A 56,622-nucleotide genomic window follows, 5' to 3' on the forward strand; every position below is an offset into this window, starting at 1 on the left:
CGCCGTTCCTCCTTTGCGGCAGTAGGATGGACTATTCTAGGCATAGAACACTGGATGCCGCACGCTCTGCCGCCCAAGCCGACTACGAGGCCCGCATCCGCGCCGCTCTCTCTGCGGAGGTGGAGGGATGAAGATGCCGATCGACAAGGACTGGTTCGAAAAGCGCGCCAAAGCCGAAGGCGATGCGGACCCGACTACCGGCCGCCGCAAAACGATGACGCTCAATCTCACGGACGACGAGCTCGCGCAGCTTGAAGAGTTGGCGACCGGCAAGAAGCCCCGCAAGAAGGCTTCATACGTCGGCGTTCCCGCAATCTTCGAATTGACGATGGCCTGTAACGTCCTGATCCGGGCTTACGGCGCATCGATCTATCATGTCGGCAGTTCGCTTGAGCGCGCAGACTGGCGAGACGTTGACCTGGTCATGATCCTCGACGACGAGGCTTTTACCAAGGAATTCCCGAACGCGCCGCTTCATAGCGCCGCTTGGGAGCACGATCCGAAGTGGCTGGTTCTCACCGTGTCTCTATCGAAGTGGCTTTCCGAAAAGTCTGGTGTTCCGGTGGACTTCAAGTTCCAACCTCGCACGTTCGCCAACGAGCGCCACAGCGGACCCCGCAATCCAATCGGCCGGTACATCAATCATCGCCCGCCTGAGGAGGACGAAGAATGATCAGAGCGATCGTATGCGGGGGCCGCGACTATTCCGACAGGCAGGCTGTCTTTGCTGCTCTAGACGAGCTGCGGCCAGATGTCGTCATCCAAGGAGCGGCAAAGGGAGCGGACGCGCTGGCTTTCGAATGGTGCCGAGCGCGCCATGTCGAGTGCTGGAACATTCCGGCTGACTGGAAGACGCACGGCAAAGCCGCTGGCCCGATCCGCAATCGTCGCATGCTGGAAAGGTATCGGGCAAATCTGGTCATAGCCTTTCCAGGCGGGACCGGCACGGCTGATATGATCAGGCAGGCCGAAGCGGCGTCAATCAAGGTACTGCGCTACCCACCACCCATTAAGACGATGTTGGAGGGTTCCAATGGCTGAAGACTTCTCGGCCGATGCGGCGGAGTTCCGTTGCCTCGTACCGTTCCCGGATCAATCGGCAAGCTTCGTACATGGTTTCGAAGCCGGCATGATCTGGCAGCGGATGGTCAATGGTGACCCGCAGATTGGCGGCCTCGATGAAATCGCCACTCACGTCGAGAACGCCGCCGCGTTCCAGAAAATGGCTGACGCGCAGGGTTACGAGCTTGAATTATCGGACTTCGGCGACGGCTGGATCATCGCGACATTCATCAAAAGGCCGCGCCGCTTCGGTGTGATCGAAGGAGGTGCGGCATGAACGCGCAATCACCAGCACCCCTTATGAGGGAGGCAGAATGACCAGAGCCGCCCTCGTCAAGGCCGCGGACCTCAAACGCATCGCGAATGCTGCGAAGGCCACCGGCATGAGGTTCGAAATCGAGGTGAACGGAACAATCGTCCGCGCAATCCCCGATATCCAAGATATCCACAGGCCGTCAGCAGTTGACCCGCAACCTGAAGACTTCACGTCATTGGCCGAATGGCAGGCGTGGAGAGATCGAGAACGTGCTCGTGAAGCTCAAAGGCATTCATAAGGTAAAGCGGACACTCGCTGACGGAACTACGCGCTGGCACTACTATGCCTGGCGCGGAGGGCCTAAAATGGTGTCTGCCCCCGGCTCCGAAGCGTTCTCAGCCGAGTTGGCAAGGCACAAGCAGGAGGCCGCGCCAATTGAGGTGAAAACCCTCGACAGCCTAATTGCTGCTTTCGAAATGAGCCCAGCATTTGCTTCTCTCGCCGAAACCACGCAGGACGCCCATAAGTTCTCGTTTAAGGAAATTCGCAAGGAATGGCCTAGCCTGCCGCTGAAGCTAACCCAACAGCGCGGAATGAAAGCGTTAATCCGCAAATGGCATCACACTTTCGCGGCGAACCCACGCAAAGCCGATCAGATGCTTTTCTCCCTCTCACGTGTCTTCACCTACGGGATCGACGAGGAGATGATCGACAAGAACCCATGCACGGGCGTCGATCGGCTTTACACTGGGTCTCGAAAGGAAAATGTCTGGACGCCGGCGCTGATCGCGCTCTTCCGAGCCAAGGCGCATGCTCATCTGCGCTTGGCTTTCGAGATGGCGATCCATACCGGTCAGCGGCAGGCCGATATGCTGTCGGCAACGTGGAAGCAATACGACGGCACGCACCTGATGTTCGAACAAGGGAAGTCGAAGCCAGGGAAACCGAAGAAGCGTGTCAGGGTGAAGGTCCACAGCACGCTCAAAGCGATGCTCGACGGGTTGCCAAAGGACACATTGCGGATCCTGAACAACTCGCGAAAGCGCCCATGGACAAAGAGCGGCTTTAAGACGTCTTGGGGGAAAGAGTGCGATCGGCTTGAGATCGAAGGTGTGACGTTCCACGACCTGCGGGGAACATTCATCACCGACAGGCGGCGAGAAGGATCGACGGTCGAACAGATCGCATCGATCACTGGGCATTCGATTGCGGAGGTGGGAAGAGTGCTCGAAAAGCACTATCTGGCGACAGACCAGCAGACCAGCGATGCGGTCATTTTGCGCATGGAAAAGAACATCACGTGAATGGAAAATGTAAACAGCGTCTGGAAAGGTGTAAACGGGCGCTTTGAGGAAGGTGAAATCGCCTCTTAACCCATTGAAATGTTTGGCGACCCCTGCAGGATTCGAACCTGCGACCACCTGCTTAGAAGGCAGGTGCTCTATCCAGCTGAGCTAAGGGGCCATCCGGCCGCTATCCAGCGATAGCGGCGAAACGCGGCATACACGGACACTCAGTGCGTCCAGGGCTGTGTGCGGGTATAACGGAAATTATCCGGATAGGCGACAGTCTGGCGGATCGGATCCTTGGGCTGCAGCACCCGGTATTCGATGCCGTTGCGCTTGGCATAGGCTTCGGCCAGTTCCTGGCTTTCGAAGGTCAGCTTGACCTGCTGGCGCATGTCGCCCGAAGAGGTGTAGCCCATGATCGGATCGATCTTGCGCGGCTGCTCCTGATCGAACTCGAGCACCCAGAGATGCGTCTTGGCCTTGCCGGACTGCATGGCGGTCTTGGCTGGACGGTAGATCTTGGCAGACATCGCTGCATTCGCCTCCGGATACGCGGACAACATCCGCTGGAATTTCAAACTGCCGCGCCGTCACCAGCACGGTTCCCTCCGCGCTATCTAACGCAAAGAGATGAATTTTGCTTATCCGCGAATCCCTGCGGTTTCAAGAAAAAAGCCGAGCCGCACCCAACTGCCGCTGCTTACTTGGCGGCAAGCTTGTCCGTGGGCCGCCGGCAGGGGGAGATAAGGTCGAGCGACGCATCGCGGACGCTGGTTTCCACCTCCATCAGGCCGAGAACGCTGTGGAAGAGGTTATCGTGCGAGGCAGGCAGCTTGGCGCGAGCGGCAATGCAGGCGGTGTCGAGCCGCGTCTCGCTGGCGAAATCATCCGACAGCCAAAGCGCCATCGGCACATGCGTCTGCTCCTTCGGCGCGATGAAATAGGGCGCGCCATGCAGATAGATGCCGTTTTCGCCCAGCGATTCGCCGTGGTCGGAGAGATAGATCATCGAACCGGCCAGCGCGGCCTGATGCGCCTTCAGCTTGTCGATCACCGCGGCCAGCACCTGGTCGGTCATGACAACGGTGTTGTCATAGGCGTTGGTGATTTCTTCCGGCTTGCAGGTGGCGAAATCGGCGGCGCGGCAATCGGGGGTAAAGCGCCGGGCGCTGTCGGAATAGCGCAGATAATAGGCCGGGCCGTGGCTCCCCAGCTGGTGCAGCACAAGCACGCTGTCGCCCTTGACGCTGGAAAGCCAGTCATCGAGTTTGTCGAGCAGGATGGTGTCCAGGCACTCGCCGTCCTTGCAGAACCGCGGATCGCGGCTGTCGGGCAGATACTTGTACTTGATGCGGTCGGCGACGCCGTACATGCCGGTATCGTTGTCCCACCATTCGACGCCGACCTTGGCATGGCCGAGAACGTCGATCAGGTTATCGGTCACCAGCCCCTTGCGGTAGCTATATTCCGTCCGCTTGTAGACGGAGAACATGCAGGGAATGGAGACGGCCGTCTCCGTGCCGCAACTGGTGACATCTGGGAAGAAGGTGACGCCGCGCGCCTTCATCTCCGGATTGGTATCGCGGCCATAGCCGCCGAGCGAAAAGTCCTGCCCGCGGGCCGTCTCTCCGGCAACGATGATCAGCACACGCGGCTTGGCCGGGGAAGCCGCCGGGATCTGGTGCGCGTCCGTACCGATCGGCTGACGCACGAGATTGAGATTGTCGCCATAGGTCGCGGTGAAATAGACCGCGCTGCCCAGCGGAAAATGCGGATTGATGGTCATCATCAGATCGCGATGGATGCGGCCGACGGCGGCATAGGTCGGATAAAAGCCCATGCCGATCACCGCGATGACTGTGATGCAGGGCACGATCACGGCCATATTGTGCAGAAACTTGCTGGGGAACGGCCGGTGGACGACGCGCACGGCCGCGATGAACAGCGACGGCAGGACGCCGGCCAGCAGCATGTAGAAAATGAATTTCGTGGTGATCAGGTGCTGCGCTTCCGACTGCGTCGTGACGGCGGCATTGCGGATCATCTCGCGGTCGATGATGACGCCGAACCTGTCGGTGAACCAGGCGGCCGCGACAGCCGCCAGCAACAGCAGAATCAGCACCGGCTTGATGAGATATTTGACGGAAACGGTGACGGCGATCGCCACGGTCAGCGCGATCATGCCGATAACGAATCCGACGAAAGCCAACCGGTGGCCGTCGAAATAGACGTAGGCCCGGCTCCAGAACGTGTAGTTGGCAACGGCGAGAATATAGAGCGAAACGATGACGGCGAGCGTGATGCTGCCGATCTTGGGGCGCATCCGCGCCGTCTTCAGTGTCATGGCCATGCTGTCAGGTTCGCTCCGCGCCGGGCGGACCATCCGACTCAAGCCTCTGGCCGCCCATCTTAAAATCCGGGCGACCATGGAGAGGCTTCCTGACACTATCCTGAACGCAAAAGCCGCATTTAAGGATGGGACAAACGCGTTTTTGATATTGCGGCCCCCCGGCGAAGCGTGTATTGCCCCCTCACACGGAGTGTAGCGCAGTCTGGTAGCGCATCTGGTTTGGGACCAGAGGGTCGGGAGTTCGAATCTCTCCACTCCGACCATTTTTCCCTAGATTTCTACGGTAAGCAGGCGGTCATCCGCTGGTACGGGAGCCGATCATGCAAGTCGAAATCCCCTGCCCCAAATGCGGCAAGACCCGGATGAATTTCCCGCGCCCGCAGCCGCTCGATAACGACATCATCAGCTGCTACAGCTGCAATTTCGAGCTTGGAACCTATGGTTCGGTCAAGGCGAAGATGGCGCGCTTCATGGAACGCATGCGTCAGGCTGCGGTGACCCAGGCGCAGGCTGCAAAGAAGAAGCAGTAAGCTGCTTCCCCTTATTTTTTCGTGATCGTCGCGCTGGCGGCCTTATCGCCGGCCTTGATGCCGAGCTTCTTGACGATGCCGGCGTTCAACTCGACGACGTATTTCACCTCGCCCATCGAGTCGATGATGTCCTCCGAAAAGGGCACGGCATTTTCCTTGATGTGACGGATGACGCCCTTGCTGTCGATGAACAGCATATCGAGCGGCAGGATGGTGTTCTCCATCCACATCGTCACCCGGCGCGACTGCCCGAAGTCGAACAGCATCCCGGCATTCTCGGGCATTTCCTTGCGATACATCAGGCCGTACTGACGCTGCTCGTTCGTCGAGGCGATCTCGACGGTGAAGTTCAGCATCTTGCCGGAGGCCGTCTGCACGGCCAGCGGTTCCTTGTCGAAGGCCATCTGCTGTTGCTGCTGGGCAAAAGCAGGTGCTGCCACAATGAAAAAAAGCGCCAATAAGGCGCCTTTGATTCTATGCATTCTCATCAATCCTGAACATCAGTGTGCACGGCTTGCCGGGCTCGGCATATCCGGGTGAATCTCGGCGGCCATCAGACCCTTGTCACCGGGCCCGAAGCGCACCAGCACGACCTGGCCGGGACGCAGCTCGGTGAGGCCGAAGCGGCGCAGCGTTTCCATATGGACGAAGATGTCTTCCGTGCCTTCGCCGCGCGTCAGGAATCCGAAGCCCTTGGTGCGGTTGAACCACTTCACCAGAGCCCGCTCCAGGCCGCTCGTCGCAGTGACCTGCACATGGGTGCGCACCGGCGGCAGCTGCGAAGGATGGATTGCCGTGGACTGGTCCATCGAGAGGATCTTGAAGGCCTGATAGCCACGTTCGCGGCGCTGGATCAGCGCGACGATGCGGGTGCCTTCGAGGATTGTCTGATAGCCATCGCGGCGCAGGCAGGTCACATGAAGGAGCACGTCCTGCATGCCGTTGTCGGGGACGATGAAACCGAATCCCTTGGCGACATCGAACCACTTAACGACACCGGTGATTTCAATGAGATCGACGCTATCCCCCGATAGCTCTTCGAGCTCAATGAACTCCTTCGATGAAATCCTATCAGCCATGTCGCCAGCCCCTCATTACGCGTCACACTGTTACGGTTAACTGATTCTTGAAATCAAGATTAACATCTTGGTAACGGATAAGCGCAAGTCCTGTTTTCGGTTATTCCCAGTTGCTGATTTTAGCGTCATGTCTTGCCCGAAGCTGACGTCCGCTCGCCTATCCGGGTTACGACCCAACATTCGAAAGGAAATAGAATGCGTTATCTCCATACCATGGTCCGCGTGAAGGACCTCGATGCCTCGCTGCATTTCTACTGCACATTGTTCGGACTGAAAGAAATCCGTCGCTCGGAGAACGAAAAGGGCCGTTTCACGCTCGTTTTCCTTGCTGCCACCAACGACATTTCCGACGCTGAAGCCTATGGCGCCCCCTGCCTCGAGCTGACCTATAACTGGGACACGGAGGATTATACCGGTGGACGCAACTTTGGTCACCTCGCCTATGAGGTGGATGACATCTACGCCACCTGCCAGCAGCTGATGGATAGTGGAATCACCATCAACCGCCCACCCCGCGACGGCCGCATGGCCTTCGTCCGCTCTCCGGACGGCATTTCGATCGAGATTCTGCAGAAGAATGGCAGCTTGCCGGCAGCCGAACCCTGGCTTTCCATGGGCAATACCGGCGTCTGGTAGGCCGAGGCTTTAGTGAGGCTTGCGGCTTTTGCGATTTCCGGCACGAGACGCCGGTTCGCACTTGCCGCATGCAGCCGCCGCAGGCACCTTCCGTTCAATTCTTGCAGTCGGGCTAGCGCCGGGCTGCTTCAGTTTTGACCGGAGAGCCTACGCTTGCCCCATCTTCGAACCCGTCCGTGCCTGCTTCTTGCCGCAGTCTCGACGCTTGCGCTTGCAGGCTGCGTGTCCGACCAGAAGGCACTCGATTCTGCGGCTGCTGCACCCGCGCCGGCCGCCGCGCAGCAGGCGGCGAGCGCTCCCGCCGGCCAGCCGGGCGCCAAGACGGCAGGCTATCGCGACCCGATGGTGGCAGCGGCCGGAGGCCAGCAGCAGACAGTGGCGATGGATCCCAATGCCGCGAGCATGCCGCCCGGCGCACCTCAGATGCAGCCCGCCAATATCGGTGGCATGGCGATGCAATCGACCCGCATCAATGCCAATGCGATGAGCATCTTCTCGGCGCAGCCCGCACCACCTCAGAACAACCGCACCTCGACGGTCATCCAGCCGGCCGATGCAAACGCCTATGCGCCCGTGCAGGGGGGATTTGCAACGTCGCGCGGCGGCGTCTTCGGGACGCCCCAACAGCAACAGCAGCCTCAACAGGCGCCGCAGGGCGAGATTTTGCTGCCGCAACAGTCGTCGCAGAATACCAGCACCCAGGTTGCGCCCTATCAGGCAGCGTCGCTGGCAACAGGCAGCCTGCAGGGCGCCTCCACCAACGCGCTTTATGCCGCGCCGAAGCAGAACCTGCTCGGCAGCCTCTCCGGGCTCTTGCAGAAGGCCTCGCTGCCCGGCATGACCCGCGTGGCGCCGAATGGCATCCATGTGCAGAACGCCAATGTCGAGGTCAGCTGTTTCAAGCCCAACCTTCTGAACGTCATCAAGACGGTCGAGACCCATTTCGGCCGCCCGGTGATCGTCACGTCGGGTTACCGCGATCCGGAGCACAACCGTCAGGTCGGCGGCGCCGAAGAATCGATGCACAAGAGCTGCGACGCCGCCGACATCCAGATCGACGGCGTCTCGAAATGGGATATCGCCAGCTATATCCGCTCGCTTCCCGGCCGCGGCGGTGTCGGCACCTATTGCCACACGGATTCGGTCCATCTCGACACCGGAAGCAATCGCGACTGGAACTGGGGATGCGGCGCCCGGCGCAACACGCCGCCAAGCGCCCGCGCTATCTGAAGGACGTCACGGTTTTTGCCGTGCCGCAACGTCACCTGCCGTCCCTCTCCGAAAGAGCTTGCGCAGAGTGTTGATTTAACTCGAAAAAATCCCGCTGATCGTGGCGTGTCATTTTTTTGAAGGAAATGCGAATTTCCCGCTTGCGGGATTCAAAGACCCTGACTATAAGGGCGCCACCACGAAGGAAGCGCCCTTCGTCTATCGGTTAGGACACCAGATTTTCATTCTGGGAAGAGGGGTTCGACTCCCCTAGGGCGTGCCACTTCTCTCTTTCATTTTCAATGATCGAGACGCTTGCAGAGCAAGCAGCTTCTTCCTGTTTACATCCGGAAAACTGACTTTTCGAGTATTCTTCGCGACGCTGATTATCATCGTTGGATGGCGATTCGGATCCTTTGGTGCGTGGCCGGCAAAGAAAGCCCCGCCGAAGCGGGGCTCTCTCCTTAACCGTCATTGGCTCTCGCCTTCGGACCTTCCTTGCTGCTCACCGAGGCGGTCTTACCGTCGGGCTGCTGGCCGAAATAGGTTCCGCCGAGATGGCCGCCACCGCTGGTGTTTTCAACCTGGCGCTCGGCGCGTTTCTGGATTTCTTTCGCATCAGTCTTGCTCATATCTGTCTCCATTGTTGAGGTGGTGACATCTGGAAAACCGGTACCGGCGGAATTCGTTTCAATCTTTTTGGGCCAGCGGCTGCAAACCGCGTTCTGCCTATCCTACCGCAGCGCGAGGCATCCCCTGCATTCCAGGGACTTCGGCGTCTGCTGCAAGCTATTTCCACAAGCTCAGAAAAAATCTACGGAATTTCGCATTTTACCGCTTGCGGGTCAGAAAGGTGCTGACTATAAGGGCGCCACCACGAAGGAAGCGCCCTTCGTCTATCGGTTAGGACACCAGATTTTCATTCTGGGAAGAGGGGTTCGACTCCCCTAGGGCGTGCCACTTCTCTCTCGATTTCGGAGAGAATGTTTTCAAGTTTTCGTGGACTTTCACACTCAGCAAAAAGACGCTCTCGACGTAGCGATATCCGACCGTCGTGCGCACCGCGCATCCAACAGGGTGGCGCAAGCTTCAATGCCAATAGTCCGGCCCGGATAGCCTCGCGGGAATCTCTCTTTCCAGCGGAGGCGGCATTCGAAGGACGCGACTTTGACGATCAACCAGCAGATTCCGACCACCCTGCCCGCGGGATTGCCGAGCCTTCAGCAATTGACCGGAAAGGCGCAACAATCCGGATCAGTGATCGTCTACCAGCCTTATCTCGACGCCAGGCAACGGGCGAATGTCGATTCGGCCGCCCTGCCCTTCGACATTTCCTTCAACACGCAATCGACGACTCGCGAATATGAACTCTTCCGGATCCTGCACGAGCACCATCTGCAGGCCGGGTTGCAGGCGGATGTGTTCTGGGGGCTGCTGTCCAGCAAGTTCGAGACAAAATCGGTCTCCAGTCTGCAATCCTTCATCTCCGAGGCGAGAAAAGCGCGCGCCGGCGGCGCCGATGCCTATGTCTACAATCCACTGATCGGCCACGCCGCTGTTTACAGTAACGTCTGGGAACACGCGATGATGGGCGGCCATCCCGGCATGGAGCCGGTTTTCGGCCATCTCAAAGAGATGGGCTATCCGATCGCGCCGCCGCAGGGCCGCACCTCATTCTTCTTCTGCAACTATTTCGTCGGAAATCAGAAATTCTGGTCCGGCTATTTCGCCTTTTGCGAACATATCCTGCAGGCGCTGGAGCAGGAAGCTGCGCGCGGCACGCCGGCCGGACGTGCCTATAGCGGCACGGCGAATTACAGCCGCGACGGTAATGCCGCAATGCGGCCCTTCGTGATCGAACGGCTGCTTGGGCTCTATATCCCGCATGCGGTGGCAAGCGGCATGAAAGTCTCCGCCTTCGTGCCCTCCGCCGAGGATTTCGAATGGAAGTTCGGCGCCCGGACCGGCCAGCTCCTCCACAGCCTCTACGGCCGCAAGGAAGCATTCCTGCAGACGCGTGATCCGGCGAAGCTCGAGCTCTGGCAGGAAGGCCGGATGCCTATCGCCAAGCAGCCGCAGCTGATCTGGACCGGCGACGATCCGCCCGACTGGACGCCGCGTGGCAATTTCCCCAAGGGCAAGTCGCGGCCGGCAAGCGCGTCAAGCGCCGGCGACCAATCGCTGCCCGCACCGAATGCCGCCGCCTTGCAGGCGATGAGCCAGCCCCTGGCACCGCTCTCTGTCGCAGAACCGGTTGCGTCAGGTCTTTCGGGCTTGCAAGCGTTCGAGGGCGGCTGGGATGCGCACAAGGACCGGCACTGCATCTGGATCGTCACGCCCAAGGGTTACAATCACAGCCATGCGTTCGACGAGGTGGCGCTCGGGCTGCAAGGTGCGTTCGAGGAGCTCGGCGGCTCGGCGCCGATCGTGCGCGAGATGAGCGAATTCGCCGGCCGTTCGCCGATCGTCTATGGCGGCAATCTGCTGCCGCCGGAGATCACCGCGCATCTGCCGAAGGACAGCGTCATCGTCAATCTCGAGCAGGTATCGGATGACAGTACCTGGATGAACGAGCGCTATACCGCCGTTCTCAAATCCTTTCCCGTGCTCGACTACAGCCCGCGCAACAGGCGGAATCTGGCCGCCAAGGGCATCGATCACGCCGGTGTTCTCGAAATCGGCTATAGCGAGGTGCTGACGCAGATCGAATGGGCGCCGGTAAAGGATATCGACGTCCTGTTCTACGGCTCGATGAACGATCGTCGTCGCGATATCCTCGTGGCTCTCCACGAGGCCGGGCTGAAGGTCGTCCATCTGTTCAACGTCTACGGTGCCGAGCGCGACGCCGCGATCGCCCGCGCCAAGATCGTCATCAACATCCACCACTATGAAAGCGGCGTCTTTGAGATCGTCCGCATCTCCTATCTGCTGGCGAACCGCGTCTGCGTTCTGACCGAAGGCGATATCGAGGATCCGGATCTCGAGCCGTTCATGGGCGGCCTGGCAGTCGAGCTTTACGAAGATCTCGTCGAGCGCTGCAAGGAGCTTATTGCCGATGATGAGGAGCGCGAGCTCATCGCAGCCAATGGATTTGCAGCCATGCAAAGCCGCTCGCAGGCGGATATGCTGATGAGCGTGATGCAGGCCGGATAGAAAAGACCATGCGCATCGAGACCACGACGATCGAGGGTATCCTGAAGATCACGCCGGCGCGGCATGGCGATCACCGCGGCTATTTTTCCGAGGTGTTCAAGGACGGATGGTTTCGCGAGAATGTCGCCGACATCACCTTCGTCCAGGATAACGAGTCGCTTTCGGCACAAGCCGGTACGCTCCGCGGCCTGCATTTCCAGACGCCGCCCTTCGCCCAGGGAAAACTGGTGCGCTGCCTTCAGGGCGCCATTCTCGACGTCGCCGTCGATATTCGCCAGGGATCTCCGACCTTCGGCCAGTGGCTCGGCGAAGAACTGACGCCCGATAACGGTGCCCAGCTTTGGGTACCGGCAGGCTTCGCACATGGCTTCGTGACGCTCGCTCCGGATAGCGTGATCAGCTACAAGGTGACGGCGCCCTACAGCCCGGAACACGACCGTGGCATCCTGTGGAACGATCCTGATATCGGCATCCGCTGGCCGGTCCAGGAGACGGATGCGGTACTTTCCGACAAGGACCGGAAGCTTCCGAAGCTTGCCGATATTCCAGGCCATTTTCAGTTTTCAGCACAGTAATTCAGGGGATTTCCGGCAATGCGTGTCGTCGTAACGGGGGGAGCAGGCTTTATTGGTTCGGCGCTTGTGCGTCATCTGGTGAGCGAGATCGGCGCCGAGGTGCTGAATATCGACAAGCTGACCTATGCCGGAAATCTGGCCTCGCTGACATCTGTCGAGAATGCCGCTAACTACCGCTTTCTGCAGGCCGATATCTGCGACCGGGCGAAGATACAGGAAGCCTTCGCCTCGTTCAGGCCCGATATCGTCATGCATCTGGCGGCGGAAAGCCATGTCGACCGCTCGATCTCCGGTGCTGGCGATTTTATCCAGACCAATATCGTCGGCACTTTCAGCCTGCTCGATGCTGCGCGACATTACTGGGATAGCCTCGATACGGGACCCAAGGCGGCCTTCCGCTTCCTGCATGTCTCGACGGACGAGGTCTATGGTTCGCTCGGCGATCAGGGCCTGTTCGAGGAAGTGACCGCTTATGATCCCTCCTCGCCCTATTCGGCCTCGAAGGCTGCGAGCGACCACCTGGCGATCGCCTGGCACCGGACCTACGGGCTGCCGGTCGTGGTCTCCAACTGCTCCAATAATTACGGACCCTACCACTTCCCGGAAAAGCTCATTCCGCTGATGATCCTCAACGCGCTGGATGGCAAGGCACTGCCGGTCTACGGCAACGGCGCCAATATTCGCGACTGGCTCTATGTCGAGGATCACGCGCGGGCGCTCTTCACCATCGCCTCGCGCGGACGCCCGGGTGAAAAATACAATGTCGGCGGGCGCAACGAGCGCCGCAATATCGAGGTGGTCGAGCGCATCTGCGCGATTCTCGACACCGTGTTTCCGGACAAGGCCTCGCATTCGCGCCTGATCACCAATGTCACCGACCGGCCCGGCCACGATGCGCGCTACGCGATCGACGCGACCAAGCTGGAGACGGAGCTCGGCTGGAAGGCTGCGGAGAATTTCGACAGCGGCATCGACAAGACCGTGCGCTGGTATCTCGACAATGAATGGTGGTGGCGCCCTCTGCGCGACAACGTCTATTCCGGCGAACGCCTTGGCGTCTTCAAGGGACGATGACGATGCGCATTGCCGTAACGGGTAGAGAGGGTCAGGTCGCTCGGTCGCTTCTGGCGACAGCACCCTCAGGCATTGAGGTGATCGCGATTGGCCGCCCTGAGCTCGATCTTGCCAATCCCGCTAGTGTGCTGCCGGCTCTGGCAGCAGCACAGCCCGACGTGATCGTCTCCGCAGCAGCCTATACGGCTGTCGACAAGGCTGAGAGCGAGCCGGATGTGGCTTTCGCCGTCAATGCCGCCGGTGCCGGCGCCGTATCCGAAGCGGCCGCGGATCTCCGTATCCCCGTCATCCATTTATCGACCGATTATGTGTTCTCCGGCGAGAAGCTGGCGCCCTATGTCGAGACCGATCCAACCGGTCCGATCTCGGTCTATGGCAGCACCAAACTTGAAGGGGAGCTGCGGGTGGCGGCCGGCAATCCCGATCACGTCATCCTGCGGACGGCCTGGGTCTATTCGCCCTTCGGCGCCAATTTCGTGAAGACGATGCTGCGGCTTGCCGAAACGCGCGACGAGCTGCGCGTCGTCGCCGATCAGCAGGGGTGCCCGACATCGGCGCTTGATATTGCTGGGGCGATCTTCGCCATCGCGGCGCGTTTGAAAGCCGATCCGGATCCCGCGCTGCGCGGCACCTTTCATCTGACCGGGACCGGCGAAGCCACCTGGGCCGATTTTGCCACCGAGATCTTTGCGCAATCGCGAGCGCTCGGCGGCAACAGTGCCGCGGTTACGCCCATCACCACTGCAGAATATCCGACGCCCGCGAGGCGCCCCGCCAATTCGCGGCTTTCGGGAGACAAACTCGCTGCCACCTACGGCATCCGCTTGCCCGACTGGAAAAGCTCGACGGAAATTGCGGTCAAAGCCATTTTGAAAAATGCGATTTGAGGAGACTGAGATGAAGGGGATCATTCTAGCGGGCGGCACCGGCACCAGGCTTCATCCGATCACCCAGGCGGTGTCGAAGCAGCTGATGCCTGTCTACGACAAGCCGATGATCTACTATCCGCTGACGACGCTGATGCTGGCCGGGATCAACGACATCCTGATCATCACCACGCCGCACGATGTCGAGGCCTTCAAGCGGCTTCTCGGCGACGGTTCGCAATGGGGCATTTCGCTGAGCTACGCAGTTCAGCCCAGCCCCGATGGTCTGGCACAAGCCTTCATCATCGGCGCCGATTTCATCAACGGCCAGAATTCCGCGCTGGTTCTCGGCGACAATATCTATTTCGGTCACGGCCTGCCGGAGATCATGAAGTCGGGGACGGCGCGCACCAAAGGCGCCACGGTCTTTGCCTATCACGTCACCGATCCCGAGCGTTACGGCGTCGTCGAATTCGACGGCAAGATGAACGCGCTGTCGATCGAGGAAAAGCCGAAGCAGCCGAAATCCAACTGGGCTGTCACCGGCCTCTATTTCTACGACCAGCAGGTCGTCGATATCGCCGCCAATCTGAAGCCGTCACCGCGCGGTGAATTGGAGATCACCGATGTCAACCGCACCTATCTGGAGCGCGGCGAACTCTATGTCGAACTGATGGGCCGTGGCTATGCCTGGCTTGATACCGGCACACCCGATAGCCTGCTCGACGCAGCCGCCTTCGTCAGTACGCTGGAGAAGCGCCAGGGCTTCAAGATCGCCTGCCCTGAGGAAGTGGCGTGGCGCATGGGGTATATCAGCCAGGACGACCTGGCAAAGCTTGCCGAAAAGCTCGGCAAGAGCGCCTATGGCCAGTATCTCACCAAGTTGTCCACCGACTGGTAAGGCTTACTTCGCCGGTGCCGCATCAGAGACGCGCAGCTGAATGCGGCGCGAGCCCTGGTAATGGTCTGCGCCGAGCGAGCCTGCAACATGCAGATTGGCGCCGCGTGAATTGAGCAGCAGGTTCCCGAGAGCGGTATCGGCGGCGCGGAAGGCAATGCCGTCAAGACGGGCGCCGTCCATGGCTTCGAGCGTCACCTTGACGTGCTTTTCGCCGACCGTCCTGACATCGCGCAGGCGATGGGCGGGGATGGCGAAGACCGGCTGCGAATGGCCGGAGCCATAGGGGCCTGCGGTTTCCAGCCGGTCGATGAGATCGAGCGTGGCGCCGTTGGCGCCGATCGCGCCATCGATCTTCAGCATTTCATTGGCGACGAGATTGGCGACGGTCTTTTCGGCGCGTTCGGTGAAGAAACTGCGCAAGGCGCCGAGCTTCTCGCGCTCGACCGTCAGACCGGCGGCCATCGCATGTCCGCCGCCCTTGATCAGCAACCCCTCGTCGACAGCGGCGCGGACCATACGTCCCATATCGAAGCCGTTGATCGAGCGGCCGGATCCCGTACCGCGGCCCGATGGATCGAAAGCAATGGCGAAGGCCGGGCGCTTGAACTTTTCCTTGAGACGTGCGGCGAGAAGGCCGACGATCCCGGGATGCCACTTGTCGCGGGCAGTCACGATGACGGAAGCACCCTGGCCATCGCCATACTCGGCCATTGCCTCGGCCTCCGCCTCCTGCAGCATGGCGGCTTCCATCACCTGGCGGTCGCGGTTCAGTTCGTCGAGCTTCTGGGCGATCGTCTCCGCTTCGCCGGCATCGTCGAGCGTCAGCAGGCGGCTGCCGAGGGCGGCGTCGCCGATGCGGCCACCGGCATTGATACGGGGACCGACGAGAAAGCCGAAATGATAGGGCGTGACCGGGCCGGAGAGACTGGCCTTGCGAAACAGGGCGGCAAGACCCGCATTGCTCTGGTGACGCGCTGCAACGAGGCCCTTGACGACATAGGCACGGTTCAGGCCTTTCAGCGGGACGACATCGCAGACCGTGGCGAGCGCCACGATATCGAGCCACTGCAGGAGGTCGATTGCCAGAATGCGCTTGTCGCCGGCTTCACGCAGCAATCTGAGCGTGGCCACCAGCACCAGGAAGACCACGCCGGCGGCGCAGAGGTGCCCCTGGCCCGAGAGATCGTCCTCACGGTTGGGGTTCACCAGCGCGTGGCAATGCGGCAGCGCGTGTGTCACCTGATGGTGATCGATGACGACGACGTCGATATTGCGCGCCTTGGCGGCATCGAGCGCCTCGTGGCTGGTCGATCCGCAGTCGACGGTGACGATCAATTTCGCGCCATTGTCGATCAACTGGTTGATGGCGGCAGCATTCGGTCCGTAGCCTTCGAAAATGCGGTCAGGAATATAGATCTCGGCCTTGACGCCGAAATGGGCGAGGAAGCGGTACATCAGGGCCGATGAAGCGGCACCGTCGACGTCATAGTCACCGAAGATCGCAACATTCTCACCGCGCCGGATGGCTTCTGCCAAACGCTTTGCCGCCGTCTCGCAATCGGTCAGCTTGTAGGGATCGGGCATCAGGTTGCGGATGGTCGGATCGAGGAACTCGACCGCTTCATCGACCGCAACGCCCCGCCCGGCAAGCACGCGGGCAATCAGATCCGGCAGGCCATGGACTTGCGACATGGCGAGCGCGCGGTTCTGCCCGGCCTGGTCGAGCCGCGAAATCCAGCGATTGTCGAGAATGGATTTCTCCACCCCGAGGAACGCGCGCTGTACCGGATCAGCGGCTATATCCACCATTCTGCCAATGCCCCATAATGTCACCGCCCCGTGACGGGGCGGCAAAAATTGCATGAGCACATTTATGCAGGCTTAAGGCCGGTGGCAACGCCCGGGCTGGCGTTACCCTCAGTCTTCCTTGGGGCGCTCGATGCGGATGACCTGCGGTTCGCCGACGAGATAGCCCTCGCCCTTGATCGCGGCAACCGCCTTGCGAACCGAATCCTCGGTCGTCGCATGGGTGACGAGGATGATCGTCTGGTGATGCGACGGCGACAGGTGCTGTTGCGAGCGCTGCACGATCGATTCCAGCGAGATGTGGTTTTCGGCCATGCGCGTTGCGACGCTGGCGAAAACGCCGGTGCGGTCGAGAACCGTCAGGCGGATGAAGTAGCCGCCTTCGTGGCTCTGCATCTGCGCCTTGCGATAGGGCTCCAGCGACTTGGCCGGATGACCGAGCACCGGAACGCGCTGGGCACCCGGCTGGCTCTTGGCGATATCGGCGATGTCGCCGAGAACCGACGAGGCGGTTGCATTGCCGCCAGCACCCGGGCCGACCATCAGCAGTTCGCCGAGAATATCGGATTCGATCGCCACGGCATTGGTGACGCCATCGACCTGGGCGATGACGGAATCAACCGGCACCATGGTCGGATGAACGCGCTGCTCGATACCGGTTTCGGTGCGCTGGGCAACGCCGAGGAGCTTGATGCGGTAGCCGAGATCGGCGGCAGCGCGGATATCTTCGATCGAGATATTGGTGATGCCTTCGAGGTAAATGTCGTCGGCAGCAATCTGGTTACCGAAGGCCAGCGTCGTCAGGATCGACAGCTTGTGCGCCGTATCGTTGCCCTCGATATCGAAGGCCGGATCGGCTTCGGCATAGCCGAGACGCTGGGCTTCGGCGAGGCAATCGGCGAAGGACAGGCCTTCCTTCTCCATCTTGGTGAGGATGTAATTGCAGGTGCCGTTCATGATCCCGTAGATGCGGGAGATCGAATTGCCGGTCAGGGATTCGCGCAGCGCCTTGATGACGGGGATACCGCCCGCAACAGCCGCTTCGAAGTTGAGCAGCGAGCCCTTCTCTTCCGCGATCTTGGCGAACTCGACGCCGTTGTAAGCAAGCAGCGCCTTGTTGGCTGTCACCACATGGAGACCGCGATCGAGGGCAGCCTTGACGGATGCCTTGGCGGCGCCCTCGGCACCACCGACGAGCTCGACGAAAACCTCGATGTCGGCCTTGGCGGCCAGCTCTTCCGGCGTATCGTACCAGGTGATGCCATCGAGATTGATGCCGCGATCCTTGGTCTTGTCGCGTGCCGTGACGGCCGTAATGTGAATCGGACGCCCGCAGGTGGCAGCAAGCTCGTTGCTCTTCTTCTGGATGATACGGACGAGCGAGGCACCGACGGTACCAAGACCCGCAATGCCGATTTTGAGGGCGTCTGCCATGAAGCGATCCTGAATGTTCATGAGTGGCAGCCGCGGACCGCGGCTGCCGATTGGGAGATGTCTATCAGCGGTGTGCGTTGAGCGAGATGACGTTGTGCATCGTCTCGTCGGCCGTCGACAGGAATTTCTTGATGCTGCGCGCAGCCTGGCGGATGCGGTGCTCGTTCTCGACGAGTGCGAGACGAACGTAATCATCGCCCATTTCGCCGAAGCCGATGCCCGGCGCCACGGCAACGTCGGCCTTTTCGACCAGCAGCTTGGAGAATTCCAGCGAACCGAGGTGACGGAACTTCTCCGGGATCTTCGCCCAGGCGAACATCGTGGCAGCCGGCGGCGGCACTTCGAAGCCGGCCTTGCCGAAGCTCTCGACCATGACGTCGCGGCGGCGCTTGTAGACGTTGCGGACCTCAGCGATGTCGGAGCCATCGCCGTTCAGCGCGTGCGTCGCTGCAACCTGGATCGGCGTGAAGGCGCCGTAGTCGAGGTAGGACTTCACGCGCGTCAGGGCTGCGATCAGGCGCTCGTTGCCGACGGCAAAGCCCATGCGCCAGCCGGGCATGGAGAAGGTCTTCGACATCGAGGTGAATTCGACGGTGACGTCGATGGCACCAGGAACCTGCAGAACGGAGGGCGGCGGTTCGCCGTCGAAGTAGATTTCCGAATAGGCAAGGTCGGACAACACGATGATGTCGTGCTTCTTCGCAAAGGCGATGACGTCCTTGTAGAAATCGAGTGTCGCGACGAAGGCCGTCGGGTTCGACGGATAGTTCAGGATCAGCGCCAGCGGCTTCGGGATCGAGTGACGCACGGCGCGCTCGAGCGGCGCGAAGAAATTCTCATCCGGCTCGACCGGGATCGAACGGATCACGCCGCCTGCCATCAGGAAGCCGAAGGCGTGGATCGGATAGGTCGGGTTCGGGCAGAGGATGACGTCACCAGGCGCGGTGATCGCCTGCGCCATGTTGGCGAAACCTTCCTTGGAACCGAGGGTCGCGACGACCTGCGTATCCGGGTTGAGCTTCACGCCGAAGCGGCGGGCGTAATAGGCGGCCTGCGCGCGGCGAAGACCGGGAATGCCCTTGGAGGACGAATAGCGATGCGTGCGCGGGTCCTGGACCACTTCGCAGAGCTTGTCGACAATGGCTTTCGGGGTCGGCAGGTCAGGGTTTCCCATACCGAGATCGATGATATCGGCGCCGCCCGCTCGCGCGCTTGCTTTCAAACGGTTGACCTGTTCGAAAACATAAGGCGGCAAACGCCGGACTTTGTGAAACTCTTCCATTTCATTCCCCATGGAAATGCGGCCACCGCGGCCGCGCTCGAAGTTCGTCCTGTTCCCGGCTGCTTGCGATACGAACTTCAGAATCGCATGCGCCGTATTCATCAGACTGTCTGCAGGCGGCGATTCTTTGACGGATGCCGCAGCTGCGAAGCATTATCGGGAAAATTTACGTCTCCCGCCAGCTGCGGAAGGCTTTGCGTGCAAATTGCCTGAAAGGCAAGGCCTACTTGGTGATTTCCGAGAGTGTGTCGGCGCCGTGATCGGCCGCAAGCTTGCGGTATTCGGCAACGCGGCGCTGATACTCGGCCTCGGAAATCGTGCCCGCCTTGCGCTGCGCGCCAAGCGCAGTCAGCTTGGCCTGCAGGCCCTTGGCCTCGTCATCGTTCATCTGAACGTTGGCGGCCGTCAGAGGCGCACCGAAGGACGGATAACCGTCCCTGTAGTGCGAAAGGCCGCTCTCGGCCGGAGCCTCACCCTTGGTGGCGGTCATCACGACCGCCGTGGGGGCCGCTCGCCTGGCGGCAAGCGCTGCCTTCTCATCCGGCGTCGACGTGCAGCCGGCAAGCGTCATCGCCGCGGCCGCGGCAATAATTGCCATGCGGGTTGCGATTGCGATGCCAGAGCTGCCGTTGTTCGTCATGCCAGATCTTCCAAATCCTCAAGCCTCTGCGACTGTTAAATTTGTCGCAGCAACAAAGCAATAGCACGAGCGTGGTTGTGTTGAACTTGTTTTATCGATCTTGCACGATGTACAAATCGATTTCAGGATGATTGCTGCCGCCCGGAGGAAACGTGTGACCGACAGCAAGACAGGCGACAAGGGAAAGCCGCAAGGCTTCGAAACGGCAGACCTCGATCCCTATCTGATGAAGGATCCCGAGGCGATGGCGATGAATTTTGCCCGCGCCCTCGAAAATCTCGGCAAGGCCGCATCGGCATGGCTGGCGCCCCGCGAACGGGGCGACGTCAGCGACAAAGCCGCCGAGCCGATGACCGACATGGTCAAGACGCTGTCGAAGATCACCGAATACTGGATGTCCGATCCGCGCCGCACCTTCGAGGCGCAGACGCAGCTGATGAGCAGCTATTTCGGCGTCTGGATGCGCTCGATGCAGCGCATGCAGGGCGAAGCCGCCGAACCAGAGCCCGAGCGCAAGGACAAACGGTTTTCCGATCAGGACTGGGAGAAGAACCCGTTCTTCGACTTCCTGCGGCAGGTCTATTTCATCACCGCCGACTGGGCCGAGAAGATGGTGACGCAGACCGAGGGTCTGGACGAGCACACCAAGCACAAGGCCGGTTTCTATATCAAGCAGATCACCGCGGCGCTCTCGCCCAGCAATTTTGTCGCCACCAACCCGCAGCTCTACCGGGAAACCATCGCCAGCAGCGGCGAAAACCTGGTGCGCGGCATGAAGATGCTGGCCGAGGATATCGTTGCCGGGCACGGCGACCTGAAGCTTCGCCAGACCGACATGACGAAATTCGCCGTCGGCCGGGATATGGCACTGACACCGGGCAAGGTGATCGCCCAGAACGATATCTGCCAGATCATCCAGTACGAGGCGGCGACGGAAACGGTGCTGAAGCGCCCTCTCCTGATCTGCCCGCCCTGGATCAACAAGTTCTATATCCTCGACCTCAATCCGCAAAAGTCGTTCATCAAGTGGTGCGTCGATCAGGGCCAGACGGTGTTCGTGATCTCCTGGGTCAATCCCGATTCGCGCCATGCCGACAAGGACTGGACGGCCTATGCCCGCGAGGGCGTCGATTTCGCGCTTGAGACGATCGAGAAGGCCACGGGCGAAAAGGACGTCAACGCCGTCGGCTATTGCGTCGGCGGGACGCTGCTGGCCGCAACGCTGGCGCTTCATGCCAAGGAAAAGAACAAGCGCATCCGCTCGGCGACGCTGTTCACCACGCAGGTGGATTTCACCCATGCCGGCGACCTGAAGGTCTTCGTCGACGAAGAACAGCTGCAGGCGCTGGAAGCGCATATGCAATCGGTCGGCTACCTCGATGGGTCGAAGATGGCGACGGCATTCAACATGCTGCGCGCTTCGGAACTGATCTGGCCCTATTTCGTCAACAACTACCTGAAGGGCGAAATGCCGATGCCCTTCGACCTTTTGTTCTGGAATGCCGATTCGACGCGAATGGCGGCTGCCAATCACGCCTTCTATCTGCGCAACTGCTATCTCAAGAATGCCCTCACCGCCGATGAGATGATCCTCGACGGCAAGACCGTGTCGCTGAAAGACGTGAAGATCCCGATCTACAATCTGGCGACCCGCGAGGATCACATCGCGCCGGCAAAGTCGGTCTTCCTCGGCAGCCAGTTCTTCGGCGGCAAGGTGGATTTCGTTGTCACCGGCTCAGGACATATCGCCGGCGTCGTCAATCCACCGGACAAGAAGAAGTATCAGTATTGGACCGGCGGCCCAGCCAAGGGCGATTACGACACCTGGCTCAACAAGGCCGAGGAAAATCCAGGCTCCTGGTGGCCGCACTGGCAGGCGTGGATCGAGGCCAAGGACGGCAAGCGCGTGCCCGCCCGCAAGCCCGGCGGTGCATCGCTGAATGCGATCGAGGAAGCACCGGGCAGCTACGTGATGGAGCGGGCATAGGCCATATCTGCCTCCGAACAGTCGATCTTTAGCCCGATTTCGTCGCCAAAAGAACCGAACCAGAATCTTTTTTTGGGCGGTCCTTCATGCTTATAAAGAAATTGGAAACCATAATCCCGCATAGTTCCAGGCAGTTGATTATGTGCGGGATGCCTCAATTAGGCCCTCTTGCTTCATTATCGGCTCCGGCGAAAGCGTCCTGCGTAAGCTGCCGGTAGAGTGACGCGTTTGGAAACCGAGTAATATGGCGTTTGCTGTCGAGACGTGTGAAAGCGTCAACCCTTTCGGCTGGGCGATTTTTGGCTCGGCAAAGCTCCTCCGGCTCGTTCCGGTCATCGCTGCCATCGGCCTTGGGGCCGCTGTATCGACATGGGCGCTCGCATCGGTCGCAACGATGCACTCGTCGGCCATGCCGGAACGCGAAGACAAGCGGCTGTTTGCGGACATTGCCATCGCACCGATGGCGCCCGTGCATCATAACGCGGCGGCTGCCCATACGCTCGTCCACATCGGCAAATTTTCCCGGCTGCCCGGCCAGATCACCGTGTCCGATCGCATGACGGCAGAAGTGCAGTCGAAATCCTCCAAGGACATGGTGGCGCTGATGCAGCGCCGGGGGCTCTCGGCGCTTGCCATGCGCAACAACGGCAGTGAAATTGCCTCGGCCCTGAAGCAGCAGGCGGAAACGATCGCAGGCGCTGCGGCATTTTCTGCCGTCACGGTTCCGGCCTCCCTCCCCGCGCCAGTCCAGGTAGCTACGGTCAAGGCGCCGCAACCGGCGCCGACCATGGCAGCTGCAGAAGCACTGCCGCAACAGAAGCCGGTAGCCGCCGCTGCACCGGCCGTCGAAACCGCCCTTGCCGAGAGCGTCGTGTCTGACGCACCGTTCGGCCTCGTTCTGTCGGAAAGCGGCGACGTGCCGCTGCCGATGGCACGCCCGAACCGGCCGAAGCCTGCTGCCGATGCACCGGTCGCCGCACTCGCCTATGCCAAGGTGGATCAGGACGACGATGACGGCGACATGCCGAAGATCGGCCGGACGGCGCTTGCCCCAGTCGCCCGCAACGGCATTGCGATCTACGACATTTCCGCCGGCACGGTGTACATGCCGAACGGCGAGCGCCTCGAAGCCCATTCCGGCCTTGGCGCAATGCGCGACAACCCGCGCTATGTCAGCCAGAAGATGCGCGGCCCGACGCCGCCGCACACCTATAATCTGCAGATGCGCGAAGCCCTGTTCCACGGCGTCGAGGCAATCCGCCTGCATCCCGTCGGCGGCCCAGGCGCCATTCATGACCGCGTCGGGCTGCTTGCCCACACCTACATGCTCGGCAAGCGCGGCGATTCCAACGGCTGTGTATCGTTCAGGGACTACAAGCGCTTCCTGGCCGCGTTCAAGCGTGGCGAAGTCAAACAGCTCGTCGTCGTGCCGAAATATACCGGCGGCTCGACGGGTTCCTCGCCCAAATCGACGCTGGCATCGCTCTTCTCCAAACAATCCTAAGTCCAGTATCTGCATTTGATCGATGAGGCGGCCCAGGCAGCTGGCCGCCTCATCGGCGCAATGCTGGCACAAATCGCGACAGGCCCATTGATCGGCATGGACGAACCCGGCATAGCTGCATTATGTACGACAAGGACAATTTCCGCTAAGGCCCTGCAATGGTGAATTATATCGAAGCCGCATCGGCGCCGCCGAAAAATACCGGCGCAATCAGGCTCTATGGCCCCGAGGCTTTCGAGGGTATGCGCAAGGCGTGCCAGGTGACCGCCCGCTGTCTCGACGAGCTGGCGGCGATCGTCAAGCCGGGGCTTGCGACCGATGCGATCGACCGTTTCGTCTTCGAATTCGGCATGGACAATGGCGCCTATCCGGCGACACTGAACTATCGCGGCTACACGAAATCGACTTGCACCTCGATCAACCATGTCGTCTGCCACGGCATTCCAGATTCAAAGCCGCTGCGCGATGGCGACATCGTCAATATCGACGTCACCTATGTGGTCGACGGCTGGCACGGCGATTCGAGCCGCATGTATCCGGTCGGTCAGCTGAAGCGCGCGGCCGAACGGCTTCTCGAGGTCACCCATGAATCACTGATGCGCGGAATTGGCGCCGTGCGTCCGGGCGCCCGCACCGGCGCGATCGGCGAAGCGATCCAGACCTATGCCGAGGCCGAACGCTGCTCCGTCGTGCGCGATTTCTGCGGCCACGGCGTCGGCGGCCTGTTCCACGATTCGCCGAATATCCTGCATTACGGCCGCGCCAACGAAGGGCCGGAATTGCGGGAAGGCATGATCTTCACCATCGAGCCGATGATCAATCTCGGGCGTCCGCATGTGAAGGTTCTCGCCGACGGCTGGACGGCAGTCACCCGCGACCGCTCGCTCTCGGCACAATACGAACACACCGTCGGCGTCACCGCCAGCGGATGCGAGATCTTCACGCTGTCGCCCGGTGGTCTCGACCGTCCGGGGCTCGCGCCGCTCAACGGGTGAAACGAAGATGGCGAAAGGCCCGGTTCTGACTTCCGATGACGAGCTGCCTTTCGACGATTTGCCTGTTGGCGAACCGGATATCGACGAGCGCCTTTTCTTTGCCGAGCAGCCCGCAAAACCCTCGATGGCGAAAGCGGCTTCAGCACCGCCTGCCCTTGGCGGAGAGCAACATTATCACGGCCACCGCGAGCGGCTACGAAACCGCTTCCGCGAAAATGGCGACGGGGCGCTGGCCGATTACGAAATCCTGGAGCTTCTGCTTTTCCGCCTGATCCCGCGGCGCGACACCAAGCCGATCGCCAAGGCCCTGCTCGACCGCTTCGGCACGCTCGCCGCCGTCTTCGGCGCGCCGGCCGGGCTGCTGCAGGAGGTCAAGGGCATCGGCGAGACGGTGGCACTGGATCTCAAGCTGATCGCCGCGGTGGCGCAACGCACGCTGAAGAGCGAGTTGCGCAACAAGCAAGTGCTCGGTTCCTGGTCGTCGGTGATCCAGTATTGCCATGCGGCGATGGCGCACGAAACCCGTGAGCAGTTTCGCATTCTCTTCCTCGACAAACGCAACGCGCTGATCGCCGACGAGGTGCAGGGGCGCGGCACGGTCGATCACACGCCTGTCTATCCGCGTGAAGTGGTGAAGCGCGCGCTGGAGCTTTCGGCAACCGCGCTGATCTTGGTTCACAACCATCCCTCCGGCGACCCGACGCCTTCGCGCGCCGATATCGACATGACGAAAATGATCATCGATACGGCAAAGCCGCTCGGCATAACAGTTCACGACCACATCATCATCGGCAAGGACGGCCATGCCAGCCTTAAAGGCCTCAGGCTAATCTAGCTACAGTCACAGTTTCCTTCAGGTGTCTGTCAGCTTCGGCTCGCAAAGAGCGCATGCTGCTCTTCTCGCAGCGCGACCCGAGCTTGAGATTCGATGACACTGAGATTTCCGCGCCTGACCATTTCCCCGATCGCCAAACGCATCCTCAGCCTCACCGGCATGCTCGTGCTGCTGATTGGCGGCTACTATGTCCATCTGTTGGCGACGAACAATTTCCACGCCGTCGTGCCCGGGGAAGTCTATCGTTCCTCGCAGCCTTCCGCCTCGGCGATCGCCCGGCTGGAAGGCAGCTACGGCATCAAAACGATCCTCAATCTAAGGGGCGAGAACGGCAGCAAGAGCTGGTACGACAGCGAGATCGCCCAATCGAATGCACTTGGGATCAAGCATATCGACTTCCGCATGAATTCCTCAAAGGAACTGACGCCTGAACAGGCTCTGCAGCTGATCGCCATCATGCGCGACGCGCCGAAGCCGCTCCTGATCCATTGCCAGGCAGGCGCAGATCGCACCGGGCTTGCCTCGGCGCTCTATCTCGCTGCCATCGCCGGCAAGAGTGAAAAGGTCGCGGAGGGCCAGCTGTCGCTACTTTACGGCCATATCCCCTACTCGTTTTCGCATGCTTTCCCGATGGATATTACCTTCGAGAAGATGGAACCCCTGCTTGGCTTCGGTAATTCTTGATACCAGCGCCTTAAACCATCTGTAACATTGACCAGCTACCGGTGAATGCGCGACATTTTGCGGCGCAATATTTGATTCCTCTTCCAGCCGGGGCTGAGCCATGTTCCAGTACGATCTCGTTGTTGTGGGCAGCGGCCCCGCAGGCCGCCGTGGCGCCATTCAGGCAGCCAAGCTCGGCAAGAAGGTTCTGGTCATCGAACAGGGCAAGCGGGTGGGCGGCGTCTCCGTTCATACCGGCACGATCCCGTCCAAGACCTTGCGCGAAACGGCGCTCAATCTCTCCGGCTGGCGGGAACGCGGCTTTTACGGCCGGGCCTATCGCGTCAAGGACCAGATCAGCGCAGAGGACCTTCGCCGCCGCCTGCTGATCACCCTTGATCATGAAGTTGAAGTGCTGGAGCACCAGTTCGCCCGCAATCGCGTGCAGCATATGCGCGGCAAGGCGAGTTTCATCGACGCCGCGACGTTGCAGGTCGTCAAGGATGATGGCGAGACGATCCAGGTTTCTGCCGCAAGCGTGCTGCTTGCCGTCGGCACCAAGCCGTTCCGGCCCGATTACATGCCCTTCGACGGCAAGGCAATCATCGACAGCGACGAGCTGCTCGATATCGAGGAACTGCCGCGCTCGATGGTCGTCATCGGCGCCGGTGTCATCGGTATCGAATATGCGACGATCTTCAGCGCACTCGACACCGCCGTGACCGTCATCGATCCGAAATCGACGATGCTCGACTTCATCGACAAGGAAATCATCGAGGACTTCACCTATCAGCTGCGTGACCGCAACATGAAACTGCTGCTCGGCCAGAAGGCCGACAAGGTGGAGAAGCTCGACAATGGCAAGGTGCAGCTGACACTCGACAATGGCCGCCACTTGGTCACCGACATGGTGCTCTTTGCCGCCGGACGCATGGGCGCTACCGATACGCTCAACCTGCCGGCCATCGGCCTCGAAGCCGACAATCGCGGCCGCCTGAAGGTCAATCCGGAAACCTTCCAGACCTCGGTACCGAACATCTATGCCGCCGGCGACGTCGTCGGCTTTCCGAGCCTTGCCTCGACCTCGATGGAACAGGGCCGCATCGCGGCACGCGTCGCCGTCGGTGCCGTTGCCAAGGAGCCGCCGAAATACTTCCCCTACGGCATCTATGCCGTCCCTGAAATCTCCACCTGCGGCCTGACTGAGGAAGAGATGAAGGAACGCGGCATTCCCTATGAATGCGGTATCGCCCGTTTCCGCGAGACCTCGCGCGGCCATATCATGGGCCTCGATACCGGCCTTTTGAAGCTGATCTTCTCGCTGAAGACGCGGCGCCTGCTCGGCGTCCATATCGTCGGCGAAGGCGCCACCGAGCTCGTTCATATCGGCCAGGCCGTGCTGAACCTGAAGGGTACCGTCGAATATTTCGTCGAGAACACCTTCAACTATCCGACGCTTGCCGAGGCCTACAAGATTGCGGGCCTCGACGCCTGGAACCGCATGGGCGATATCAAGTCGGAGCTTTAGAGCGCTTCCCGGCTAAGCCGGCTCAGTTCGCCAGCAAACCATCTGGTTTCATCCAGTCGAGTTCGCCAAGCGCCGCCTGCAGGTGCTTGGCAACGGCGTGGTTACCTTCGCGAACGGCGATATCGTAGGCCGCGAGGCAGTATTTCACCAATGGCTTGGTCAGCATCGGCTCATCGGACACCGGACAAATGATGCCGGCATAGAGCGACGGGATGCCCGCCTTGTCGCGGAAGCAGCGGCCAAAGACCATCACATAGCTGTAGCGACCGTCTGCCTGGCGCGTCCGGTAGCTCTGCTGCTCCGGCTCGCCTGTCGCGATCGATTCGTGGATGGCCGCAGCCACATTCGCGCGGTCTTCCGGATGAATGCGCTCGATATAGATATCCAGCGGCAGGCCGTGCTCGGTCTTGACGTAATCAAGGCCGAAAAGCTCAGCAACCGCACCATCGGCATAGAGCAGGTTCGCCACGATATCCCAGGTGAAAAAGCCGGACTCTGCCGCCTGCCAATCGGCCTGTTCGGACTCAATGGCGCTGTTCTGGAAGGCCAAGATTTTCCCCTTTGCACATCGTCGCAATCCAGAAGTGTAAAGGATCAGATTCACACTGCAAGGCACTGATTAGCAAATATGAAACTTCTTCACAGCCTCGGAGTCAGGACGCTCGATGACAAACGAAAAGGCCCCGCCGCAAGCGGCGAGGCCTTCGAAAATCCATAAGGGATCAGCCGATTATTCAGCGTCGCCTTCGGAAGCCTTCTTCTTCGGAGCAGCCTTCTTCTTCGGAGCGGCTTCTTCGCCTTCGGAAGCTTCAGCCTTGGCAGCTGCCTTCTTCTTCGGGGCGGCCTTCTTGGCGTCCTTGTCGGAGCCTTCGCCTTCTTCGTCGGCGAGCAGCTCTTCCTTGGTGACCTTCTTGTCAGTGACGTCGATTTCGGTCAGCAGATGGTCGATGACCTTCTCTTCGAAGATCGGAGCGCGGATCGAAGCGGCTGCACCCGGCTGGCTGCGGAAGAACTCGAGGATCTGCTTTTCCTGGCCCGGATACTGGCGCAGCTGTTCGTAGATCGCACGCTGCATTTCGTCTTCGGATACTTCGACGCCGGCCTTTTCGCCGATTTCGGAGAGAACGAGGCCGAGGCGGACGCGGCGTTCAGCGAGCGTCTTGTACTCTTCCTGCGCCTTGTCTTCGGTCGTGCCTTCGTCTTCGAACGAGCGGCCCGACTGTGCGAGGTCGTTGTTCACCTGGCTCCAGATGCCGTTGTACTCAGCGTCAACAAGCGACTTCGGCGTATCGAACTTGTACATCTCGTCGAGCTGGTCGAGGATCTGACGCTTGACCTTCTGGCGGGTCAGCGAGCCGTACTGCGATTCGATCTGGCCGCGGACGATTTCGCGCAGGCGGTCAGCCGATTCGAGGCCGAGCTTCTTGGCCAGTTCGTCGTTGATTTCGGTTTCGCCCGGAGCGGCAACGTCCTTGACGGTGACGTCGAAGGTGGCTTCAGCGCCAGCGAGGTTCTTGGCCGGATAATCGGCCGGGAACGTCACGGTGATGGTCTTTTCGTCGCCAGCCTTGGTGCCGACGAGCTGTTCTTCGAAGCCCGGGATGAAACGGCCGGAGCCGAGAACCAGTTCGGCGCCCTGATCGGTGCCGCCGTCGAAGGCAACGCCGTCGACCTTGCCGACGTAGTCCATGGTGATGCGGTCGCCGTCAGCAGCCTTGCCCTTCTTGGTTTCGTAAGAGCGGGCGCTCTCGGCAACCTTCAGGACCTGTTCGTTGACTTCGTCGTCGGAGATATCGACGACTTCGCGGGTGATCTTGATGCCCTTGGTGGACTTCAGTTCGATCGGTGGCAGGACTTCGTAGGACAGCGTGAATTCGAAGTCCTTCTCAGCGGCGAGGATCTTCTCGGCTTCGTCCTTGTCCTCGGTCATGGCGATTTCCGGCTGGGTAGCCGACTTTTCGCCACGGCTGGAAAGGATCTGGGTCGGCTGTTCGCGGACGATCTCGTTGACGAGGTCGGCCATGATCGACTTGCCGTAGACCTTCTTGAGGTGAGCAGGCGGTACCTTGCCCGGACGGAAGCCGTTGATACGGACCTTGTCCTTTACGTCGGCAAGACGCTCGTTCAGCTTGCTTTCCATGTCCTTGGCCGGGATAACGACCTTGATTTCGCGCTTCAGCCCTTCAGCGAGCGTTTCGATAACCTGCATGTCTTCCTACCTTCATTTCGTTGGCGGCCGTGCCCAGACGCCTTCGTTTCGATGAGCACGACGCCGGACAATTTGGCCGCGCGTGGCTTTGTTCTTCAAATTCCAATACATCCCGCCGTTAAGGGGGACGGCGCCATCCTGCCGGGTAATCGGGATATCCCGCCTGCAAGCCAGCTTTGGTGCGGGTAGAGAGACTTGAACTCCCACGCCTTGCGGCACCAGAACCTAAATCTGGCGTGTCTACCAATTTCACCATACCCGCGTTCGCAAAACCGCATGCATATGCCTGCGCATGAGGCCTTCCGGAGCGCGGCGTCTCTATATCACCCGATTTGGTAGAGGCAAAGGAAAAATGAAGGCCCGATGACAGCGATCAACCGCCCGGCGAGCGGCAATCCACAGGCCTCTCCTCCAATCAGTAAAGCGGCTCCTCATAGGCTGCCTTCCCATCGACGAGAAGGCTCCTGATCTGCGCCGTTCCATCGGCCGAAACACGGGCCGCAACCGAGACCTGACCATCCTGCCGGGCCTCCTCAAGTGGCTTGCCCTCGCCCTCGGGAACATAGTAGCGCTCGATGCCATACTCGACGCGCATGCTGTCGCCGCCGGCCGGACCATAACTATAGAAAGGCTGGCTTCTGATAACCACACTGCCGCCCTCTTCCGGCAGCGCAGAGAATGACGATTCGGCGACGTTCCAGAAGCCATCGGCCTGCGGCTTCAACCGCACCCATAGCACCTGTTCGCCGGCGGCCGACGGAAGCCCGCCCTTGACGCTGCTGACCGGCACGGAGGAGATGTCGTAGTTCAGGACGACATAATCGCCGCGCAGGAAGTCGCGCGGATCGACGGGCGCAGTCTTGAGGACGACCTCCGCGCCGCTGCGCAGGATCGCAGCACGGCTCTCTATGATATAGCCGAGTACCGCGGTCTGCAGACCGGCAGCGACAAGCGCCGCCACCATATAACGCCTTGCCGGATTGCGGCTCAAGATGATCGCGCTCATTGGGCCACCTCCGCCTTTTTTCCACCGAAGCGCCGTTCCAGCCGGATCACCAGCCAGGCGACTAGAGCGACGAAGACGCCGGAGAGAAGGAAGAGACTGGATGTGCCAAGGATCGAGCCGACCGTTTCCGATGCGAGATAAAGGACGTCGGCGGCAAACATCAGATAGGCTAGATAGCGAACGGCGCCGTTATCCCGGCCCTGCAGCGCGATTGCCAATACGGCGATCGCGAGCGTGATAAGGCTGAGAACGACAAGCGCGCCGCCTTTCTGAAGTTCTATATTGAGCAGCAGTAAACCGACGGTGGCGATCAGGAATGCGTAGAAGGCCGGTGCAGCCCCCGCGGCCTTGATGAAGGCGGAATTGCGTAGTGGCGGCAGGCTGACGGCCAGGAACACCGCGAGACCGCAGACCACATACGCTGCGGCCAGCCAGAAATCGTCGTGCAAGGTATAAAGCCATGCCAGCCAGCCGACCACCAGGAAGTAGGCAAGGTGGCGTGACCGGCCAGCGTCGGTATAGCGAACCAGCGCAATGAGGACGACGCTCATTGCCAGCGGCGCCCAGGCGCCGGCACCGACCCAGCGGGTGTCGTAATTGCTGAGATAGACACCAAAGGACGCCCAGGAGAGAAAGCCCGCGATTGCCGTTGCCGGGCCCGAGCGGAAGAGCGCGGCCGAAATGGCAGCGATGGCGAACCAGAGATACATGACCGTCTGCTCGTCGCCGGACAGATGATACATCTGCCCGATCAGCGATATGGCCCCGCCGAAGCTGAGGACGCCGACGACAAGCAGCGCATTGCCTGCGGCGATGGCGCCGCGGGCAAACAGCGCGGCAGCGCCGAGATAGGCCATCCAGATCACGGCCAGGATCGCGCCGGCGCGCACCAGCCGTGGAATGGCCTCCCAGTTGGACGCGACGAGCAGCAGCAGGGCCGCACCCAGCAGGACAGCGGCCAGTACCATCAAGACGCGGCCGAGACTGAAGCTCGCCGGACGGCTGTCATATTCCCCGAGCAGCAGTTCGGCAGTCGCCTCGGGGATTAATCCCTTGCCGACCCACACCGAAAGATCACGCTCCAACCTGCCTCGATACATATCAGCCTCCGCCCCCGTGATGGCATCCGCTAGCGTTATCGCCGGTGATCCGGTTAGGCAATCCCGCGCTCGAAATGCAAGAAACGCCCTGCATGAACTTGGGGCTCTTCTTAACCGACAGTTAACGCCAATGTTCTAATATATGGTCATTGTAGAAAGGCATGCACGATGCGCATAGCCACTATGAAAATATTGCACTGCAAAATAATCATTAGTCATACTATTTAGATCATCAAGAAGCGCGGGCGTGGCAGCCCGGCCCGGTTAACCGGAAGCCTGCGGATATGATGTCCGTATAAAGAATTCGGAGATGCGCACTCCTCCTCCCAGCGCACTCCGATAGACTGACAACACTTCTCCTCCCAGTTGTCAGTCACCTACATGACGCCCACCGGATCCTCCCCCGGTGGGCGTTTTGTTTAACGGGTGGTTAAACGATTAAATCAGCCGGAATGCATATATGCCGCTTGATGTCTGCGGACGGAGCCGGCGGCGCGCGAGAAGCTATAGATACATATCCTGCCGTAAGCCGGAAATGTTGAGCGCTGCTGCGGCGGCGCCTACTCCGGGCATCCGGTCTCCCCCTTTGCGCGCTCGAAAAACACTCTCAGCCGCAGCTGGCGCCGGACCACCGGCAATAGGCACGCTGGGGAATATCATTCTGCCTATTCATTGACCAGAAAGCGGCAAAATCATGCAATTCACGGCGCCAGACCTGCGCAAAGCGCATAGGTGACTTGAAATCTTGTCTCTATTCGTTCTTTGCGGCGCAGCATATATTCAGCCCATCAAATGAAAGCCAGCGCGGATAGGCTGCAGCTGGCAGATGCGAACACTCGGAAAGGGGATCAAAATGAACATTACCCGCTCTTTCAACAACTGGCGCAAGTACCGTCAGACCGTTAGCGAACTCGGCCGCATGAGCAACCGCGAATTGCACGACCTCGGCATCGACCGGTCGGAAATCCATCGCGTCGCTCGCGAGGCAGCTGCCCGCTAATTCAGGCGATCAGCGTCCTCCCAAGCTGATCTCCTTCTCAAAACGCCCGGTGCTCACGCAACGGGCGTTTTCTTTTGCCTGAAATTTACACTTTCGTAAGAGTTGCAGCCAAAAAGGCTTCACTTTTAGCGCTCAAAAAATCACACCTGCGCATTTCGCGGGCAGATCATTGCACAAACGCATAGCAGATGCCTTTTCTTTGCACTGCACAATATGACAGAGATCCACTATATGAATGTCCAAGCGCAGAGACGGCGATGACGCCGGCCGCGAGACACTTCTAAGGATGAAGACAATGAACCCGATCCGCATTGCAAAGAGCTGGATTAGCTACCGCCGTACGCTTAACGAACTCGGCAACCTGTCCAACCAGACCCTCTCCGATATCGGCATCAGCCGCTACGAGATCCGTAACATTGCATCCCGTTCGTTCCGCTAATCAGCGGCGAATGTGATACACCCAAAACGGCGCCGTTAGGCGCCGTTTTCGTTTTCAGGCCTGTTCCCAAGCCGGCAAGTCGCCGGTGCTCACCGTTGAACCGCCGCCCGTTCAAACGAACGCGGATTCATCAGATTCTTTGTGATTGAGAATTATGCGCGGTTTGCGGTTTGCCTGGCTGCGGACACGCGCATCAGCGCATCGACGTCTGTAACGCCACCGGCTGGAGAAGCCGCGCTGTTTCGCGCGGCCTGCTCATTGATCATATTGACCGGTAATCAGTTCCGCCATCTTCCCGTCGGATTGTTCGCTTCGCTGCTGAAGAACCGCGAGGCTGCTTCGGTGCGATTGCGCACATTCATCTTCTTGTAGATGTTGCGGACGTGAACCTTGACCGTGTTCTCCGACAGATGGAGTTCATCGGCAATGATCTTGTTCTGCGTGCCCTTGCAGATCAGATCAAGGATCTGCACCTCGCGCGTCGTCAGGGACGACATATCGCCCTGTCTCAGCCGCATCGCCCCTGCCCCGGCCACCGCAACGGAGCGTGCTTCGTAAAGCGAGCGCTCGGGCGCCTGGTTGGTCAGGCGGTTCAGCAGTGCCGACGGGAAATGCTCGCCACCCTTCATCAGAAGATCGACAGCTGCCATGAACACATCGAGCCTTAGATTGAGCGGCAGGACGCCATCGATGACGCGGGCCTCGACGAGCCGGTTGATATAGGGCTCCATCATGTCGATCGCTTCGACGACGAGACCGATCGATGTCGCGGGGTGATTTTCCCTGACAGTCGCCAGAGCATCGCTGAGCTCCGTTCCGGTAATGTGGTAGAAGAGAACCAGCGTGGCATCGTTGGCATCATTCTGCAGCATGGCCTTGGAATAGCCCCTGCTGATGACTTCGCAACTCGGAAACTTCTTCGCCAGCGCCTCGACGAGGCATTCGGAGAACAAGTCGGCATTCGCAATGACAAGTATTGTGTCCCCGGCGGGACCGAACTTTCGGCTCTGATCGGCATCACCAGTCTTCGACGCAGTCATGAACATTTACGCCTCCCCATAGCGTTACACGTTACAAATGCTTTGAGTGATACTTCCGGGCGGCCCGGACGGGCACCCCTCGTAATTCCCGTCTTCATTAGTTAGCCATTTCTTAATTATGGTAATACGAAGTTCCATTGAAGGAAATGGCCCAAACGGGTTAGTTTTTGTAAATATACAATGACATTTCCTATTGTTCTGGTTGTATCCACCCCATCCTAGATAACTTATGGGGTATATAGTCGGTTATTTTTGGTCCTTTATGGTATTTTCGAACCAATAGTAGGTGCGTCGTCTTTTTCACTCTTTTGGACAGCGCCAATTAACCGGAATGTTACTTATGCAAGACTTTTGACTTAGAGGTGGAGCGAAACGAAGCGGCCCAATTGCCCGCAAATGGGGGTGGCTGCATGCGGTTTCATTGCCAGCGAACAGAGGTCATCTTGAAACGCCTTGATCAGTCCGGGCGAGCCACAGTGAGTTCCAACGCGCTAGCCCGAATTGGTATCTAGGAAGCTCGGTTCTTCTCGGTCAAAGTCGTATTGTCGCTCAATTGCGGCACCGGAAACGCGGAATATCCCCTCGCGACTGCGATATCTCTGCTTTTCCATTGGGGCAACTCAAACAACTGAAAGCATGAAGTCTTCAATCACATGATTGCGGAGCTAGATCTGTGCGTCCTTGTACTGAGTTACGCGCAATCCAATACATCAGGTTTGGTCAACAAACCGGAATTGAACCGCAGATGACCAGGTAATGCATACATCTGCATATGAGTAATCAGTATCGGAGTAAGCGCGAGTAAAATCCCATTTGAGATGAGAGGGATTTCGCACACTGCTCCGAATTCCTTTGGAGGAAGCGAAATGAGCCAGAATTATCAGCCGGGCGGCGACACCGAGACCAATAACATCGGTGCGCTTGCAGACGGCTTCCTGGGCAATACCGCAATCAATGATCCGGACACTTCGGATAATTCCACCGCTTATATTGGCGGCCTCGCTAATGGTGACAATCGTGACAACACGACCAATACCGACAACAGTGATAACAGCGATAACAGCGACAACAGTGATCATAGCGACAACAGCTCGGATATCACCGTCGATGCGACGCTCGACCTGCTGAACGGCAACAATCGCGACAACAGCTACGATTGGGACTACGACAGCAAGACCACGAATACGACGACCAATACTAACATCAACGACGCTGATACCAATGTGAAGTCGGACTATGACTGGAGCTACGACAGCAAGTCGTACAGCGACAACGATATCAACACGAAGACCGACACCGACATCAAGACGGTCACCGATACCGACGTCAAGACAACCACGACATCGGACAGCTTCAATACGGCTGACAGCTTCAACAAGACCGACAACGACACGACGAACACTGCCGACAGCTTCAACAAGACCGATACCGACTTCGCGACCATTCACGACGTCAAGGACTTCGATAATCTTGGAGTGGCCGGCAACGACGTCAACTTCAATCTCGGCGACAACTTCTCCTTTACGCTCGATATCGACAACATCCTGAACGGTGCCTTCAACAACGGCAACGCCTTCAGTGCCATCCAGGCAAACCACCTGGCGGACCAGGACACGTCCTGGGGCATGAAGATGGATGCTTCCAACGCCGACAACAAACTGTCGGTGGATGGCGGTAACGCACATGGTGCTGACGGTATGGACCTCAGCCATCATGGCGGCTGGACCGGCGGCGCAGGCGACGACGTCAACGGTTCGAGCGTTGCGGACGCATCTGCGATCCTTGCGAATTCGGGTATCCACATGGAACTCGTGCAGGGCGCGAATATGCTCAGCAACACGTTCGATGCGATCGGACATGACTCGCATACCACGGGCCAGGACTCGCACGACGGCGGTGCCGCGTAACCTCAAGCAACGTCCAAGACCTGCTGCACCGGCGTTCGCGCCGGTGCAGTTTGGCGGCTTGAAACGCAGCACACGAGAGTATCCAAGGGCGGATATGCTGCAGATCAGGCCGGACACCGTGTCAAACGGGAGGGGCCATCATGCATAGCGAGAAGATTTCCGAAATCATTGCGCACTTCATCGGTCTATTCGATACGGCGGTCGAAGAGGCGAGAGCACGCAATGTATATGCGGAAGGGGCACGCCCGAATGAGGACGTCGCCATCCAGCCCGAGGACGAAATCCGGGCGGCGGCGTTTTCATCGGATCTGCAACTGAAGGACTTCGACCCGAGCGCACCGTACCGCTCGTTGGCCTACGACATCAATTTCGCCCATCCGCGCTTTTATGGGCACGCCTTCGAAGAGAGTCTGGCGAAGCTTTCCGATCTCGCGCATCGCGACTTCGGCGGCCTCCATTATATTCCGAGCTTCAGCATGCCGGGTGAAGATCCGGAGCTGCAGGTCTTTCAAGGACCTGGCTCGATGGTCGCGCATGTCGCGCAGGTGAACATCCTCTACGACGACGACTATCTGAACATGACGGACCGCGATGCCGAATTCCGGGATACGAGCTTCGTCACCGCGCAACTGCTCTATCTCCAGGAAAAGGCCGAAGCTGCGTCACCGTTCATCAGTCTCGATCGCACTGACAGCGCCGATGCGCTGAAGACGATTGCCGACAACATTCATACCTATGTCAACTCGGTCCTCGACTCGGGAACACCCGGCCCTGGCGGCGAGCTGCAGACTTATGGCAGCGACGACACCGATACGAGCGGGCAGACTTATAGCTATGTCGATGCGGGCCACGACATCGGCGGCACAGAGCTGACGGGTGCAATCTACATCAACGGCAAGGTCGCCGATGCAGCGCCCGTTCTCGACGACTACATGCCTGACAGAGGCATCGCGAAGCCGCCGGAAGATCCCGAGACAGGCAAGACCGACCTGCCGATCGAGCAGCATGGCGGACCGCTCAACAGCCTCGACGTGGCCGCCGGCGCCAATGTGCTCGCCAATATCGTCGCCATCACCGATACCGCCGTCATATCCTCGGTGACCGCGGTGATGGGCAACTACCATCAGATCGACGCGATCTCGCAGAGTTACGTCTACAGCGACCATGACCATATCGACAGCATGTTCGACACCTCGGGAAGCGCCGCGACTGTTGCCAAGAACATCGCGAGCTTCCAGCGCAGCGTCTATGACGATGGCGGCTCTCAACACGCGACTTCAGCCGATACAGGTCACGACCCGATTTTCCCGACCGCCTGGCGCGTCAGCGTCGTCGATGGCGACGTGTCCTTCGTCAACTGGATCGAGCAGTATCACTTCATCAACGACAACGACACGATGACGATTACCGCCACCGGCACGGAAGCAACCGTGCTGACGGGCGGCAATGCATCCGTGAATTTCGCGTCGATGTTCGGCATCGGCATGCAATATGATCTGGTGATCGTTGGCGGCAACGTCCTCGACATGAACGTCATTTCGCAGATCGCCGTCCTCTATGACAACGATTGGGCGCGCGGCGAACCGGGCGCCCCGGGGGCGACCATCCAGTCAGGCAACAACCTGATCTGGAACCTGGCCGAAATCCACAATGTCGGCGCCAACGACCGTTTCCAGGCGATGCCCGACTATATGGTGCAGACGCAGAAAGCGATCGAGGAGCGTGACGCATCGATGCCGTCGGGGCTGGCGCATGACGCCAATTTCGCAGGCCAGGCCGGGCTCAACGTCCTCTACATCACCGGCAATCTCTACGACGTCAACGTCATCAAGCAGGTCAGCCTGCTCGGCGATTCCGACGACGTCACCCACGCGATCTCGGCGATCGCCCAGAACAACCAGAATGCCACGATCCATGTCGATACCGGCAGCAACGCTGTCGTCAATATCGCGCAGATCCTGGATTACGACACGTTCGGCCACACGACCTATCTCGGCGGACAGCTCTACTCGGATGCCATCCTGATCCAGAGCGGCCTCGTCGAACACGACACCTCCCAGCCGCAATCCGCGCCACTTGCAAATGAGGTCATCGCATTTCTCGGCGATGACGCAACGCATCACGCAGGCTCCGAGGACGCCACAATCAACGGCGGCCACGATCTTTCATGGACGCTTACTCACCCGGACGTGATGCAAGGCGTCACTGCATAGTTTTGAGTAGAGGGAAACGCTCCCATGAATCACATTCCAAAGAACACCTTCACCGGAAGCCGGACTTTGGGACTTGGCCGCCGCGGCAGTGCCTTCGACGAGGACATGACCGACGAGTGCATGTCGGCGATCGACGATGCGGTGGCGAACCTTCGCCAGCTAACGGCGAAGCGTGCTGCCGCAAGGGCTGCGGCACAGGCAGAATCCGCCGCGCGCGACGATGCGGCGTTCCGTGCCGCTGCGTCCGAAGATATTGCCGAGGTTCCGCCAGCGGCCGCTGCGGCCGAGCCCTCCGTGGTCATCGATGCAGAAGCCGACACCGTCGTCGAAGCAACGGCCGAGGTTGAGGCCAAGACCGCGGAGCCCGCGATCGAGCTTGTCGCCGAAGCGCCCGCTCCGGAGCCTGAAATCATCGCGCCCGCAGAACCGAACTCCGCTGCTGCAGAACCCATTGCTCCCGTCATGGAGAGAACGGCACCGGTTCAGGACGAGCCGATCGCGCGCCGGACGCCTGAGAGCCCGGAAATTCCCATTGCCATACCCGAGGCCGCGCCGGAACTGAAACAGAGCCCTGCCGCCATTCCCTTCGGCAAGACCATCGAAGGCGATACCGGTCCGCTGCAGGACAACGAACGCCGGCTGAAGACTGGCGGCGGCGGAAACGGCAAGGACACCGATTCCGGTGGCGGCGGTGGCGGAGGCGGCGGAAACGGCGCCAATTTCCACAAGCGCAGCGAACCGGTGAATTTTGCTGCCAGCCTTGCCAAGGGCATTGCCGCGATCCGCCGCAATATGGTGATCGTCATGGCCTTCACCATTGCGATCAACGTGCTGCTATTGGCGATCCCGCTCTATCTCTTCCAGATCTCCGACCGCGTGCTGACCAGCCGGTCGATCGACACGCTCGTCATGCTGACCATCGCCGTGCTCGGCGCGGTGCTGATCCAGGCATTTCTCGATTCCATTCGCCGCTTCATCCTGATGCGCACGGCCGTCGAGCTCGAAGTGCAGCTCGGCGCGCCGATCCTCAGTGCTGCGGCCCGCGCCTCGCTGCACGGAACCGGCAAGGACTATCAGATCCTGCAGGATCTGCAGCAGCTGCGCGGATTCATCACGTCGGGCACGCTGATCGCCTTCCTCGATGCACCGCTGATGCCGCTGTTCATCGTCGTGGTCTATCTCGTCCACCCGCATCTCGGCATCATCATCATGGTCTGCTGCGCGGTGCTGTTCTTCATCGCCTACCTCAACCAGCGCTTCACGGCCCGCCCGTTCGCCGAAGCCAATGGCTATCTCAGCCGGGCGAATTTCCATCTCGACTCGATGGCCCGCAATTCGCAGATCATCAATGCACTGGCGATGATCCCGGAAGCCGTGAAGATGTGGGGCCGGGAAACGGCGGGATCGCTGAAAAGCCATGTCGCCGCCCAGGACCGCAACATCATCTTTTCAGGCATTTCGAAGGCCTGCCGGATGATCACGCAGGTGGCGCTGCTTGGCTGGGGCGCACATCTTTCGCTGTCGGGCGAGCTGACGGGCGGCATGGTGATAGCCGCTTCGATCGTCTCCGGACGCGCGCTGGCGCCGATCGAGGGCGCGATTGAAGGCTGGCATCAGTTCAACCGCTCTGCCGCCGCCTATGGCCGCATCAAACAGCTGCTGATCAATTCGCCGCTGAACTTCCCGCGCCTGCGCCTGCCCAATCCGGAAGGACGCCTCGACGTCGAGCGCATCCTCTTCGTTCCGCCACCTCAGAAGAAGGTCATCCTCAACGGCATCTCCTTCTCGTTGAAGAAGGGCGAATCCCTTGCTGTCATCGGCAATTCGGGTTCCGGCAAGACGACGCTCGGCAAGATGCTTGTTGGCTCAATCCTGCCGACCTCGGGCAACGTGCGCCTCGACCTCATGGACCTGCGCAACTGGGATCAGCGGCAGTTCGGCGAAAGCATCGGCTATCTGCCGCAGGACGTGCAGCTCTTTCCGGGCACGATCAAGGCCAACATCTGCCGCATGCGCGACGATGTCGAGGATCATCAGATCTACGAAGCAGCCGTRCTTGCCGACGTTCATGAGCTGATCGCCAGCTTCCCGCAGGGCTACGAGACGGTCGTCGCTGCCGATGGCGCGCCGCTCTCCGGCGGCCAGAAGCAGCGTATCGCGCTAGCCCGCGCCTTCTTCGGCAGCCCGAAATTCGTGGTGCTCGACGAGCCCAACTCGAACCTCGACACTCAGGGTGAGGCAGCTCTTGCCCGCGCGCTGATCCATGCCAAGAAGCAGGGCATTACCACCGTCACCATCACGCAACGCCCTGCCCTGCTGCAGTGCGTAGACAAGATCCTTCTGCTCAAGGATGGCTCGGTCGGGATGTTCGGCGAGCGTATGGAAGTGCTGCAAGCCATCCAGGGCAACAACAATAACAATCGTCCCCAGCCGCGTATCGAAGGTTAAATCGAAATGGCGAGTACCACTCTGCAGACGAGCAACAATCCCGTCGAATGGTATAGCGAGGTTCCGCGCTCGATCCGCTATCACAGCATCATCGGCCTCAGCGTCCTTGCTGCTTCCTTCGGCAGTTTCGGCATCTGGGCCGGCACGGCGCCGCTGGCCTCGGCGATCATCGCGCAGGGCAGCTTCGTTGCCACGGGCAATAACAAGGTCGTCCAGCATCTCGAGGGCGGCATCATCAAGGACATGCGGGTCAGTGAAGGCGACGTCGTCAAGGAAGGTGACGTCCTCCTGACCCTCGACCCGACGGCAGCACTGTCGAATGACCGCATGCTCAAGCTCCGGCGGCTGCGCCTGGAGGCGGTAGTCGCCCGTTTGCGGGCCGAAGCTGCCGGCGACAAGGATCTGAAGATCCCCGCGGTCGTCATGGCCGAGGCCAGCGATCCGGATGTCGGTTCGATTATCCAGAGCCAGAATATCGTGTTCCGCAGCAAGCAGGTCAAACTTGAAGAACAGCTGAACCTGATCGACAAAAACATCGCCTCGCTCGACTTTCGCTTCAAGGGTTATAGCGGCCAGAAGGACTCCTTCGAACGGCAGCTTTCACTGCTTACCGAAGAGCGCGATTCCAAGGCCCGCCTCGTCAAGGTCGGGTACATGCGCAAGACGGACCTTTTGGCGATCGAGCGCGCCATGGCCGATGCCATGGGCGATATTTCGCGTCTGCAAGGCGAGCTAAACGAGAGCGAGGCCGAAATCGCCAAGTTCCGCCAGGAGGCCGTTATCGCCGTCAACTCCAACAAGCAGGCAGCGCTCGATGCGCTTGAAAGCGCTGATTCCGATCTCGACAGCGTGCGCGAACAGGCCCGCGAGGCGCAGGGCGTGCTTGAGCGGACAGTGATCCGTTCGCCCGTCAACGGTACCGTGATCCGTGCCTATTACCACACGGCAGGCGGGGTTATCACCACAGGCAAGCCGATCATGGAAATCCTGCCCGCGCATGTGCCGCTGATCATCGAGGCGCAGGTTCTGCGCACATCGATCGACCAGCTGCACGAAGGCCAGACGGCCGCCATCCGCCTTTCGGCGCTGAACCGGCGCACGACGCCTGTTCTGAACGGCAAGGTGTTTTATGTTTCGGCGGACTCTATCGAGGAGAATTCCGGCCTGCAGACCAAGGATGTCTATATCGTCCGCGTCGAAATACCGGATTCGGAGATTGCCAAGGTGCATGGGTTCCATCCGGTACCCGGGATGCCGGCGGATGTGCTGATCCAGACATCCGAGCGGACATTCTTCGAATATATCACCAAGCCGATCACCGACAGTATGTCGCGGGCCTTTAAGGAGCGCTGACCGCCCTAATACGAAGAGATTAGAAGCCTCCTGTTCCGATCTGCAGTATTGTCCTTCACGGGATCGGTTTTTGGAGGCTTCTATGGCGGCCATGTCTGACGTGCTGTTGCGGGTTGGGCGCCTGAACTATGTCTGGACCAATACCGAAAGCCTGCTGATCTATGTCATCGCCCACCTTCTGAAAGTGGAGAAGGATGCGGCGATCGTCGTCTTCCTGACGCTGAATACCACCCGCGCCCGCATCGACCTCGTCGAGCGGCTCGCCAAGCTCCACTCCACGCCGCCGGCGGACCGCAAGGCGGTGCTTCAGACGATGGGCCGGCTGAAGCGGGAATCGCGGATGCGCAACAAATACAATCACTGCATCTATTCCTTCGACGACAACGGCCAGATCTCCTCCACCCAGCTGATGCGCCTCGTCGAGGACGACAAGGAAATCCGCTACGGCAAGGTCGAGCAGCTCGATGAAAAAGAGATCCAGGCGCTGGAACACTCGATCGCCGAGATCGTCGCTATCAGCAAATCGCTCTGGGAATTCATCCACGCCAGCGAGCATGCGTCGGCCAACATCTGATCCTATAAACAGCAGGCTTGCCCAACACATCGGCAAGCGCCGGGATTACCCGCTCAGGGCCCCATAACCCGCAAATGTTAGCCCGATTTGATGCCGGTGTTTTATCCGAACGGCATATTTGATGGCCGCCGTTTCCCAATAGAATGCAAGCTCCCGAACTGTGTAAGGGGTGTTGGGAGGGGGCAATGCGCATTGATGTGATCGACACGGACGCTGGATTCGACCAGCTCCGCGAGCAGTGGGACCGGGTCTATCTGCAGGACCCCCACGCACAGCATTTTCTCTCCTGGATCTGGCTCAGATCCTATCTTGCACGGCGGAACCGCTGGTTTGTTCTGGCCTTGCGGGAAAAGCCGGAAGGTTCACCTTACGTCGCCTTCTTTCCGTTACGGGTTCTTACCCAGCATGACGAAAAGACCGGCCTGTTCTTCGACGAGATCGTCATGGCCGGCAATTATTCGGCTGATTATGCCGGGTTTCTCGCTGATCCCGCCTACGAGCGGTTCGCCATCGAAGGCTTCGCGCGCTATCTCAAGCAGCAGAACTGGACGCATCTGAAGGTCGAGTATTTCTATGGATCGCCGGAGCGGCGCAAAGCCTTCCTGCGTGAACTAGAAGGTCCGGACGTGATGTTTCGCGACAGCGCGATCCGCAACGCCGACAATATCGACAACTGCGTCTGCCCCGTCGTCCGGTTGCCTGACAGCTTCGATGGCTATCTCGACAGCAGCATGAGCAGCCAGTCGCGGCAGAAGTTGCGGCGCTTCCTACGCAAACTGGATGGCGGCGAAGAGTTCCGCATCACCATGGCGACCCCGGAGACGATCGATCGCGATCTCGACATCCTCTTCCAGTTCTGGCGGACAAAATGGCTGGCGAAGAAGGGAGTGGAACGGATCGACAAGCTGATCAGCGCGACACGCACTTTGCTGATGGACAGCTTTGCGACCGGCAATCTCGACGTGCCCGTGCTCTGGCATGGCGACCGGCCACTCGGCGTGCTTGCCAACATCGTCGACCGGCAGAAGAAAGCCATCCTGTTCTACATCACCGGCCGCGACGAAGAATGGAAGACGCCCTCGCCCGGCCTTATCCTTCATGGCTACTGCATTCGCCGCGCCATCGCCGACGGTTTTGCGACCTACGATTTCCTGCGTGGCACAGAGCCATACAAATACATGTTCGGTCCAGAGGAGCGGCAACTTTCCTGCACCGTCTTCCGCACGCGAACTGGCCAGAATCTCGGTGGTATCATCAACCGGCGGAGCATCGACTTCGTCTATGAGCGGGCGCTGGAAATGTACCGGCGCGGCGAGAAGGCCTATGCCGAAGTGGCATTCAAGCAGCTTGCGGTTACGGTCCCCGGCCATATCGGCGCCGAATTCGGTCTCGCCAGCCTGGCGTTCGACAAGGGTGAGCTGCACGAGGCCGAGGCAGGTTTCACGGCGCTTGTCGGACGCGTCAAGGACGTGGCGCCCGTCTATCTGAAACTCGGAGAAACGCAGCTGGCGCTCGGCAGCTATGACAACGCGGCGCTCACCTTCGGCAAGATCATCCAGAATGCCCCCTTCGACGCGCAGGCGCATTACAAGCAGGGTGTGGCGCTCGCCGGCGCCGGACGCAAGGAGGAGGCAGCCCGCGTATTCTCAATGATCGAGCGTTACGATTTCGAGGACGCGATGCAACAGACCTATGTCGAAAAGTCACGCGAAGCCCTTCGGCGCATTGTCAGCGAACAGAGGCCCGCTCAGAAGGTCAGGGCAGCCAAGCCAAAGAAAGTCGCGAAGCGGCCGATGCAGCGTCCCGTCCATCTCCAGCTGGAGCGGGAACCGGCGTTCAGTTGACTTACCGCAAGCGGTCGCTTTTTGAACGCGGGAGTTTCCTGCGTCGGCAAGCCGTGATAATCAGCCGCGCATGAACAAGACCTCTTCCCATTCACCCATCCACGTCGTCGGCGGCGGCCTTGCAGGCTCCGAAGCAGCCTGGCAGATCGCCCAGGCCGGCGTACCCGTCATCCTCCACGAGATGCGTGGCGTCCGCGGCACCGACGCCCACAAGACGGACGGCCTTGCCGAGCTCGTCTGTTCCAATTCCTTCCGCTCCGACGACGCCACCAGCAATGCCGTTGGCGTCATCCATGCGGAAATGCGTCTGGCCGGTTCGCTGATCATGGCCTGCGCCGACAAGCATCAGGTACCGGCAGGCGGCGCGCTGGCCGTCGACCGCGACGGCTTTTCGGATGCGGTGACCAAGGCGATCCACGAGCATCCGCTTGTCACCGTGGTGCGCGAGGAAGTCACCGGCCTGCCGCCGAAGGAATGGGATCTGGCGATCGTCGCCACCGGCCCGCTGACGGCGCCGTCGCTCGCGGAGGCCATCCAGGCTGAAACCGGCGCCGACGCGCTGGCCTTCTTCGATGCCATCGCGCCGATCGTCTACCGCGAAAGCATCGACATGGATATCTGCTGGTATCAGTCGCGCTACGACAAGGTCGGCCCCGGTGGTACAGGCAAGGACTATATCAACTGCCCGATGGACGAGGGGCAGTACAACGCCTTCATCGACGCACTGATCGCGGGCGACACCGTCGGCTTCAAGGAATGGGAAGGCACGCCCTATTTCGACGGCTGCCTGCCGATCGAGGTGATGGCCGAGCGTGGCCGCGAAACGCCGCGCCATGGGCCGATGAAGCCGATGGGGCTTACCAACGCCCACAATCCGACTGTCAAGGCCTATGCCGTGGTTCAGCTGCGCCAGGACAATGCGCTCGGCACGCTCTACAATATGGTCGGTTTCCAGACGAAGCTGAAATACGGCGCCCAAGCGGATATCTTCCGGATGATCCCGGGCCTGGAAAATGCCGAATTTGCCCGCCTCGGCGGCTTGCACCGCAACACCTATATCAATTCGCCCACGCTTCTGGACGGCTCTCTGACGCTGAAGTCGCGGCCGGGCCTGCGCTTCGCCGGGCAGATCACCGGCTGCGAAGGCTATGTCGAAAGTGCCAGCGTCGGCCTTCTGGCCGGACGTTTCGCCGCTGCGGAGCGGAAGGGCGAAGAGGTTTCGCTGCCGCCGTCCACGACGGCCCTTGGCTCGCTACTCGGCCACATTACCGGCGGTCATCTCGTCACCGACGAAGAGCCGGGCAAGCGGTCATTCCAGCCGATGAACATCAATTTCGGGCTGTTTCCGGAATTGCAGCCGGGCTCGATCGTCAAGCCTGAGGGCGTCAAGCGCTTCCGCGGCAAGGACAAGACGATCATGAAACGGCAGCTGATCGCCAAGCGGGCGCTAGCCGATTGCGCAGAATGGCTCGGCCAGAGCGTGCCGCTGGCCGAAAGCGCCTGACGGCTTACTGATTGCTGGCTGCCGGCGCATCTGCCGGCGGCAGCACCAGATCGGCATCGGCGACATAATTGCCGAGCAGCCACAGCGAGACCTCGGACGCCTCCTTGGCGGAAACGAATTCGAAGGTGCTGTTCTGATGCGGGTGATCGAGGAACTCGATCACCAATCCTTTGCCTGTCTCCGAGCTTGCAACCCGCACCCTGCCCGGCTGCAGCACATGGCAGGAGAAGTGCCGGTGCATGCTGCGCATGAAGCCGGCCTTGTTGTCGTGCAATCTGACGAACACCACCTGGCCATCGGCCGTCGCCTGCAGCTGGCGGATCGCGTCGTGCGGGAAGGCGCGGTTGAACTCGAGGATCGCGAGACCCATGTCGCGCAGCCCCTCTTCTTCCTTGTTCTGCGACGCCATGCGTGTCGCGACGAAAGCCAGGAGAAACAGGCCAGCGAAAATGATCGACCAGATGATAATGCTCAACGCGGTCTCCAATCCGGAATTGCGGTTGCCGCCTTATAATGCCCGAGGCTTGCGCGAGTTTGAACTCGCCTCAGATTTTCTTGCGCATCAAGGAAAAGGTCATTCCCAGCTGACGGCGCCATTGCGGCTGCTGCAACGGCCGGTCGAACAACCCTGCCCCTGCCCGTTGCGCCCTTGCCAGCACCGGCCCGGCAAGCGTTGCCGGCAGGAAAGCTGGAAAGACGGAGGGCGGGATTGCCGCCTTTTGCGCCTTGGCAAGATGATCGCGGCCGAGCCCGGCAAAGGCTTCGATCGCTGCGGAAATCCGAGTCTTATCGGCGCCTGCGATGAAACTGTCGCGGTCAAGGCCGGTCGCGCTCAGGATCTCCAGCGGAATATAGACCTGGCCGCGGTGGCGGTGCAGCGGCATCAGCAGCAGCATACCTGAAATCGCCTGCGCGACACCCGCATGTCCGGCGGCATCGGCGGATTTCGCCGCGTCCTCCGGCGACAATACCAGGCTCGCGAGCTGGATCAGCGCCGAGGCGGTTTCCCCTGCATAGCCTTCCAGAGACGTGCGGCTCTCCATCGGATCGTCATAGAGGTCGAAGATGCGGGCTTCGATCATGTCGACCAGCGTCTGCCGCGGCAGGCGGTGGGTTTCGATCGCGCTCAGAAGCTCGGCGGCGACGGGATTGGCTTCCGTCGAGCCATGGGCGCTGCCCTCGAGCAGGTCGCGCCAATATTGCATACGCACTTCCCCCGGCAGGGGCTCATGCACGAGATCGCGGATCTTGGCGAGCTCGGCATTGAAGGCATAGAGAGCGACAAGCGCTGCACGCTTGTCCGGCGGCGACAGCAGGCTTGCGAGATAACGGTCCCGGTCGCTGTCGCGCAGCATCGCCAGGCAGATCTCCTGGTTGGTCATTGTCTGCTCGGCCATGGTCAGACCGCGATCAACGCTGCGGCGACGGCCCGCGATTCGGCCAGCATGATATTGTAGGTGCGCACGGCTGCGCCCGTGCTCATCGGATCGGACGAGATGCCACGGGCCTTCAGCGCCTGCTTCAGCTCGGGCGGAAGGCGTTTCAGTTCCGGGCCGGTGCCGACCAGCAGCACTTCGATATCGCCGGCTTCGTCGAGCACGCGGATGAAATTTTCCGGCGAGAGCGGCTTCGTCACGTCCATCTCCCAGCCATAGATGCCCGACGGCAGACAGAGGATAGAGCCGCGATGCGACATGTCGGCGAAGCGGAAGCCGCCGTTTCCATAGCTGTCGATGGGCGCCCGGCCGGGAAAATGTGCCGCGCGGATTTCGATGCCTCTTGCCATGACTTAGACTGTAGCCTTTCCGGGTGCGCCGCCCGCGGTCTCGTTTTCGTCCTCGTCGTCATAGGATTTCGGGCGAAGCCTGAAAAGGATCAGGACCGGCGCAGCAATATAGATGGAGGAAAACGTGCCAACGGCAACACCGAAGAGCATGATGAGCGCGAAGGGACGGATCACTTCGCCGCCAAACAATGTCAGCGCCAGAAGCGCGAGCAGCGTCGTGGCCGCCGTCAGGATGGTGCGCGACAGCGTCTGGTTGATAGAGGCGTCGATGAGGATCGGCAGCGGCATGCGCGTGTAGCGCTTCAGGTTCTCGCGCATGCGGTCGTAGACCACCACGGTGTCGTTCAGCGAGTAGCCGACGATGACAAGCAGCGCGGCAATGCTCGTCAGATTGAACTCGATGCCGGTGACGACGAAGAAGCCGAGCGTCAGGATGACGTCGTGCAGCGTGGCGATGATGGCGCCGATCGCGAACTGCCACTCGAAGCGGATCCAGATATAGATCAGGATCGCAGCCAGCGAGGCAAGAACACCGAGCGTCGCTGTGCGCGCCAATTCACCGGAGACGGCCGGGCCGACGACATCGACGCGGCGGAAATCATATTCGTCCTGCAATTCACTACGGACAAGCGAGATCGCCGATTGTTCGGCGTTGTCACCGCCGCCCTGGGACTGGAGGCGGATCGCGGCGCTGTTCGGATCACGCAGGCGCTTGACCTCGACGTCGCCGAGATTGAGCTCGCTGAGCCGCGAGCGGATATCTTCGAGATCGGCAGGTCCCTGTTTCGAGCGTGCCTCGATCAGCGAGCCACCGGTGAAATCGACACCGAGATGCAGGCCGGATGCGGCAACGCCCAGCATGCAGACCAGCGACAGCGCGGCAAGCGCCGTGAAGCTGTAGCGGCGGATGCCCATGAAGCGGATAGAGGTGCCGTCGAACACGTCGGTGTGCACGCTTTTCGGCAGATGCTTCAAGCGGCGGCGGCGCACCCAGGCCTCGACCAGCGGGCGCGTGAACAGGAATGCGGTGAATGCCGTCGTGACGATGCCGGCCGCCAGCGTTACGGCAAAGCCGCGGATCGCATCGCTGCCGAGATAGAAGAGGATCGCCGACGCGATCAGCGTCGTGATATTGGCGTCGACGACGGTCATGAAGGCGCGCGAATATCCGGCCGAGATCGCCTGATCGAGATGCAGTCCAGCTTTCAACTCTTCGCGGATGCGCTCGTAGATCAGCACGCTGGCATCGACGGCAATGCCGATCATCAGCACGATGCCTGCAACGCCCGGCAGCGTCAGCGGCGCGCCGAGTACGCTGAGAACGGCGATGATCATCAGGACGTTGACGAGCAGCGCGAGGCTGGCGATGACACCGAGCATGCCGTAGAGGCCGATCATCAGCCCGGCAACCAGGACGGCGCCGATGATGCCTGCCAGCAGACCGGCGCGGATCGCGCCGCCGCTGAGCCCCGGATCGATCGTGCGTTCCTCGACGATGGTCAGGCCGGCCGGGAGAGGACCGGAGCGGAGCATCGCTGCCAGATCCTCGGTCTCATCGGGTGCATAGGCGAGTGGAATACGGCTGCTGTCGCCGACCAGAAGCTTGCCGAGTTCAGGAGTTGTCAGCACCTGGTCGTCGAGGAGCACGGCAAGCGTGCGTCCGGCATTCTTCTGGACGAGATCGGCAAAGCGCCTGGACCCGTCGAGATTGAAGTTGAAACTCAGGAACGAGTCGTCGGGCGAATTGCCCGACTCGACGGCAAAGTCGCCGAGATCCGACTGGTGCATGACCTCGGCGCGTTCGACGAGATAGGCGATCGGCGGATCGTCCTGCGAGTAGGCGATCTCGGAACCGGCGGGAACAGTGCCCGCCATGGCATCCTGCGGCGTCACGCTCGCATCGACCAGACGGAAGGTTATCTTGCCCGGCTGACTAAGCAGATCCTTGAAACGCTGCGGATCGCCGAGACCGGGGATCTGCACCGTCAGCCGGTCGCGGCCCTCGGTGGTGATCACAGGATCGGCTCCACCGGCTTCGACGGCGCGGTGCGCGACGATGGCGATCGAGCGTTGCAGGGCCGATGCCAGGTCGCGATCGATCGACTTGCCCGAGATTGCAAGGTTCAGCTGCCCGTCGGCGCTCTTCGTGATCGTGAAATCGGGATCTGCCGATCCGCCCGAGGCGACTGCCAGCGGCGAAAGCAATGATGCGGCCTGGTCGGTCTGCGCGGGATCGGTAATGCGGACCTGGATGGTCTGATCGTTGCCTGCCAGACCGGTATAGCGGATATTCGCGTCGCGGAGCCGCGAACGAACACTGGCGACCGTGTTTTCGAGCCGGTTCTTGACGATATCGGCCCGCTCGATCTTCACCACCAGATGCGCGCCGCCCTCGATATCGAGGCCCGGCGTCAGCGCCTTATGCGGCAGCCATTGCGGCAGTGAAGAAAGCGTGTTGGCGGAGAAGAGATTTGGCGCGGCGGCCAATGCCGCCGCGGCGACGACAAGCCAGATCAGAAATGTTTTCCAACGGGAAAAGTGGTGCATGCTGCCTTTCCGATCCGGCTCGTCTGAAGCCGGTCTTTATGCGGCGTCTGCCTTGACGGGCTCGCCCTTGACGCGGACGTCTGCAATGCCGCTGCGGACGACGCGAACGCGAACGCCATCAGCAATTTCCACTTCCACTTCCTTGTCGTCAACGACCTTCGTGACCTTGCCGACGAGACCGCCGGCAGTAACGACCTGGTCGCCGCGGCGAATGGCGGAAAGCGTCTCAGCGCGCTTCTTGGCCTGGGCGCGCTGCGGACGGATCAGCAGGAAATACCAGACGACCATCAGCGGCACGAACAGGATGATCATTTCGAAGCCGGAGCCGAATGGCGACGCGGCAGTATCCGTTGCGGCCTGGGCAAATGCCGGGGTGATGAACATTGATAAACTCCTCAGCTGCGGGCGGCGAAATTCCGCCTCTCTTTTCAGTGGCCGGACTATAGTTGCGGTAAGAACGAATGCAACAAAAACAGCCGTGAGGCGTACCGAATCCGCCGCCTGATAACCTTTCGGCTGTGGAAAGGCCATGTTACGCCGCCATGAAAGACAAGAGGCGGTTCGCCGCAGTCTATTTTCAGGAGGACATAGCATGGCTGAAGAGATCAACAGCGTCATCCTGCAGGAACTGAAGCGGCTGACGGCAGCCGTCGAGCGGCTTGCCGGGCCCGCCCCTGCCGTGAACGACTGGAATGCCGCGGACTGTTTCGTCTGGTCGCCCGCACGGCAGCATCTGCAACCCGTCGCGCGGCCGAACCGCGTGGCGCTGACGCTCATCCGCGGCGTCGATCACGTGCGCGATATCCTGCATGAAAACACCGTGCGTTTCGCCGACGGCTTTCCGGCCAACAACGTGCTCCTGTGGGGCGCACGCGGCATGGGCAAGTCGTCGCTGGTCAAAGCGGTGCATGAGGATGTCAGGCGCGAAAGCGGCGTTTCGCTGAAGCTGGTCGAGGTTCATCGCGAAGACATCGCCAGCCTGCCTGCCCTTCTCGACCTGATGAAGGATGTGCCGCACCGGATCATCGTTTTCTGCGACGACCTCTCCTTCGATCATGACGACACGGCCTACAAGTCGCTGAAGGCGGCATTGGATGGCGGCGTCGAAGGGCGGCCTGACAATGTGCTGTTCTATGCCACGTCCAACCGCCGCCACCTGCTGCCGCGCCACATGATGGAAAACGAGCAGTCGACGGCGATCAATCCGTCGGAAGCGGTGGAAGAGAAGGTATCGCTGTCGGATCGCTTCGGCTTGTGGCTCGGCTTCCACAAGTGCAGCCAAGAAGACTATCTGACGATGATCGACGGCTATGCCGATCATTTCAAGCTGACGCTCGATCGCGACAAGATGCGCGCCGAGGCCCTGGAATGGGCAACGACGCGCGGCGCGCGCTCCGGCCGTGTCGCCTGGCAGTATATCCAGGATCTTGCCGGCCGCATGCGCATCAATCTTTCCCGCGACTGATTCCGCTGGCCCTCGCCCAAAACGCAAAAAGCCCGGCGCATGGCCGGGCTTTCGCATTTCCCCGTACGCGCTAACTATTCGAGGAAGGTGATCGGGTTGACCGGCGAAGCATCCTTGCGGACTTCGAAGTGGACCTGCGGCTGCTTGACGTTGCCGCTCATGCCGGAGACTGCAACGGTCTGGCCGCGCTGGATCTTCTGGCCGCGGGTAACGCTCAGCGTATCGGCATTGCCGTAAACGGTGACCGTGCCGTCGTCGTGACGGACGAGAACGGTGTTGCCGAGTTCCTTCAGGCCGTTGCCTGCATAGATGACGACGCCGTTTTCAGCAGCCTTGATCGGTGTGCCCTGCGGAACCGAGATATCGATACCGTCGTTGCGGCTGCCGTTGACGTTGGCGCCGTAGGCAGCGATGACCGCACCGCGGACCGGCCAGCGATACTTGCCGATGCCGGTTGCCTCAGGCGCTGCGGAAGCAACATCGGACTTCTTCTCGACTTCATCGACGGTCTGCGTTGCCGCGGGCGCCTTGTAGCCCGCAGGCTGGTTCGACGCGGTCTCGGTTGCGGCAGGCGCGGCAGCCTTCGGCTCTGCGGCCTTGGCCGGGATCGAAGCCGTCTTCATCTGGTCGGTTCCGGCAGAGCCGCCCGGAATAGTCAGCGTCTGGCCGATGCGGATCGAGCTTGCCTGCAGATTGTTGGCCTGCTTGATAGAGTCGACGCTGGCGCCGGTGGCCTTGGCGATCTTGGCGAGCGAGTCACCCTGCTTGACGGTATAGCTTCCGGCGCCGCCGGGAGCCTTGCCGCCGGCCGCTGCAACCTTGCCCATGGCACCGTCAGCGCTGACCTGCGACTTGTCTCGTGCCGTATTGGCGCCCGGCAGAACAGCGACGTTCTGTTCCGGCGCCTTGTAGGGCTCTGGAGCCTTGCCCGGCTTGGAGAGGTCGGCCGTCTGCGAGGCGGCCTTGGCCGCGTTGCTGCCGCCGTTGAAGGTCGGGATCAGGATCGACTGGCCAGGCTTGACGGCCGAAGCGGACTTCATGCCATTCGCACGGAGGATTTCGTTTTCAGGAACACCGTAGCGGCGTGCCAGCACAGCGAGGCTTTCGCCCGGACGAACCGTGACGGACGGAGCGTTAGCTGCAGACCAGCCGGTTGCCTTTGGCGTCGAACCCGTCGTCAGCGTGTCGGGCGCAGCAAGCTTCGGAGCAGCCTGCAGCTTGCGCGGCGCGGAAGCCTGCGATGCCGGGAACGGCTGAGCCAGTGCTTCCTGGCGTTCGCGGGATGCGACGGGAGCAGCTGCGCCCGGTGCCGAGAGCTCGGAACGCTGAACCGTGACCGGCGCCGATGCGATGCGGGCATTGGAGCGGATCGCGCCAGTCGAAGCCGGGTAAGGCTGATTGTACGACTGATTGCCGTAGGACTGATTGTTGCTGCCGTAGGCCGGCTGCATGGCGCCACCGCCCTGCATGTCGCCCTGCGGTACGGGATCGCCCTGCAGTCCGCTCATGCTGCGGCGCGGGACCGAACCCGTTGCCATCTGATCCTGACCGGAGCCAAAAAGACCACCGCTGAAGCGCGAAACATCTGAACTGCAGCCTGTCGCTGCACTCGCCAACAAGGCGACGGCCAGAAGATTGAAGGCCGATTTTCCGAACTTTGGCGATACACAAAAACTCATGATACGACCCACTCACAACGCAACCATTTGTGGGAGTATTAAAGCGCGTTAGTATTACCACGCGGTTAAAGCGCTGGAATTGGAGCAGTTTTTTAGAGGAATTGATAACCATAGTCTTGCGGGTGAAAAATCGCACCCCGCGAAAGCGGCGCGAAATGCGCGCAGATCAGAGCTGCGAAGCGACCCGCGGAACGATCGGCAGATAGGGAACGGTGAAGAGTTCCTCGCGCTCGAAGCGGCTGCCGGTTTTCGTCAGCCGCACCATCCGGCACTCCTCGTCCGATATCATCAGCGGCGCGATCATCGATCCGCCGGAAACCAGCTGATCGGTATAGACGCGCGGCATCGATGCGAACGCGGCGGTCACGAGAATGCGGTCGAAGGTGCCCTCGCCCTGCAGGCCGTTGCTGCCATCGGCCTGGCGGACGATGATGTTGCGCAGGCTGAGCTGATCCATGCGCTTCTGCGCATTAACCACCAGCGTCTTGTAGCGGTCGATGGTCAGAACCCGTTCGGCAATCCGGCCCATGACGGCGGCCATGAAGCCGCTGCCTGTGCCGACCTCGAGAACGCGCTGGCCGGGCTTGACCTTCAGATGATGGAGAATGCGGACGGCAAGATCGACGCCTTCAAGAAACGAGCCGCACTCGATAGGGATCGTCCGTGTTGAATAGGCCTCATCGGCAAACTGCGCCGGAACGAAGCGCGAGCGCGGCGTCTGCTCGACCGCCGTCAGAAGATCGATATCGGAAATACCTTGGGCCCGCAGCCTCAGGACGAGAGCCGCAAAACCTTCCTTCTCGACCAACTGTGACGTCAATGCCTGCTTACTCCGTAACCGAAAGCGCCCGCTCGACGCGGTCCTTCACGGAATAATCAGTCAGATCCAGTTTCAAAGGTGTTACCGAAATCTTATTATGCTTCAAAGCGTGGATATCGGTGCCTTCGGCGAAGGCGCCGGCGCGCTCGCCGAACTTCAGCCAGTAGTAGGGAAAGCCCCGGCCATCCGAGCGGGCGTCGACCTGCAGGTTGAAGGCGAGCTTGCCCTGTGCGGTAACCTCGACCCCATTGACGTCCTCAGGACGGCAGTTCGGGAAGTTCAGGTTGAGGAAGGTGCCCTCGGGCAGATCGACATTCATCAGCTTCTGCAGCAGCGCTGGTGCATGCGCCTCGCAGACCTCCCACGGCACGATACGGGCACCGTCCGCATAGACATAGGCCTGGCTGAGCGCGAAGGAGCGTACGCCCTGCATCGTGCCCTCGATGGCGCCGGCAATGGTGCCGGAATAGGTCACGTCATCGGCGACGTTGGAGCCGGAATTGACGCCGGACAGGATGAGATCCGGCTTGATGTCCATAACCTGCTTGACGCCCATGATGACACAATCGGTCGGTGTGCCGCGCAGCGCGAAGTGCTTGTCGGAAACCTTGCGCAGGCGCAGCGGCTCCGACAGACTCAGCGAATGGGCAAGACCGCTCTGATCGGTCTCGGGTGCCACGATCCAGACGTCGTCGGAGAGAGTGCGCGCAATCCGCTCAAGGGCTGCGAGGCCTTCGGCATAAATGCCATCGTCATTGGTGAGCAGAATGCGCATGGTCTCAGGCCGCCCGTTCGATCTTCTTCAAGCCGCCCATATAGGGCAGCAGCACATCGGGGATAGTCACCGAGCCGTCTTCGTTCAGGTAGTTTTCCAGAACGGCGATCAGGCAGCGGCCGACGGCGGTACCCGAGCCGTTCAGCGTGTGAACGAACCTGGTGCCCTTCTCGCCCTTGACGCGGTAGCGCGCATCCATGCGCCGTCCCTGGAAATCGCCGCAGACCGAGCAGGAGGAGATTTCGCGGAAGGTGTTCTGTCCCGGCAGCCAGACTTCCAGATCGTAAGTCTTGCGGGCGCCGAAACCCATGTCGCCGGTGCAGAGCGTCATGGTGCGGAAATGCAGGCCGAGGCGCTTCAGCACCTCTTCGGCACAGGCGGTCATCCGCTCGTGCTCGGCGACCGCGCTTTCCGCGTCGGTGATCGATACGAGCTCGCACTTCCAGAACTGGTGCTGGCGCAGCATGCCGCGGGTATCGCGGCCGGCGGAGCCCGCTTCCGAGCGGAAGGACGGGGTCAGCGCCGTGAAGCGCAGCGGCAGCTTTTCCTGCTCGAGGATTTCGGCAGAGACGAGATTGGTGAGCGTCACCTCAGCCGTCGGGATCAGCCAGCGCCCATCCGTCGTCTTAAAGAGGTCGTCGGCGAATTTCGGAAGCTGGCCCGTGCCGAACATCGCCTCGTCGCGTACCATCAGCGGCGACGACACCTCGGTGTAGCCGTGCTCGCCGGTATGCAGGTCGATCATGAACTGGCCGAGCGCCCGCTCCAAACGCGCCAGCGGGCCGGTCAGGACCGTGAAACGCGAGCCGGAAAGCTTGGTCGCGCGGTCGAAATCCATGTAGCCGAGCGCTTCGCCGATTTCGAAATGCTCTTTCGGCGTATGGTTCCAGCGCGGCTTTTCGCCGATCGTGCGCGTGACGACATTGCCGCTCTCGTCGGCGCCGACGGGGACGTCGTCGAACGGGATATTCGGGATGCGCGACAGCGCGTCGTTGAGCTCGGCGGTGAACTGGCGCTCGTCGTCTTCGGCAGCCGGCAGTGTCACCTTGATGTCGGCGACTTCGGCCTTCAGCTTCTCGGCAAGCTCGGTGTTTTTCTGCGCGATCGCCGCGCCGATCTCCTTCGAGGCGGTGTTGCGGCGTGACAGCAGGTCCTGCGCCTTCTGCACGGCGGAGCGGCGCTTCTCATCGAGGGCTACGAGGGACTGGGCCAACGCGTCCGCACCACGCTTTGCAAGCGCGGCGTCTAGAGCCTCGGGG

53 protein-coding genes and 5 tRNA genes (2 of these 58 cut by a window edge) are annotated in these 56,622 nt (G+C 60.5%); 33 read left to right on the forward strand and 25 right to left on the reverse strand.

Going from position 1 to position 56,622, the window contains the following annotated elements; translation table 11 throughout:
• The 6 genes from AC1DIJ_RS24050 to AC1DIJ_RS24075 all read left to right on the forward strand — a co-directional run.
• Positions 1-131: the 3' portion of a hypothetical protein gene (locus AC1DIJ_RS24050; protein WP_477831638.1), read on the forward strand. Its footprint begins 523 nt before the window's first position; 131 of the gene's 654 nt are visible here — the last part of the coding sequence; the start codon falls outside the window, past its left edge; its stop codon occupies positions 129-131.
• A complete protein-coding gene (locus AC1DIJ_RS24055; protein WP_477831639.1) occupies positions 128-673 on the forward strand; it encodes a hypothetical protein in 546 nt (181 codons plus the stop codon). The genes AC1DIJ_RS24050 and AC1DIJ_RS24055 overlap by 4 nt, the downstream gene beginning before the upstream one ends.
• The gene (locus tag AC1DIJ_RS24060; protein ID WP_477831640.1) at positions 670-1,041 is read left to right on the forward strand and encodes a DUF2493 domain-containing protein; all 372 of its coding nucleotides are present in this window, start codon (positions 670-672) and stop codon (positions 1,039-1,041) included. Before AC1DIJ_RS24055 ends, AC1DIJ_RS24060 begins: the two co-directional genes overlap by 4 nt.
• On the forward strand, positions 1,034-1,339 hold the full coding sequence (locus tag AC1DIJ_RS24065) for a hypothetical protein (RefSeq protein WP_112445151.1): 306 nt from the start codon (positions 1,034-1,036) through the stop codon (positions 1,337-1,339). Before AC1DIJ_RS24060 ends, AC1DIJ_RS24065 begins: the two co-directional genes overlap by 8 nt.
• A gap of 37 nt (positions 1,340-1,376) precedes the next feature.
• Positions 1,377-1,616, forward strand: a complete 240-nt coding sequence (locus AC1DIJ_RS24070) for a hypothetical protein (protein ID WP_477831641.1) — start codon at positions 1,377-1,379, stop codon at positions 1,614-1,616.
• A 67-nt stretch (positions 1,617-1,683) separates the two neighbouring features.
• Entirely contained in the window at positions 1,684-2,622 is a 939-nt protein-coding gene (locus tag AC1DIJ_RS24075; RefSeq protein ID WP_477831642.1) for a tyrosine-type recombinase/integrase, read from the forward strand.
• A gap of 83 nt (positions 2,623-2,705) precedes the next feature.
• Here AC1DIJ_RS24075 and AC1DIJ_RS24080 read toward each other — a convergent pair.
• From AC1DIJ_RS24080 to AC1DIJ_RS24090, 3 genes are all read right to left on the reverse strand, one after another.
• Positions 2,706-2,782, reverse strand: a tRNA-Arg gene (locus AC1DIJ_RS24080).
• A 49-nt stretch (positions 2,783-2,831) separates the two neighbouring features.
• A complete protein-coding gene (locus AC1DIJ_RS24085; protein WP_112388167.1) occupies positions 2,832-3,137 on the reverse strand; it encodes an ETC complex I subunit in 306 nt (101 codons plus the stop codon).
• Between the two features lie 170 nt (positions 3,138-3,307).
• Positions 3,308-4,957, reverse strand: a complete 1,650-nt coding sequence (locus AC1DIJ_RS24090) for a phosphoethanolamine transferase (protein ID WP_477831643.1) — start codon at positions 4,955-4,957, stop codon at positions 3,308-3,310.
• A gap of 186 nt (positions 4,958-5,143) precedes the next feature.
• Here AC1DIJ_RS24090 and AC1DIJ_RS24095 point away from each other — a divergent pair.
• Both AC1DIJ_RS24095 and AC1DIJ_RS24100 read left to right on the forward strand, forming a co-directional pair.
• Positions 5,144-5,220: transfer RNA gene (locus AC1DIJ_RS24095), tRNA-Pro, on the forward strand.
• Positions 5,221-5,277: 57 nt separating this feature from the next.
• Positions 5,278-5,487, forward strand: a complete 210-nt coding sequence (locus AC1DIJ_RS24100; RefSeq protein WP_148194348.1) for a hypothetical protein — start codon at positions 5,278-5,280, stop codon at positions 5,485-5,487.
• Between the two features lie 11 nt (positions 5,488-5,498).
• Here the strand turns inward: AC1DIJ_RS24100 and AC1DIJ_RS24105 are convergent, their stop codons facing one another.
• Together AC1DIJ_RS24105 and AC1DIJ_RS24110 are read right to left on the reverse strand one after the other, a co-directional pair.
• On the reverse strand, positions 5,499-5,975 hold the full coding sequence (locus AC1DIJ_RS24105; protein WP_112388010.1) for a DUF192 domain-containing protein: 477 nt from the start codon (positions 5,973-5,975) through the stop codon (positions 5,499-5,501).
• A 12-nt stretch (positions 5,976-5,987) separates the two neighbouring features.
• On the reverse strand, positions 5,988-6,566 hold the full coding sequence (locus tag AC1DIJ_RS24110) for a cold-shock protein (RefSeq protein WP_112388009.1): 579 nt from the start codon (positions 6,564-6,566) through the stop codon (positions 5,988-5,990).
• Between the two features lie 195 nt (positions 6,567-6,761).
• On the opposite strand from AC1DIJ_RS24110, the gene gloA reads away from it, so the two are divergent.
• From gloA to AC1DIJ_RS24125, 3 genes are all read left to right on the forward strand, one after another.
• Positions 6,762-7,202 carry a lactoylglutathione lyase gene (gene gloA, locus AC1DIJ_RS24115; RefSeq protein WP_112388008.1) on the forward strand — a complete coding sequence of 147 codons (441 nt, stop codon included), beginning with the start codon at positions 6,762-6,764 and terminating at the stop codon, positions 7,200-7,202.
• Positions 7,203-7,355: 153 nt separating this feature from the next.
• Positions 7,356-8,432, forward strand: a complete 1,077-nt coding sequence (locus tag AC1DIJ_RS24120; protein WP_112388007.1) for a YcbK family protein — start codon at positions 7,356-7,358, stop codon at positions 8,430-8,432.
• A gap of 187 nt (positions 8,433-8,619) precedes the next feature.
• Positions 8,620-8,694: transfer RNA gene (locus tag AC1DIJ_RS24125), tRNA-Glu, on the forward strand.
• A 181-nt stretch (positions 8,695-8,875) separates the two neighbouring features.
• Here AC1DIJ_RS24125 and AC1DIJ_RS24130 read toward each other — a convergent pair.
• Positions 8,876-9,043: a hypothetical protein gene (locus AC1DIJ_RS24130; protein ID WP_477831644.1), complete on the reverse strand. Its 168-nt coding sequence runs from the start codon at positions 9,041-9,043 to the stop codon at positions 8,876-8,878.
• A 253-nt stretch (positions 9,044-9,296) separates the two neighbouring features.
• On the opposite strand from AC1DIJ_RS24130, the gene AC1DIJ_RS24135 reads away from it, so the two are divergent.
• The 6 genes from AC1DIJ_RS24135 to rfbA all read left to right on the forward strand — a co-directional run bounded on the left by AC1DIJ_RS24135 (position 9,297) and on the right by rfbA (position 14,980).
• Positions 9,297-9,371, forward strand: a tRNA-Glu gene (locus AC1DIJ_RS24135).
• Between the two features lie 207 nt (positions 9,372-9,578).
• Positions 9,579-11,564, forward strand: coding sequence for a glycosyltransferase (locus AC1DIJ_RS24140; protein ID WP_112388006.1), 1,986 nt, complete (start codon positions 9,579-9,581; stop codon positions 11,562-11,564).
• A gap of 8 nt (positions 11,565-11,572) precedes the next feature.
• Positions 11,573-12,139, forward strand: coding sequence for a dTDP-4-dehydrorhamnose 3,5-epimerase (gene rfbC / locus AC1DIJ_RS24145; protein ID WP_112388005.1), 567 nt, complete (start codon positions 11,573-11,575; stop codon positions 12,137-12,139).
• A gap of 18 nt (positions 12,140-12,157) precedes the next feature.
• The gene (gene rfbB, locus AC1DIJ_RS24150) at positions 12,158-13,213 is read left to right on the forward strand and encodes a dTDP-glucose 4,6-dehydratase (RefSeq protein ID WP_112388004.1); all 1,056 of its coding nucleotides are present in this window, start codon (positions 12,158-12,160) and stop codon (positions 13,211-13,213) included.
• A gap of 2 nt (positions 13,214-13,215) precedes the next feature.
• The gene (gene rfbD / locus AC1DIJ_RS24155; RefSeq protein ID WP_112388166.1) at positions 13,216-14,100 is read left to right on the forward strand and encodes a dTDP-4-dehydrorhamnose reductase; all 885 of its coding nucleotides are present in this window, start codon (positions 13,216-13,218) and stop codon (positions 14,098-14,100) included.
• A gap of 10 nt (positions 14,101-14,110) precedes the next feature.
• Positions 14,111-14,980, forward strand: a complete 870-nt coding sequence (rfbA, locus tag AC1DIJ_RS24160; protein ID WP_112388003.1) for a glucose-1-phosphate thymidylyltransferase RfbA — start codon at positions 14,111-14,113, stop codon at positions 14,978-14,980.
• 3 nt (positions 14,981-14,983) lie between these two features.
• Here rfbA and recJ read toward each other — a convergent pair whose 3' ends face one another.
• The 4 genes from recJ to AC1DIJ_RS24180 all read right to left on the reverse strand — a co-directional run bounded on the left by recJ (position 14,984) and on the right by AC1DIJ_RS24180 (position 20,142).
• A complete protein-coding gene (gene recJ, locus AC1DIJ_RS24165) occupies positions 14,984-16,789 on the reverse strand; it encodes a single-stranded-DNA-specific exonuclease RecJ (RefSeq protein ID WP_112388002.1) in 1,806 nt (601 codons plus the stop codon).
• Between the two features lie 108 nt (positions 16,790-16,897).
• Positions 16,898-18,220: a homoserine dehydrogenase gene (locus tag AC1DIJ_RS24170; protein ID WP_112388165.1), complete on the reverse strand. Its 1,323-nt coding sequence runs from the start codon at positions 18,218-18,220 to the stop codon at positions 16,898-16,900.
• A 64-nt stretch (positions 18,221-18,284) separates the two neighbouring features.
• Positions 18,285-19,502, reverse strand: a complete 1,218-nt coding sequence (locus tag AC1DIJ_RS24175; protein WP_112388164.1) for an LL-diaminopimelate aminotransferase — start codon at positions 19,500-19,502, stop codon at positions 18,285-18,287.
• A gap of 223 nt (positions 19,503-19,725) precedes the next feature.
• Positions 19,726-20,142, reverse strand: coding sequence for a hypothetical protein (locus AC1DIJ_RS24180; protein ID WP_112388001.1), 417 nt, complete (start codon positions 20,140-20,142; stop codon positions 19,726-19,728).
• A gap of 127 nt (positions 20,143-20,269) precedes the next feature.
• Here AC1DIJ_RS24180 and AC1DIJ_RS24185 point away from each other — a divergent pair, with 127 nt between their 5' ends.
• From AC1DIJ_RS24185 to sthA, 6 genes are all read left to right on the forward strand, one after another.
• Complete coding sequence (locus AC1DIJ_RS24185; protein ID WP_477831645.1) at positions 20,270-22,129, forward strand: PHA/PHB synthase family protein; 1,860 nt, start codon at positions 20,270-20,272, stop codon at positions 22,127-22,129.
• A gap of 244 nt (positions 22,130-22,373) precedes the next feature.
• Entirely contained in the window at positions 22,374-23,633 is a 1,260-nt protein-coding gene (locus AC1DIJ_RS24190; protein WP_112387999.1) for a DUF2778 domain-containing protein, read from the forward strand.
• Positions 23,634-23,791: 158 nt separating this feature from the next.
• Positions 23,792-24,628 (forward strand): type I methionyl aminopeptidase, encoded by an 837-nt coding sequence (gene map / locus AC1DIJ_RS24195; RefSeq protein ID WP_112387998.1) that lies wholly within the window; start codon positions 23,792-23,794, stop codon positions 24,626-24,628.
• 7 nt (positions 24,629-24,635) lie between these two features.
• Complete coding sequence (gene radC / locus AC1DIJ_RS24200; protein WP_112387997.1) at positions 24,636-25,463, forward strand: RadC family protein; 828 nt, start codon at positions 24,636-24,638, stop codon at positions 25,461-25,463.
• Positions 25,464-25,556: 93 nt separating this feature from the next.
• Positions 25,557-26,147 carry a dual specificity protein phosphatase family protein gene (locus AC1DIJ_RS24205; RefSeq protein ID WP_112387996.1) on the forward strand — a complete coding sequence of 197 codons (591 nt, stop codon included), beginning with the start codon at positions 25,557-25,559 and terminating at the stop codon, positions 26,145-26,147.
• 100 nt (positions 26,148-26,247) lie between these two features.
• Positions 26,248-27,654, forward strand: coding sequence for a Si-specific NAD(P)(+) transhydrogenase (gene sthA, locus AC1DIJ_RS24210; protein ID WP_112387995.1), 1,407 nt, complete (start codon positions 26,248-26,250; stop codon positions 27,652-27,654).
• Positions 27,655-27,676: 22 nt separating this feature from the next.
• Here sthA and AC1DIJ_RS24215 read toward each other — a convergent pair whose 3' ends face one another.
• The 5 genes from AC1DIJ_RS24215 to AC1DIJ_RS24235 all read right to left on the reverse strand — a co-directional run bounded on the left by AC1DIJ_RS24215 (position 27,677) and on the right by AC1DIJ_RS24235 (position 31,969).
• Entirely contained in the window at positions 27,677-28,204 is a 528-nt protein-coding gene (locus AC1DIJ_RS24215; RefSeq protein WP_477831646.1) for a PAS domain-containing protein, read from the reverse strand.
• 180 nt (positions 28,205-28,384) lie between these two features.
• Positions 28,385-29,863 carry a trigger factor gene (gene tig, locus AC1DIJ_RS24220; RefSeq protein WP_112387994.1) on the reverse strand — a complete coding sequence of 493 codons (1,479 nt, stop codon included), beginning with the start codon at positions 29,861-29,863 and terminating at the stop codon, positions 28,385-28,387.
• Positions 29,864-30,040: 177 nt separating this feature from the next.
• Positions 30,041-30,125: transfer RNA gene (locus AC1DIJ_RS24225), tRNA-Leu, on the reverse strand.
• 153 nt (positions 30,126-30,278) lie between these two features.
• A complete protein-coding gene (locus tag AC1DIJ_RS24230; protein ID WP_112387993.1) occupies positions 30,279-30,869 on the reverse strand; it encodes a GDYXXLXY domain-containing protein in 591 nt (196 codons plus the stop codon).
• Positions 30,866-31,969 (reverse strand): DUF2157 domain-containing protein, encoded by a 1,104-nt coding sequence (locus tag AC1DIJ_RS24235; RefSeq protein WP_112387992.1) that lies wholly within the window; start codon positions 31,967-31,969, stop codon positions 30,866-30,868. Before AC1DIJ_RS24235 ends, AC1DIJ_RS24230 begins: the two co-directional genes overlap by 4 nt.
• Before the next feature lie 853 nt (positions 31,970-32,822).
• Between AC1DIJ_RS24235 and AC1DIJ_RS24240 the strand changes: the two genes are divergently transcribed.
• Both AC1DIJ_RS24240 and AC1DIJ_RS24245 read left to right on the forward strand, forming a co-directional pair.
• Positions 32,823-32,969, forward strand: a complete 147-nt coding sequence (locus AC1DIJ_RS24240) for a DUF1127 domain-containing protein (protein ID WP_112387991.1) — start codon at positions 32,823-32,825, stop codon at positions 32,967-32,969.
• 295 nt (positions 32,970-33,264) lie between these two features.
• Positions 33,265-33,408 carry a DUF1127 domain-containing protein gene (locus tag AC1DIJ_RS24245; RefSeq protein ID WP_074061123.1) on the forward strand — a complete coding sequence of 48 codons (144 nt, stop codon included), beginning with the start codon at positions 33,265-33,267 and terminating at the stop codon, positions 33,406-33,408.
• A gap of 278 nt (positions 33,409-33,686) precedes the next feature.
• Here the strand turns inward: AC1DIJ_RS24245 and AC1DIJ_RS24250 are convergent, their stop codons facing one another.
• Positions 33,687-34,454 (reverse strand): helix-turn-helix transcriptional regulator, encoded by a 768-nt coding sequence (locus tag AC1DIJ_RS24250; RefSeq protein ID WP_112387990.1) that lies wholly within the window; start codon positions 34,452-34,454, stop codon positions 33,687-33,689.
• Positions 34,455-35,314: 860 nt separating this feature from the next.
• Here AC1DIJ_RS24250 and AC1DIJ_RS24255 point away from each other — a divergent pair.
• The 7 genes from AC1DIJ_RS24255 to trmFO all read left to right on the forward strand — a co-directional run bounded on the left by AC1DIJ_RS24255 (position 35,315) and on the right by trmFO (position 46,291).
• Positions 35,315-36,355, forward strand: a complete 1,041-nt coding sequence (locus AC1DIJ_RS24255; RefSeq protein WP_112387989.1) for a fibrinogen-binding protein — start codon at positions 35,315-35,317, stop codon at positions 36,353-36,355.
• Between the two features lie 140 nt (positions 36,356-36,495).
• Positions 36,496-38,568, forward strand: coding sequence for a hypothetical protein (locus tag AC1DIJ_RS24260; RefSeq protein WP_112387988.1), 2,073 nt, complete (start codon positions 36,496-36,498; stop codon positions 38,566-38,568).
• 24 nt (positions 38,569-38,592) lie between these two features.
• Complete coding sequence (locus AC1DIJ_RS24265) at positions 38,593-41,016, forward strand: type I secretion system permease/ATPase (RefSeq protein WP_112387987.1); 2,424 nt, start codon at positions 38,593-38,595, stop codon at positions 41,014-41,016.
• A 6-nt stretch (positions 41,017-41,022) separates the two neighbouring features.
• Positions 41,023-42,369: an HlyD family type I secretion periplasmic adaptor subunit gene (locus tag AC1DIJ_RS24270; protein ID WP_112387986.1), complete on the forward strand. Its 1,347-nt coding sequence runs from the start codon at positions 41,023-41,025 to the stop codon at positions 42,367-42,369.
• A gap of 82 nt (positions 42,370-42,451) precedes the next feature.
• Entirely contained in the window at positions 42,452-42,943 is a 492-nt protein-coding gene (locus tag AC1DIJ_RS24275) for a hypothetical protein (RefSeq protein WP_112387985.1), read from the forward strand.
• A 185-nt stretch (positions 42,944-43,128) separates the two neighbouring features.
• Complete coding sequence (locus AC1DIJ_RS24280) at positions 43,129-44,787, forward strand: GNAT family N-acetyltransferase (protein ID WP_112387984.1); 1,659 nt, start codon at positions 43,129-43,131, stop codon at positions 44,785-44,787.
• A 70-nt stretch (positions 44,788-44,857) separates the two neighbouring features.
• Positions 44,858-46,291 (forward strand): methylenetetrahydrofolate--tRNA-(uracil(54)-C(5))-methyltransferase (FADH(2)-oxidizing) TrmFO, encoded by a 1,434-nt coding sequence (gene trmFO / locus AC1DIJ_RS24285; RefSeq protein WP_112387983.1) that lies wholly within the window; start codon positions 44,858-44,860, stop codon positions 46,289-46,291.
• 4 nt (positions 46,292-46,295) lie between these two features.
• Here the strand turns inward: trmFO and AC1DIJ_RS24290 are convergent, their stop codons facing one another.
• From AC1DIJ_RS24290 to yajC, 5 genes are all read right to left on the reverse strand, one after another.
• A complete protein-coding gene (locus AC1DIJ_RS24290) occupies positions 46,296-46,766 on the reverse strand; it encodes a hypothetical protein (protein ID WP_112387982.1) in 471 nt (156 codons plus the stop codon).
• 70 nt (positions 46,767-46,836) lie between these two features.
• Complete coding sequence (locus AC1DIJ_RS24295; RefSeq protein ID WP_112387981.1) at positions 46,837-47,688, reverse strand: phytoene/squalene synthase family protein; 852 nt, start codon at positions 47,686-47,688, stop codon at positions 46,837-46,839.
• Between the two features lie 2 nt (positions 47,689-47,690).
• A complete protein-coding gene (locus AC1DIJ_RS24300; RefSeq protein ID WP_112387980.1) occupies positions 47,691-48,077 on the reverse strand; it encodes an Mth938-like domain-containing protein in 387 nt (128 codons plus the stop codon).
• A gap of 3 nt (positions 48,078-48,080) precedes the next feature.
• On the reverse strand, positions 48,081-50,624 hold the full coding sequence (gene secDF / locus AC1DIJ_RS24305; protein ID WP_112387979.1) for a protein translocase subunit SecDF: 2,544 nt from the start codon (positions 50,622-50,624) through the stop codon (positions 48,081-48,083).
• 36 nt (positions 50,625-50,660) lie between these two features.
• A complete protein-coding gene (yajC, locus tag AC1DIJ_RS24310; RefSeq protein WP_112387978.1) occupies positions 50,661-51,008 on the reverse strand; it encodes a preprotein translocase subunit YajC in 348 nt (115 codons plus the stop codon).
• A gap of 208 nt (positions 51,009-51,216) precedes the next feature.
• Between yajC and AC1DIJ_RS24315 the strand changes: the two genes are divergently transcribed.
• Positions 51,217-52,089: an ATP-binding protein gene (locus AC1DIJ_RS24315; RefSeq protein WP_112387977.1), complete on the forward strand. Its 873-nt coding sequence runs from the start codon at positions 51,217-51,219 to the stop codon at positions 52,087-52,089.
• 74 nt (positions 52,090-52,163) lie between these two features.
• On the opposite strand, the gene AC1DIJ_RS24320 is transcribed toward AC1DIJ_RS24315, so the two are convergent.
• From AC1DIJ_RS24320 to serS, 4 genes are all read right to left on the reverse strand, one after another.
• Positions 52,164-53,768 carry a peptidoglycan DD-metalloendopeptidase family protein gene (locus AC1DIJ_RS24320; RefSeq protein WP_112445167.1) on the reverse strand — a complete coding sequence of 535 codons (1,605 nt, stop codon included), beginning with the start codon at positions 53,766-53,768 and terminating at the stop codon, positions 52,164-52,166.
• 166 nt (positions 53,769-53,934) lie between these two features.
• Positions 53,935-54,588 (reverse strand): protein-L-isoaspartate(D-aspartate) O-methyltransferase, encoded by a 654-nt coding sequence (locus AC1DIJ_RS24325; protein WP_112387975.1) that lies wholly within the window; start codon positions 54,586-54,588, stop codon positions 53,935-53,937.
• A gap of 7 nt (positions 54,589-54,595) precedes the next feature.
• A complete protein-coding gene (surE, locus tag AC1DIJ_RS24330) occupies positions 54,596-55,363 on the reverse strand; it encodes a 5'/3'-nucleotidase SurE (protein ID WP_112387974.1) in 768 nt (255 codons plus the stop codon).
• A 4-nt stretch (positions 55,364-55,367) separates the two neighbouring features.
• On the reverse strand, positions 55,368-56,622 hold the 3' portion of the coding sequence (gene serS / locus AC1DIJ_RS24335; protein ID WP_112387973.1) for a serine--tRNA ligase. The gene runs 29 nt beyond the window's last position; the window shows 1,255 of its 1,284 coding nt (coding positions 30-1,284); its start codon lies off the right edge, out of view; it ends in the stop codon at positions 55,368-55,370.

The sequence above is a fragment of the Rhizobium sp. 10N427 genome (assembly GCF_056394605.1).

Excerpts from the sequence above, each read along its gene's own strand:
- AC1DIJ_RS24055 (WP_477831639.1), top strand. The coding sequence starts at position 128 with ATGAAGATGCCGATCGACAAGGACTGGTTCGAAAAGCGCGCCAAAGCC.
- AC1DIJ_RS24060 (WP_477831640.1), top strand. The coding sequence starts at position 670 with ATGATCAGAGCGATCGTATGCGGGGGCCGCGACTATTCCGACAGGCAG.
- AC1DIJ_RS24065 (WP_112445151.1), top strand. The coding sequence starts at position 1,034 with ATGGCTGAAGACTTCTCGGCCGATGCGGCGGAGTTCCGTTGCCTCGTA.
- AC1DIJ_RS24070 (WP_477831641.1), top strand. The coding sequence starts at position 1,377 with ATGACCAGAGCCGCCCTCGTCAAGGCCGCGGACCTCAAACGCATCGCG.
- AC1DIJ_RS24075 (WP_477831642.1), top strand. The coding sequence starts at position 1,684 with ATGGTGTCTGCCCCCGGCTCCGAAGCGTTCTCAGCCGAGTTGGCAAGG.
- AC1DIJ_RS24085 (WP_112388167.1), bottom strand. The coding sequence starts at position 3,137 with ATGTCTGCCAAGATCTACCGTCCAGCCAAGACCGCCATGCAGTCCGGC.
- AC1DIJ_RS24090 (WP_477831643.1), bottom strand. The coding sequence starts at position 4,957 with ATGGCCATGACACTGAAGACGGCGCGGATGCGCCCCAAGATCGGCAGC.
- AC1DIJ_RS24100 (WP_148194348.1), top strand. The coding sequence starts at position 5,278 with ATGCAAGTCGAAATCCCCTGCCCCAAATGCGGCAAGACCCGGATGAAT.
- AC1DIJ_RS24105 (WP_112388010.1), bottom strand. The coding sequence starts at position 5,975 with ATGAGAATGCATAGAATCAAAGGCGCCTTATTGGCGCTTTTTTTCATT.
- AC1DIJ_RS24110 (WP_112388009.1), bottom strand. The coding sequence starts at position 6,566 with ATGGCTGATAGGATTTCATCGAAGGAGTTCATTGAGCTCGAAGAGCTA.
- gloA (WP_112388008.1), top strand. The coding sequence starts at position 6,762 with ATGCGTTATCTCCATACCATGGTCCGCGTGAAGGACCTCGATGCCTCG.
- AC1DIJ_RS24130 (WP_477831644.1), bottom strand. The coding sequence starts at position 9,043 with ATGAGCAAGACTGATGCGAAAGAAATCCAGAAACGCGCCGAGCGCCAG.
- rfbC (WP_112388005.1), top strand. The coding sequence starts at position 11,573 with ATGCGCATCGAGACCACGACGATCGAGGGTATCCTGAAGATCACGCCG.
- rfbB (WP_112388004.1), top strand. The coding sequence starts at position 12,158 with ATGCGTGTCGTCGTAACGGGGGGAGCAGGCTTTATTGGTTCGGCGCTT.
- rfbD (WP_112388166.1), top strand. The coding sequence starts at position 13,216 with ATGCGCATTGCCGTAACGGGTAGAGAGGGTCAGGTCGCTCGGTCGCTT.
- rfbA (WP_112388003.1), top strand. The coding sequence starts at position 14,111 with ATGAAGGGGATCATTCTAGCGGGCGGCACCGGCACCAGGCTTCATCCG.
- recJ (WP_112388002.1), bottom strand. The coding sequence starts at position 16,789 with ATGGTGGATATAGCCGCTGATCCGGTACAGCGCGCGTTCCTCGGGGTG.
- AC1DIJ_RS24170 (WP_112388165.1), bottom strand. The coding sequence starts at position 18,220 with ATGGCAGACGCCCTCAAAATCGGCATTGCGGGTCTTGGTACCGTCGGT.
- AC1DIJ_RS24175 (WP_112388164.1), bottom strand. The coding sequence starts at position 19,502 with ATGGAAGAGTTTCACAAAGTCCGGCGTTTGCCGCCTTATGTTTTCGAA.
- AC1DIJ_RS24180 (WP_112388001.1), bottom strand. The coding sequence starts at position 20,142 with ATGACGAACAACGGCAGCTCTGGCATCGCAATCGCAACCCGCATGGCA.
- AC1DIJ_RS24185 (WP_477831645.1), top strand. The coding sequence starts at position 20,270 with ATGATTGCTGCCGCCCGGAGGAAACGTGTGACCGACAGCAAGACAGGC.
- AC1DIJ_RS24190 (WP_112387999.1), top strand. The coding sequence starts at position 22,374 with ATGGCGTTTGCTGTCGAGACGTGTGAAAGCGTCAACCCTTTCGGCTGG.
- map (WP_112387998.1), top strand. The coding sequence starts at position 23,792 with ATGGTGAATTATATCGAAGCCGCATCGGCGCCGCCGAAAAATACCGGC.
- radC (WP_112387997.1), top strand. The coding sequence starts at position 24,636 with ATGGCGAAAGGCCCGGTTCTGACTTCCGATGACGAGCTGCCTTTCGAC.
- AC1DIJ_RS24205 (WP_112387996.1), top strand. The coding sequence starts at position 25,557 with ATGACACTGAGATTTCCGCGCCTGACCATTTCCCCGATCGCCAAACGC.
- sthA (WP_112387995.1), top strand. The coding sequence starts at position 26,248 with ATGTTCCAGTACGATCTCGTTGTTGTGGGCAGCGGCCCCGCAGGCCGC.
- tig (WP_112387994.1), bottom strand. The coding sequence starts at position 29,863 with ATGCAGGTTATCGAAACGCTCGCTGAAGGGCTGAAGCGCGAAATCAAG.
- AC1DIJ_RS24230 (WP_112387993.1), bottom strand. The coding sequence starts at position 30,869 with ATGAGCGCGATCATCTTGAGCCGCAATCCGGCAAGGCGTTATATGGTG.
- AC1DIJ_RS24235 (WP_112387992.1), bottom strand. The coding sequence starts at position 31,969 with ATGTATCGAGGCAGGTTGGAGCGTGATCTTTCGGTGTGGGTCGGCAAG.
- AC1DIJ_RS24240 (WP_112387991.1), top strand. The coding sequence starts at position 32,823 with ATGAACATTACCCGCTCTTTCAACAACTGGCGCAAGTACCGTCAGACC.
- AC1DIJ_RS24245 (WP_074061123.1), top strand. The coding sequence starts at position 33,265 with ATGAACCCGATCCGCATTGCAAAGAGCTGGATTAGCTACCGCCGTACG.
- AC1DIJ_RS24250 (WP_112387990.1), bottom strand. The coding sequence starts at position 34,454 with ATGTTCATGACTGCGTCGAAGACTGGTGATGCCGATCAGAGCCGAAAG.
- AC1DIJ_RS24255 (WP_112387989.1), top strand. The coding sequence starts at position 35,315 with ATGAGCCAGAATTATCAGCCGGGCGGCGACACCGAGACCAATAACATC.
- AC1DIJ_RS24260 (WP_112387988.1), top strand. The coding sequence starts at position 36,496 with ATGCATAGCGAGAAGATTTCCGAAATCATTGCGCACTTCATCGGTCTA.
- AC1DIJ_RS24270 (WP_112387986.1), top strand. The coding sequence starts at position 41,023 with ATGGCGAGTACCACTCTGCAGACGAGCAACAATCCCGTCGAATGGTAT.
- AC1DIJ_RS24275 (WP_112387985.1), top strand. The coding sequence starts at position 42,452 with ATGGCGGCCATGTCTGACGTGCTGTTGCGGGTTGGGCGCCTGAACTAT.
- AC1DIJ_RS24280 (WP_112387984.1), top strand. The coding sequence starts at position 43,129 with ATGCGCATTGATGTGATCGACACGGACGCTGGATTCGACCAGCTCCGC.
- trmFO (WP_112387983.1), top strand. The coding sequence starts at position 44,858 with ATGAACAAGACCTCTTCCCATTCACCCATCCACGTCGTCGGCGGCGGC.
- AC1DIJ_RS24295 (WP_112387981.1), bottom strand. The coding sequence starts at position 47,688 with ATGGCCGAGCAGACAATGACCAACCAGGAGATCTGCCTGGCGATGCTG.
- AC1DIJ_RS24300 (WP_112387980.1), bottom strand. The coding sequence starts at position 48,077 with ATGGCAAGAGGCATCGAAATCCGCGCGGCACATTTTCCCGGCCGGGCG.
- secDF (WP_112387979.1), bottom strand. The coding sequence starts at position 50,624 with ATGCACCACTTTTCCCGTTGGAAAACATTTCTGATCTGGCTTGTCGTC.
- yajC (WP_112387978.1), bottom strand. The coding sequence starts at position 51,008 with ATGTTCATCACCCCGGCATTTGCCCAGGCCGCAACGGATACTGCCGCG.
- AC1DIJ_RS24315 (WP_112387977.1), top strand. The coding sequence starts at position 51,217 with ATGGCTGAAGAGATCAACAGCGTCATCCTGCAGGAACTGAAGCGGCTG.
- AC1DIJ_RS24320 (WP_112445167.1), bottom strand. The coding sequence starts at position 53,768 with ATGAGTTTTTGTGTATCGCCAAAGTTCGGAAAATCGGCCTTCAATCTT.
- surE (WP_112387974.1), bottom strand. The coding sequence starts at position 55,363 with ATGCGCATTCTGCTCACCAATGACGATGGCATTTATGCCGAAGGCCTC.